The sequence below is a fragment of the Stenotrophomonas sp. WHRI 8082 genome (assembly GCF_040223995.2).
GTDB lineage: Bacteria > Pseudomonadota > Gammaproteobacteria > Xanthomonadales > Xanthomonadaceae > Stenotrophomonas.
The window spans coordinates 1,083,975-1,138,905 of sequence record NZ_CP167826.1 but is presented as its reverse complement, the minus strand read 5'-3'; the positions used below and the strand labels follow the sequence as shown (position 1 = coordinate 1,138,905).

At 65.6% G+C, this 54,931-nt stretch carries 50 protein-coding genes, 12 tRNA genes and 1 other RNA gene (1 of these 63 running past the window's edge); 38 read left to right on the top strand and 25 right to left on the bottom strand.

Translation table 11 applies throughout. The features are described 5' to 3' along the window. Window positions 1–43 precede the first annotated feature (43 nt). The 4 genes from ABRP17_RS05035 (at window position 44) to ABRP17_RS05020 (ending at window position 4,332) form a co-directional block, all read left to right on the top strand. Entirely contained in the window at window positions 44–1,072 is a 1,029-nt protein-coding gene (locus tag ABRP17_RS05035) for an SPOR domain-containing protein (protein ID WP_349986618.1), read from the top strand. Between the two features lie 40 nt (window positions 1,073–1,112). Then, window positions 1,113–1,877 (top strand): CvpA family protein, encoded by a 765-nt coding sequence (locus tag ABRP17_RS05030; RefSeq protein ID WP_192080892.1) that lies wholly within the window; start codon window positions 1,113–1,115, stop codon window positions 1,875–1,877. Window positions 1,878–1,945: 68 nt separating this feature from the next. After that, window positions 1,946–3,412, top strand: a complete 1,467-nt coding sequence (purF, locus tag ABRP17_RS05025) for an amidophosphoribosyltransferase (protein WP_188324915.1) — start codon at window positions 1,946–1,948, stop codon at window positions 3,410–3,412. A gap of 2 nt (window positions 3,413–3,414) precedes the next feature. Next, window positions 3,415–4,332 carry a ferritin-like domain-containing protein gene (locus ABRP17_RS05020; RefSeq protein WP_349986619.1) on the top strand — a complete coding sequence of 306 codons (918 nt, stop codon included), beginning with the start codon at window positions 3,415–3,417 and terminating at the stop codon, window positions 4,330–4,332. Between the two features lie 17 nt (window positions 4,333–4,349). Here the strand turns inward: ABRP17_RS05020 and ABRP17_RS05015 are convergent, their stop codons facing one another. From ABRP17_RS05015 to ABRP17_RS05005, 3 genes are all read right to left on the bottom strand, one after another. Further along, entirely contained in the window at window positions 4,350–5,738 is a 1,389-nt protein-coding gene (locus ABRP17_RS05015) for an insecticidal delta-endotoxin Cry8Ea1 family protein (RefSeq protein WP_349986620.1), read from the bottom strand. 292 nt (window positions 5,739–6,030) lie between these two features. Further along, complete coding sequence (locus tag ABRP17_RS05010; protein WP_349986621.1) at window positions 6,031–6,876, bottom strand: protein-glutamine glutaminase family protein; 846 nt, start codon at window positions 6,874–6,876, stop codon at window positions 6,031–6,033. A gap of 246 nt (window positions 6,877–7,122) precedes the next feature. After that, the gene (locus ABRP17_RS05005) at window positions 7,123–8,604 is read right to left on the bottom strand and encodes a DUF2235 domain-containing protein (protein WP_349986622.1); all 1,482 of its coding nucleotides are present in this window, start codon (window positions 8,602–8,604) and stop codon (window positions 7,123–7,125) included. Window positions 8,605–8,863: 259 nt separating this feature from the next. Between ABRP17_RS05005 and ABRP17_RS05000 the strand changes: the two genes are divergently transcribed. Further along, the gene (locus tag ABRP17_RS05000) at window positions 8,864–9,976 is read left to right on the top strand and encodes a M12 family metallo-peptidase (RefSeq protein WP_349986624.1); all 1,113 of its coding nucleotides are present in this window, start codon (window positions 8,864–8,866) and stop codon (window positions 9,974–9,976) included. Between the two features lie 9 nt (window positions 9,977–9,985). On the opposite strand, the gene lpxH is transcribed toward ABRP17_RS05000, so the two are convergent. Beyond that, window positions 9,986–10,723 (bottom strand): UDP-2,3-diacylglucosamine diphosphatase, encoded by a 738-nt coding sequence (lpxH, locus tag ABRP17_RS04995; RefSeq protein WP_349986625.1) that lies wholly within the window; start codon window positions 10,721–10,723, stop codon window positions 9,986–9,988. 254 nt (window positions 10,724–10,977) lie between these two features. Here lpxH and ABRP17_RS04990 point away from each other — a divergent pair, with 254 nt between their 5' ends. Next, complete coding sequence (locus ABRP17_RS04990; protein ID WP_349986626.1) at window positions 10,978–12,201, top strand: zinc-dependent metalloprotease family protein; 1,224 nt, start codon at window positions 10,978–10,980, stop codon at window positions 12,199–12,201. Window positions 12,202–12,254: 53 nt separating this feature from the next. Here the strand turns inward: ABRP17_RS04990 and ABRP17_RS04985 are convergent, their stop codons facing one another. From ABRP17_RS04985 to ABRP17_RS04955, 7 genes are all read right to left on the bottom strand, one after another. Continuing rightward, entirely contained in the window at window positions 12,255–12,794 is a 540-nt protein-coding gene (locus tag ABRP17_RS04985) for a phosphatase PAP2 family protein (RefSeq protein ID WP_349986627.1), read from the bottom strand. Then, window positions 12,775–13,914, bottom strand: a complete 1,140-nt coding sequence (locus ABRP17_RS04980; RefSeq protein ID WP_188324910.1) for a glycosyltransferase family 1 protein — start codon at window positions 13,912–13,914, stop codon at window positions 12,775–12,777. The genes ABRP17_RS04985 and ABRP17_RS04980 overlap by 20 nt, the downstream gene beginning before the upstream one ends. Window positions 13,915–14,585: 671 nt before the next feature. Continuing rightward, window positions 14,586–16,109 (bottom strand): exopolyphosphatase, encoded by a 1,524-nt coding sequence (ppx, locus tag ABRP17_RS04975; protein ID WP_188324909.1) that lies wholly within the window; start codon window positions 16,107–16,109, stop codon window positions 14,586–14,588. A gap of 72 nt (window positions 16,110–16,181) precedes the next feature. Continuing rightward, window positions 16,182–18,269: a polyphosphate kinase 1 gene (gene ppk1 / locus ABRP17_RS04970; protein WP_188324908.1), complete on the bottom strand. Its 2,088-nt coding sequence runs from the start codon at window positions 18,267–18,269 to the stop codon at window positions 16,182–16,184. Between the two features lie 4 nt (window positions 18,270–18,273). Continuing rightward, a complete protein-coding gene (gene phoR, locus ABRP17_RS04965) occupies window positions 18,274–19,602 on the bottom strand; it encodes a phosphate regulon sensor histidine kinase PhoR (RefSeq protein ID WP_192095400.1) in 1,329 nt (442 codons plus the stop codon). Window positions 19,603–19,674: 72 nt separating this feature from the next. Continuing rightward, window positions 19,675–20,364: a phosphate regulon transcriptional regulator PhoB gene (gene phoB, locus ABRP17_RS04960; protein ID WP_188324906.1), complete on the bottom strand. Its 690-nt coding sequence runs from the start codon at window positions 20,362–20,364 to the stop codon at window positions 19,675–19,677. 182 nt (window positions 20,365–20,546) lie between these two features. Further along, window positions 20,547–22,190: a M48 family metalloprotease gene (locus tag ABRP17_RS04955; RefSeq protein WP_188324905.1), complete on the bottom strand. Its 1,644-nt coding sequence runs from the start codon at window positions 22,188–22,190 to the stop codon at window positions 20,547–20,549. 141 nt (window positions 22,191–22,331) lie between these two features. Here ABRP17_RS04955 and grxC point away from each other — a divergent pair, with 141 nt between their 5' ends. From grxC to ABRP17_RS04930, 5 genes are all read left to right on the top strand, one after another. Beyond that, on the top strand, window positions 22,332–22,628 hold the full coding sequence (gene grxC / locus ABRP17_RS04950) for a glutaredoxin 3 (RefSeq protein ID WP_188324904.1): 297 nt from the start codon (window positions 22,332–22,334) through the stop codon (window positions 22,626–22,628). After that, on the top strand, window positions 22,625–23,014 hold the full coding sequence (locus ABRP17_RS04945) for a carboxymuconolactone decarboxylase family protein (protein WP_188324903.1): 390 nt from the start codon (window positions 22,625–22,627) through the stop codon (window positions 23,012–23,014). The genes grxC and ABRP17_RS04945 overlap by 4 nt, the downstream gene beginning before the upstream one ends. Before the next feature lie 272 nt (window positions 23,015–23,286). Continuing rightward, a complete protein-coding gene (locus ABRP17_RS04940) occupies window positions 23,287–24,291 on the top strand; it encodes an isocitrate dehydrogenase (protein WP_188324902.1) in 1,005 nt (334 codons plus the stop codon). A gap of 181 nt (window positions 24,292–24,472) precedes the next feature. Then, entirely contained in the window at window positions 24,473–25,192 is a 720-nt protein-coding gene (locus tag ABRP17_RS04935) for an isochorismatase family protein (RefSeq protein WP_349984974.1), read from the top strand. Between the two features lie 50 nt (window positions 25,193–25,242). Next, window positions 25,243–26,157, top strand: coding sequence for a LysR family transcriptional regulator (locus ABRP17_RS04930; RefSeq protein ID WP_192080900.1), 915 nt, complete (start codon window positions 25,243–25,245; stop codon window positions 26,155–26,157). Between the two features lie 767 nt (window positions 26,158–26,924). Here the strand turns inward: ABRP17_RS04930 and ABRP17_RS04925 are convergent. Continuing rightward, window positions 26,925–27,695: a Bax inhibitor-1/YccA family protein gene (locus ABRP17_RS04925; protein WP_188324899.1), complete on the bottom strand. Its 771-nt coding sequence runs from the start codon at window positions 27,693–27,695 to the stop codon at window positions 26,925–26,927. A 203-nt stretch (window positions 27,696–27,898) separates the two neighbouring features. Between ABRP17_RS04925 and ABRP17_RS04920 the strand changes: the two genes are divergently transcribed. Then, window positions 27,899–27,975: transfer RNA gene (locus tag ABRP17_RS04920), tRNA-Pro, on the top strand. Between the two features lie 41 nt (window positions 27,976–28,016). Next, window positions 28,017–28,093, top strand: a tRNA-Arg gene (locus ABRP17_RS04915). 319 nt (window positions 28,094–28,412) lie between these two features. On the opposite strand, the gene ABRP17_RS04910 is transcribed toward ABRP17_RS04915, so the two are convergent. Next, entirely contained in the window at window positions 28,413–28,880 is a 468-nt protein-coding gene (locus ABRP17_RS04910; RefSeq protein ID WP_349984973.1) for a GNAT family N-acetyltransferase, read from the bottom strand. Between the two features lie 196 nt (window positions 28,881–29,076). Between ABRP17_RS04910 and ABRP17_RS04905 the strand changes: the two genes are divergently transcribed. Continuing rightward, entirely contained in the window at window positions 29,077–29,589 is a 513-nt protein-coding gene (locus ABRP17_RS04905) for a helix-turn-helix domain-containing protein (protein ID WP_349984972.1), read from the top strand. A gap of 28 nt (window positions 29,590–29,617) precedes the next feature. On the opposite strand, the gene ABRP17_RS04900 is transcribed toward ABRP17_RS04905, so the two are convergent. After that, on the bottom strand, window positions 29,618–30,439 hold the full coding sequence (locus tag ABRP17_RS04900; RefSeq protein WP_349984971.1) for a LexA family transcriptional regulator: 822 nt from the start codon (window positions 30,437–30,439) through the stop codon (window positions 29,618–29,620). On the opposite strand from ABRP17_RS04900, the gene ABRP17_RS04895 reads away from it, so the two are divergent. Further along, window positions 30,428–30,700 carry a hypothetical protein gene (locus ABRP17_RS04895; RefSeq protein ID WP_188324890.1) on the top strand — a complete coding sequence of 91 codons (273 nt, stop codon included), beginning with the start codon at window positions 30,428–30,430 and terminating at the stop codon, window positions 30,698–30,700. The genes ABRP17_RS04900 and ABRP17_RS04895 overlap by 12 nt on opposite strands. Here the strand turns inward: ABRP17_RS04895 and ABRP17_RS04890 are convergent. Then, window positions 30,697–31,119, bottom strand: a complete 423-nt coding sequence (locus tag ABRP17_RS04890; RefSeq protein WP_188324889.1) for a hypothetical protein — start codon at window positions 31,117–31,119, stop codon at window positions 30,697–30,699. The genes ABRP17_RS04895 and ABRP17_RS04890 overlap by 4 nt on opposite strands. 458 nt (window positions 31,120–31,577) lie before the next feature. On the opposite strand from ABRP17_RS04890, the gene ABRP17_RS04885 reads away from it, so the two are divergent. The 3 genes from ABRP17_RS04885 to ABRP17_RS04875 all read left to right on the top strand — a co-directional run bounded on the left by ABRP17_RS04885 (window position 31,578) and on the right by ABRP17_RS04875 (window position 31,991). Next, window positions 31,578–31,654: transfer RNA gene (locus ABRP17_RS04885), tRNA-His, on the top strand. An 83-nt stretch (window positions 31,655–31,737) separates the two neighbouring features. Then, a tRNA-Lys gene (locus ABRP17_RS04880) sits at window positions 31,738–31,813 on the top strand. Window positions 31,814–31,915: 102 nt separating this feature from the next. Then, a tRNA-Lys gene (locus ABRP17_RS04875) sits at window positions 31,916–31,991 on the top strand. 60 nt (window positions 31,992–32,051) lie between these two features. Here the strand turns inward: ABRP17_RS04875 and ABRP17_RS04870 are convergent. Beyond that, the gene (locus ABRP17_RS04870) at window positions 32,052–33,278 is read right to left on the bottom strand and encodes a GAF domain-containing sensor histidine kinase (RefSeq protein WP_188324888.1); all 1,227 of its coding nucleotides are present in this window, start codon (window positions 33,276–33,278) and stop codon (window positions 32,052–32,054) included. Window positions 33,279–33,478: 200 nt separating this feature from the next. Here ABRP17_RS04870 and ABRP17_RS04865 point away from each other — a divergent pair. The 11 genes from ABRP17_RS04865 to ABRP17_RS04815 all read left to right on the top strand — a co-directional run bounded on the left by ABRP17_RS04865 (window position 33,479) and on the right by ABRP17_RS04815 (window position 42,927). Next, window positions 33,479–33,563, top strand: a tRNA-Leu gene (locus ABRP17_RS04865). Between the two features lie 209 nt (window positions 33,564–33,772). Further along, the gene (gene tig, locus ABRP17_RS04860) at window positions 33,773–35,068 is read left to right on the top strand and encodes a trigger factor (protein ID WP_349984970.1); all 1,296 of its coding nucleotides are present in this window, start codon (window positions 33,773–33,775) and stop codon (window positions 35,066–35,068) included. A 69-nt stretch (window positions 35,069–35,137) separates the two neighbouring features. Then, window positions 35,138–35,764 carry an ATP-dependent Clp endopeptidase proteolytic subunit ClpP gene (gene clpP, locus ABRP17_RS04855; protein ID WP_188324886.1) on the top strand — a complete coding sequence of 209 codons (627 nt, stop codon included), beginning with the start codon at window positions 35,138–35,140 and terminating at the stop codon, window positions 35,762–35,764. Between the two features lie 126 nt (window positions 35,765–35,890). Beyond that, complete coding sequence (gene clpX / locus ABRP17_RS04850) at window positions 35,891–37,180, top strand: ATP-dependent Clp protease ATP-binding subunit ClpX (RefSeq protein WP_188324885.1); 1,290 nt, start codon at window positions 35,891–35,893, stop codon at window positions 37,178–37,180. A 142-nt stretch (window positions 37,181–37,322) separates the two neighbouring features. Continuing rightward, complete coding sequence (gene lon / locus ABRP17_RS04845; RefSeq protein ID WP_349984969.1) at window positions 37,323–39,788, top strand: endopeptidase La; 2,466 nt, start codon at window positions 37,323–37,325, stop codon at window positions 39,786–39,788. A 199-nt stretch (window positions 39,789–39,987) separates the two neighbouring features. Beyond that, window positions 39,988–40,260 (top strand): HU family DNA-binding protein, encoded by a 273-nt coding sequence (locus ABRP17_RS04840; protein ID WP_042613351.1) that lies wholly within the window; start codon window positions 39,988–39,990, stop codon window positions 40,258–40,260. Window positions 40,261–40,271: 11 nt separating this feature from the next. Beyond that, window positions 40,272–40,346: transfer RNA gene (locus ABRP17_RS04835), tRNA-Val, on the top strand. Window positions 40,347–40,373: 27 nt separating this feature from the next. Then, window positions 40,374–40,450 (top strand) — tRNA-Asp (locus ABRP17_RS04830). Window positions 40,451–40,533: 83 nt separating this feature from the next. Further along, window positions 40,534–40,610, top strand: a tRNA-Asp gene (locus tag ABRP17_RS04825). Window positions 40,611–40,715: 105 nt separating this feature from the next. Continuing rightward, window positions 40,716–40,792, top strand: a tRNA-Asp gene (locus tag ABRP17_RS04820). Window positions 40,793–40,968: 176 nt separating this feature from the next. Continuing rightward, window positions 40,969–42,927 (top strand): peptidyl-prolyl cis-trans isomerase, encoded by a 1,959-nt coding sequence (locus tag ABRP17_RS04815; protein WP_349984968.1) that lies wholly within the window; start codon window positions 40,969–40,971, stop codon window positions 42,925–42,927. 310 nt (window positions 42,928–43,237) lie between these two features. On the opposite strand, the gene ABRP17_RS04810 is transcribed toward ABRP17_RS04815, so the two are convergent. Together ABRP17_RS04810 and gloB are read right to left on the bottom strand one after the other, a co-directional pair. Further along, window positions 43,238–44,455 carry a transglycosylase SLT domain-containing protein gene (locus ABRP17_RS04810; protein ID WP_349984967.1) on the bottom strand — a complete coding sequence of 406 codons (1,218 nt, stop codon included), beginning with the start codon at window positions 44,453–44,455 and terminating at the stop codon, window positions 43,238–43,240. Then, complete coding sequence (gloB, locus tag ABRP17_RS04805) at window positions 44,452–45,216, bottom strand: hydroxyacylglutathione hydrolase (RefSeq protein WP_349984966.1); 765 nt, start codon at window positions 45,214–45,216, stop codon at window positions 44,452–44,454. The genes ABRP17_RS04810 and gloB overlap by 4 nt, the downstream gene beginning before the upstream one ends. 11 nt (window positions 45,217–45,227) lie before the next feature. Between gloB and ABRP17_RS04800 the strand changes: the two genes are divergently transcribed. From ABRP17_RS04800 to dnaQ, 3 genes are read left to right on the top strand one after another with little or no spacing between them, the layout of a single operon-like run. After that, window positions 45,228–45,911, top strand: coding sequence for a hypothetical protein (locus ABRP17_RS04800; protein WP_349984965.1), 684 nt, complete (start codon window positions 45,228–45,230; stop codon window positions 45,909–45,911). After that, window positions 45,898–46,353 carry a ribonuclease HI gene (rnhA, locus tag ABRP17_RS04795; protein ID WP_188324879.1) on the top strand — a complete coding sequence of 152 codons (456 nt, stop codon included), beginning with the start codon at window positions 45,898–45,900 and terminating at the stop codon, window positions 46,351–46,353. Before ABRP17_RS04800 ends, rnhA begins: the two co-directional genes overlap by 14 nt. A 4-nt stretch (window positions 46,354–46,357) precedes the next feature. Further along, on the top strand, window positions 46,358–47,086 hold the full coding sequence (gene dnaQ / locus ABRP17_RS04790) for a DNA polymerase III subunit epsilon (protein WP_188324878.1): 729 nt from the start codon (window positions 46,358–46,360) through the stop codon (window positions 47,084–47,086). A 106-nt stretch (window positions 47,087–47,192) separates the two neighbouring features. On the opposite strand, the gene ABRP17_RS04785 is transcribed toward dnaQ, so the two are convergent. Further along, entirely contained in the window at window positions 47,193–47,897 is a 705-nt protein-coding gene (locus ABRP17_RS04785; protein WP_188324877.1) for a PP2C family serine/threonine-protein phosphatase, read from the bottom strand. Between the two features lie 168 nt (window positions 47,898–48,065). On the opposite strand from ABRP17_RS04785, the gene ABRP17_RS04780 reads away from it, so the two are divergent. Together ABRP17_RS04780 and ABRP17_RS04775 are read left to right on the top strand one after the other, a co-directional pair. Continuing rightward, window positions 48,066–48,156: transfer RNA gene (locus ABRP17_RS04780), tRNA-Ser, on the top strand. Between the two features lie 107 nt (window positions 48,157–48,263). Then, on the top strand, window positions 48,264–48,665 hold the full coding sequence (locus ABRP17_RS04775) for a DUF6165 family protein (protein ID WP_188324876.1): 402 nt from the start codon (window positions 48,264–48,266) through the stop codon (window positions 48,663–48,665). 72 nt (window positions 48,666–48,737) lie between these two features. Here the strand turns inward: ABRP17_RS04775 and ABRP17_RS04770 are convergent, their stop codons facing one another. Then, window positions 48,738–49,790, bottom strand: a complete 1,053-nt coding sequence (locus ABRP17_RS04770) for a glycosyltransferase family 9 protein (protein WP_349984964.1) — start codon at window positions 49,788–49,790, stop codon at window positions 48,738–48,740. A 21-nt stretch (window positions 49,791–49,811) separates the two neighbouring features. Here ABRP17_RS04770 and ABRP17_RS04765 point away from each other — a divergent pair, with 21 nt between their 5' ends. Both ABRP17_RS04765 and ABRP17_RS04760 read left to right on the top strand, forming a co-directional pair. Beyond that, window positions 49,812–50,561 (top strand): 3-deoxy-D-manno-octulosonic acid kinase, encoded by a 750-nt coding sequence (locus tag ABRP17_RS04765; protein WP_188324874.1) that lies wholly within the window; start codon window positions 49,812–49,814, stop codon window positions 50,559–50,561. Beyond that, window positions 50,561–51,313 (top strand): MBL fold metallo-hydrolase, encoded by a 753-nt coding sequence (locus ABRP17_RS04760; protein WP_192080921.1) that lies wholly within the window; start codon window positions 50,561–50,563, stop codon window positions 51,311–51,313. The genes ABRP17_RS04765 and ABRP17_RS04760 overlap by 1 nt, the downstream gene beginning before the upstream one ends. 171 nt (window positions 51,314–51,484) lie before the next feature. Here ABRP17_RS04760 and ffs read toward each other — a convergent pair. After that, window positions 51,485–51,581, bottom strand: an RNA gene (ffs, locus tag ABRP17_RS04755) — signal recognition particle sRNA small type. 272 nt (window positions 51,582–51,853) lie between these two features. On the opposite strand from ffs, the gene ABRP17_RS04750 reads away from it, so the two are divergent. After that, on the top strand, window positions 51,854–52,171 hold the full coding sequence (locus ABRP17_RS04750; protein WP_349984963.1) for a multidrug efflux SMR transporter: 318 nt from the start codon (window positions 51,854–51,856) through the stop codon (window positions 52,169–52,171). A 64-nt stretch (window positions 52,172–52,235) separates the two neighbouring features. Here ABRP17_RS04750 and ABRP17_RS04745 read toward each other — a convergent pair whose 3' ends face one another. The 3 genes from ABRP17_RS04745 to ABRP17_RS04735 form a co-directional block, all read right to left on the bottom strand. Then, window positions 52,236–52,856 (bottom strand): TetR/AcrR family transcriptional regulator, encoded by a 621-nt coding sequence (locus ABRP17_RS04745; RefSeq protein WP_349984962.1) that lies wholly within the window; start codon window positions 52,854–52,856, stop codon window positions 52,236–52,238. A gap of 4 nt (window positions 52,857–52,860) precedes the next feature. Then, complete coding sequence (locus ABRP17_RS04740; protein ID WP_188324871.1) at window positions 52,861–53,457, bottom strand: NAD(P)H-dependent oxidoreductase; 597 nt, start codon at window positions 53,455–53,457, stop codon at window positions 52,861–52,863. Between the two features lie 88 nt (window positions 53,458–53,545). After that, the gene (locus ABRP17_RS04735) at window positions 53,546–54,088 is read right to left on the bottom strand and encodes a DUF1543 domain-containing protein (RefSeq protein ID WP_188324870.1); all 543 of its coding nucleotides are present in this window, start codon (window positions 54,086–54,088) and stop codon (window positions 53,546–53,548) included. A 132-nt stretch (window positions 54,089–54,220) separates the two neighbouring features. Here ABRP17_RS04735 and ABRP17_RS04730 point away from each other — a divergent pair, with 132 nt between their 5' ends. Beyond that, entirely contained in the window at window positions 54,221–54,595 is a 375-nt protein-coding gene (locus ABRP17_RS04730) for a hypothetical protein (RefSeq protein WP_349984961.1), read from the top strand. A gap of 247 nt (window positions 54,596–54,842) precedes the next feature. Here the strand turns inward: ABRP17_RS04730 and ABRP17_RS04725 are convergent. Next, window positions 54,843–54,931 (bottom strand) — tRNA-Ser (locus ABRP17_RS04725); it runs 4 nt beyond the window's last position.

The window sequence follows — 54,931 nt, the reverse complement described above, 5'->3', positions numbered from 1 at the left end:
GGCCGTATAATCATCGGCAGTTCCCACCTGTTGCCTGCCATCCGTGGATACGTCCCTGAAACAGCGTTTGATCGGTGCCATCGTCCTGGTGGCCCTCGCCGTGATTTTCCTGCCGATGCTGGTGACCGGCCCTGCCCGCAACAGCACCGCTGACAGCGTGCCGCTGGAGGTGCCCGGTGCGCCTGCCAATGCGCAGTTTGAAACGCGCGAGCTGCCCCTGGCCGCCCCCACCGGTGGCAACAGTGGCCTGGGCGGCGCTGCGCCGTTGCAGGAAGCGGCCACGGGTGCGCCGCCTGTCGTCGATACCAGCCCGGCCGTTGCCGCGGGCGATTTTGCCGTCAGTTTTGGCGCCTATGCGAGCAAGGCCGATGCCGATGCGGTGATCGCGCACCTGAAGGGCGCGAAGCTGCCGGGTTTCAGTGAACAGACCACCATCAGTGGCAAGCAGGCCTGGCGGGTCCGTGTCGGCCCGTTCGCCGACCGCGCCCAGGCCGAGTCGGCGCGCCTGCAGGCAGTGAAGATCCGCAGCGATGTTCGCGCTGAGGTGGTCACGCTGGATGCAGCGTCTGACAGCCCGGCAGCCGCCACGGCGGCAGCGAGGGCGCCGGCTGCCGCAGCGACCACCGCACCGTTGGCGGGCAATCCGGTACAGACGCAGGCCTTGCCGGAAACGGTCCCTTCCGCTGCGCCGCCGCCCACGCCCAAGCCGGCGCCGGCGCCTGCCGCAGAGACCAAGGCCGTCGCCGCGAAGGTCGAGCCGAAGCCGGCTGCCAAGCCGGCGGCAACCCCGGCCGCTACGCCGGAAGTGAAAGCGCCCGCCGCACCGGCCGCCAGCGGCGTGGGCTTCGCGGTGCAGTTGGGTGCCTTTGCCCAGACGGCCGACGCCAATGCGCTGCGCGACAAAGCGCGCGCTGCAGGTTTCAGCGCCATCGTCGACCAGGTGCGCACCGACAAGGGCACCCTCAGCCGGGTACGTGTCGGTCCGGTCGCCAGCCGTGCCGAGGCCGATCAGTTGAAGGCCCAGGTGGCTTCCCGCATCGGTGTGGCCGGCATGGTCAGACCGCACCCCTGATGACGGACCGTCAGCGCCCCGCCTGCAGGAACCCGATCGCATGATCGACATCGTGCTGGCTGCGCTGATCGCCATCTCCACCTTGCTCGGGTTCGTGCGCGGCTTCGTCGGCATCGTCGTGGGCACGCTGTCCTGGCTGCTGGCCGGGTGGGCTGCCTTCCAGTTCGGCAATCCGGTCGCCCATCTCTGGTCGGCCCCGGCGGCACCCGGTAACGGCCATCTCGTCGGGGGCTACGTCACCGTTTTCGTGGCCGTGCTGGTGGTGGTGACGGTACTCGGCATGCTGCTGCGCACCGGCCTGCGGATGGCCCTGCTGGGCGGCGCCGACCGCATGCTGGGCGGCGCGCTGGGCCTGGTACGCGGTGGGTTCATCAGTGCCGTACTGCTGCTGATGGCCACATTCACCCCACTCACGGCTGAACCGGTATGGCAGCAGTCCTACCTGCGTGGCGCACTGCAGCCCGTGGTGGGCTGGATGGACGCGCAGCTGCCGGACGTATCGCGACCGATGCAGAACCTCGAGCGCATGGTGCCCAAGGGCATGCCGTCGTCGCTGGATGGGCTGGTGCCATCCGGGCTGCCTTCGCTGCCGAAGGACGGTTTGTCACCTTCTGTGCAGAGCCTGTTGGGAAAGCCGACCGCGACAGGCGATAATGGCGTCCTCGGCGAGGTGGTGGCGGGACGCGGATGGCCGCGTAACGTGGACCCGGCCAGGGGCGCGGCGAGCGAGTCCGCGAACGCCCCGGCACTGCCCGCGAACATCGAGTCGGCGCCTGAGCGTCCAGATCCTGCCGCTGTCCCGTGAGGCGGCTCCCCGGCCAGGCACGGCCAACATCCCTGTAGATGGGCAACGCCCAGCGGAGATAACGCAACATGTGTGGCATCGTCGGAATCGTCGGCAACCAGAACGTCGCCGGGCAGCTCTATGACGGCCTGACCGTCCTCCAGCATCGTGGCCAGGACGCGGCAGGCATCGCCACCGTCGATGGCACCCGCCTGCGTGTGCAGAAGGCCAATGGCCTGGTCCGCGACGTGTTCGACGCGCGCACCATGTCCACGCTGGAAGGGCGCGTCGGCATTGCCCACGTGCGGTACCCGACCGCCGGGTCGGAGGGCATGGACGAAGCGCAGCCGTTCTACGTCAACTCGCCGTATGGCATCGCATTGGCCCACAACGGCAACCTGATCAATACCGAAGACCTGCGTCGCCAGGTGTTCGAGCAGGACCGCCGCAACGTCAATACCGATTCGGACAGCGAAGTGCTGCTGAATGTGTTCGCCTACGAACTGGATGCACAGCGCCAGCTGACGCCGGAAGCCGCGATCCGTGCCGTGTCCCACGTGCACCGTCGCTGCAAGGGCGGCTACGCCGTGGTCAGCGTGGTGCTGGGGCTGGGCCTGGTGGCCTTCCGCGATCCGCATGGCATCCGTCCGCTGGTGCTGGGCAAGCGCAGCCATGCCGAAGGCGATGAATACATCGTGGCCTCCGAATCCGCCGCGCTGGACGTGCTGGGTTTCCAGCGCATCCGCGATGTGCAGCCGGGCGAAGCGCTGGTGATCACCGCGCGCGGCGAGCTGTTCTCCGAGATATGTTCCGAGCCGGCCGAGCACACCCCGTGCATCTTCGAGTACGTGTACTTCGCTCGTCCCGATTCGATGATCGACAACGTGTCGGTGCACAAGGCGCGCATGCGCATGGGCATCAAGCTGGGCGAGAAGATCCTGCGCCTGCGCCCGGATCACGACATCGACACCATCATTCCGATTCCCGATACCTCACGCGATGCCGCGCTGGAAATTTCCAACACGCTCGGCGTGAAGTACCGCGAAGGCTTCATCAAGAACCGCTACATCGGCCGCACCTTCATCATGCCGGGGCAGGGCGAGCGCGTGAAGTCCGTGCGCCGCAAGCTCAACCCGATCCACCTGGAGTTCCGCAACCGCGTGGTGCTGCTGGTCGATGACTCGATCGTGCGCGGCACCACCAGCCAGCAGATCGTGCAGATGGCGCGCGATGCCGGCGCGCGCAAGGTCTACCTGGCCAGCGCGGCACCGCCGGTGCGCTACCCGAACATCTACGGCATCGACATGCCGGCCGCCGAAGAACTGGTCGCGCACAACCGCAGCGTGGCGGAAATCGAAGCGCACCTGGGCTGCGACTGGCTGATCTACCAGGACATCGAAGACATGGAAGCGGCAGTGCGCGAGGGCAACCCGGCGCTGCAGAACTTCGATTCCTCGTGCTTCAACGGGCATTACCCGACCGGTATCGAGCCAGGCTACTTCGAACGCATCCAGCAGTTGCGCTCGGACGACGCCAAGCACATGCGCCGCGCCTGAACGTGACGGCGGAGGATCTGCAGGGCACCGGTGTGCCTGACGTCGGCGGTGACCTGCTGCGCGCTGCGCAGCAGTGCCTGGCCGAGTCCGATCCGCTGCGCAAGGTCGCGCTGACCCAAGCGTACGCCGCCGCGTTTCGTCGGGGTGCGTTGAAGGTCCCTGCCGATGCGGCACCGCCGGCGCCGATCCGCATGCCGGGTCGGCCGGCGCACCTGCAGCTGGTGCTGCCGCGTGAGGTGCCGCGTCGGCGCCTCGGCAGCAGCACGGGGCGCGCGGCGTTCATCCATGCCATCGCGCATATCGAGCTCAATGCGATCGATCTGGCCTGGGACGCGGTGTATCGCTTCCGGGGCCTGCCTGCTGCGTTCCATGCCGACTGGGTCAGCTGCGCCGACGACGAATCGCGGCATTTCATGCTGCTGCGTGAGCGGCTGTTGGCCAATGGCCACGACTATGCGGATTTCCCCGCGCACAACGGCCTGTGGCAGATGTGCGAAAAGACTGCCCACGACGGATTGGCGCGCATGGCCTTGGTGCCGCGCGTGCTCGAAGCGCGCGGCCTGGATGTCACGCCGCTGATGATGGAAAAACTGCGTGCGGCCGGTGACGATGAGACCGCCGACGTGCTGGAGATCATCCTGCGCGAGGAAGTGGCGCATGTTGCCGCGGGATCGCGCTGGTACCGCTGGTACTGCGACAAGGAAGGCGTCGAGCCGCGTTCGCGCTTCAAGGAACTGCTGCAGGAATATGCCGGAGGCTACCTGCATGGCCCGTTCAACATCGAAGCGCGCCTGTTGGCGGGCTTCGATGCGGATGAGCTGGCGAACCTGATCGAGCAGGCCGACCACGTCGGGCAGGCCGCGAAGCCCGCTGCGCTCGCCGAGCATGGCTCGGCGCTACCTGGCCTGCCATCCCCGTAGCGCCGGGCACGCAGCAGCTACAGCGTTGCCAGCGCCATTGGCCAGACCTCCGCCAGATGCTTACGCACGGGCTCGCTCAGCGTTTGCGACGCCTCCATTTCCTGTAATTGGAAACCGAACACGCATCCGGAAAGCACGCCGCCATAGCCTGCCGCGGTCCCAAATCCCATCACGCTGGAGAGGCGGTGCCCGTCGAAAGTATGGAGAGTCGACCCATCACTCGGGCGGCCTCCGCCGATCCAGGGTGACTGGGTCCCGTCACCGAAGGTCAGCCTGATCCGGTTCACCGCAAAGCCGCTACCTACTTCGACGGCCACGATATGTTTGCGGGCGATCACATCGTTGATGTCGGTCCACGTACCGCCATTTCCGCCGATAACGGTGGACGTAGCGCCATCCGGACCCTGTCCGCGGGCGTAATGCAGCTTGATGCCATCCACGTAGTTGTGGCCCCCCATCTGCACCGATGTGATGAGCCCTGTCGGCGCCCCCTGCGACGGCAGCGTGCTGGGGAACGGCAACGTGCAGTCATGATACGAACCGAACAGCGGCGTGAGGAGCTCACGGTCGAGGCGGGGCCTCACTCTCTCCGGGTACTTCCGCTCGCTGAAGTAAGGCCAGCAGGTGTGGAGATCGCCATGGCGCATCTGATCGTTCGATTTGAGCGCAAGCGCGGCAGCCCATGGTTGGCTGCGCTGCTTGTTGTGATCGTGCGGATGGCTGTCGATCACTTTCTTCAGTTGGCCGGCCATGACGTCGTCGTAATGCCGCGTATAGATGTCGATGTAATCGTCAAGCTGCTGCGAGAAATCGTCCGCGACGGCGCCCTCGCCTTCGAGGCGGGCACGTTGCGCGGCCTGGCGGAGAAGGCCCAGGTGGATGTTGGCGGCAGGCACGAACAGCGGGAGCAGGCGATACAGTGGGCCCTGTTTCGTGAACTGCGGCATCACGCCCTGCATGTGCACGTTCATGGAGATTTCGGTGGACCGCAGATGTTTCCCATCACCCGTCTCGAGCGCTCCCTTGTAAGTACGCAACAGGTTGGTGATGCCGGTCAGGTGTGCCCTGACCGAATCATAGATGGCGTTATCGATTTTCTCGTCGACGATTTTGTTGATTGCCTCGACGTAACTCTTCCAGCGTGAATCCGCCGGATCGCCGATTGACGTAGGAAGCAGGAAAGCGGCAAACCCTGCCAATATGCCTCCCGCTCCCGGCACGAAAATGAGACTGGTCAGCGTCGTTTGTCGGAATGCGCGGTACCAGAAGTTCGGATCATCAGGAGTTTCGATTGCTTGTGTAGCACCAGGCGGTAAGGCGAGAGCGGCAGATGATGGCAGCGCCGTGGCGGCGGCCACCAGCACGGAACGGCTAAGCAGCGTGCGCCTCGAACAGATGATGGTCACGTCGGTATTCCTTGGCAGGTGGGCGGGTGGTCAGTCGATCACGCACGGTTTGCCAAGGCCAATGCAACTGGCTGATCGATCTGGTCGCTTTTGCCAAGAACGTATCCATGGATGTGCTGATGACGACAGTTAATTACGCAAGAAAGCGCTCGTCGTCGCGTGGATGAGGTAAGTGAACGGAGAAGCGGGACACGCGTTCTTCCTGATCCCTTACCCCTCCCAGGAAGCTGCCCGCCCGGCCTAACAAACGGTGACGCTGGCTGTCTGGCCGTGCAGGCCCTCGTCTGCCATCTCAATCGCTCAACAGCGTCTCTTCGGGATCGCGACCCAGCTCCAGCTCGTTCTCCCACTCTTTTTTCAGATATCTGTCGGCATAGGCCACGTGCTGACTGTCCGGCATGCCAGGGGCAAAATCACAGTCCGACGTTGGCCATATCGAGCCGGGACTGCATACGGCGATCCTGAGCAGGGCGCCCTCGACTATCGGCGAGCGCGCAGCGTCGACCACCCGCTCCAGCCAGTCTTCCAGCCGCATGGGGCCGTCTTCGCCGAGCGCGGCATCGAGTACCCAGACCTGCTCTCCGATCCGTGTCACCGGCGTGATGTGGAACCACCAGCGCACCAAGCCCTGCTTCGCATGGGGCGTTTTGGCAGCCATCTTGCCAAACACATGGACTGTCTGCAGCTTGGGGTGCAGATGGCCGTCGACAAGATTGCGGTTGAATGCCTCGGTCCGCCAGTAGCTGCCGTCATGCGGATAGCGCCAGGATACCCTGCGCAGAACGTCGGGCGAACTGTCGTACGGCTCGGGTAGGAACCGATCTCTGGATGTGTTGGAGACATCGCGCTGCAATGCCGTCAGGTCACCACCGTGCCACTCAACGACTTCACTGGCTGCACGTTGAATGCCGACTTCATCCGCCAGATAGGCGATGTCCTGAGATGAACCACCTGCCTGCCAGTTACGCAGCACACCTGTCACGCGTCGCTTTGCCTGCTCAAAACTTTCATGCTCTTGGCGATGCGCCGATATTTCCTGTGCGTCGGTTAGCGGCGTGGTGGCGGCCGTGGCCGAGCCTGTGGCGGCAATGGAAATCATGACAGCGCAGCGCAACGCGTAGTGGGTGGGGCGACTCATGCGGGTGCTCCAGTCAGGGGTCTCCGCTTCAGAAGAGCATGTCAGCGGCAATGCCCAAGGCCGATTCGCCGGCAGTGCGGCATGCGCCCGCAGCGGAATACGGAGTACCCTGAAAACGGGGTGCCACAACGCGCTGGGAATGTCAGTACCGGCAGCGTCACATCCACGGCGCAGGAGACGACCACGTCAGTGACCTGTGCCCTCCGGCAGAACGCGGCAGGCGGCGTGCCGTGCGGCTGATCGTCGTCAGCCGTTGCCCAGCACGACCCGCTTGCCATCGTCGGTTGGCCGGTTGATGTAGAACAAGCCGGGGCCCGGGCGGTACGGCAATTCGCTCACCCCCGTATCGGCGGCGTAGGTCAGCGCGGTGTCTCCCAGCGCATCGAAGTTCCAGTGCGCGGACTGCATCACGTAGCGCTGTTTCAGCAGCGTTTCCTGCGCTGCATCCAACTGTCCGCCACGCAGCAACGTCGCGGCGATGCCGTCCAGTTCCGCCGGCAGCGCCCACGCCGCTACGTCCTCCGGCGAACGCGCCCAGCGGACGCCCGCCGCCGCCGCGCGGGCATGCATCACGCGCAGTGCCACCAGTTGGTAGCGCCAGTCGATGGGACGTTTGAGCACAACGGCCGAGTACACATACAGGGTTGGCGTGGGCAGGGCGCTGCGACTGCCCGCTTGGCGCTGGCGCAGCCACTGGTGCCAGGTATCCACCCAGATCGTGCATGCATCCAGCTGCAGCTGGTGCCGCCACCGCGCAGCCGCCTGCTCGGCGCGCTGGTGGCTGGCGGTGGCCTGCAGCCACGCCAGATCCGGCGTGGCGAACTCGGCAAATGGATGCCGTCGCACCTGTTCGCTGCGCGGCCGCGTCAGCAGCTTCGGCCCCTCTTCGGTCTGGTCGTAACCGCCGCCGATGTTGGCATGCACGCCAGGCAACAGCCGCTCTTCGTGCTCCGGCGCCACCGTGGTCAAGGCGAAATGGTGGCGATGCTCATCGCGTGCGACGAGCTGCAGCACCTTGCCGGCGATGCCGGTGGGCAGGGACAGGCGCGGCGGCTCCTCCGTACGCCGCCCGCGGATGGCAGCCACGGTGTCGAACAGGCCGATGAAGCCGATCACCGGACGCGGCAGGGCGAACGCAGGATCCACCCGCAGCCCGGTTTCGCGCAGCAGGCCCAGCCAGTGCGCGGCGTCCCAGGCCGCGATCTGGTTGGCGACATCGCGGGCAGCGGCGGCGCCGCGCGAATACCCGAACAGGTCCACCCGGATGGCCTGTACCGGTGCGGTCCAGCGCCGGGCGAGTTGCGCCAGCGCCGTTGGCAGCTGCGTCTCCAGCGCGCGGCGGACCTTGGCTTTCACCCCCGTCGCGCCAACCCCGAACGCCAGGCCGATCAGATCATCGGGTTGGCCATCACGGGTACCGGTGCCTTCGGTGTACAGCGCGAGGCTGGGTGTGATGGCATCGGCGTGCCGTCCATCGGGATACAGCCCATGCAGCCGCGCGATGTTGGTCAGGCCGCTGTCGAAGCTGCTGGTGAGGCGGCTGTTGTAAGGCGAAGCGTCATCGGCGCGCCCCACCGGTGGCAAGGCCTGCACCGGGCTGCCGCCTGCGCCGCCGGTACTGCGCCCACGCGCCAGATTCAGTGCGTTGTTGCGCGTCCCGTCGAAGAACAGGCCGATCCGCAGCAGGCCCGTATCAGCTGTGCTGTCGTCCTCTCGCACTGTGCCCATGGGTGTCCTCCCGTGCAAGGACAGTAGCGCGGTGCTGTGCCCAAGGGAACCCTCGCCGGTGGCAGTACGCAGGCGCAGCCTGCAGTCCGCATGCTTGCCGATGTAGACCAGTCGCCAGTCCGTTTTAACCGGTGGGCCGGGTGCGGCGTTTTCTGATGGAAGCGCACCGGCGACCAGCTCGTAATGACTGCATGCGCGACGAAGCGCGCCGTGCCCGGTGTTGGGCACTGCTTCGCCGGACTGCATCAAGGAGGTCACCATGTTCTGCCACCGCTTTCTTCCCGCCCTGCTGCTGGCTGGCACCTCGACAGCGGTTGCCGCCACGCCTGCCGTGCAGCTTCAGGACGCCGTTGTCCAGGCGCTGCAGGTCGAGACATCGGAGTTGATGATCCAGATCGAAGGACGGCCGGTCGCCGTTCGACGTGAGCAATCCCGCCGGCTGCCGACGGGCGATGTGGTGTGGACAGGCGCCTGGGGCGTTGCCGGCAAGCGTGAAGCCGGCGAGCTCAATCTGGTGCGATCTGCTGCAGGAATCACGGGCGTTGTGCGCATGGGCACGCAATCACTGCGTATCGTGCCGGTCGGCGGGGGCCGCCATCTGACCATGCCGCTGACTGCCCATCGGCTGCCGATGCATCCTCCGGGAGACGTGCCGCTGGGACGCGCACAGGGGGCAGCCGCGCAACTCGCAGCCCCTGCGTCGACCAGCACGATCCGGTTGCTCGTGGTGGCCACGAAGGATGCGGTGGATGGCTACGCGGGCGACCTGCGGGCATTGGCGGAACTGTCAATCGCAGAATCCAACCTCACGTATCAGCGCAGCAATCTGGACATGCGGTTGGAGCTGGCAGGATATGCCGTCACTCCCTACCAGGAGACAGGCAACATGGAAAAGTCCTTGCGTCATCTGCGTGCGCGCGATGATAGCTACATGGACGAGGTTCACGGCCTTCGTGACCGCCATGGGGCGGATGTCGTGGTGCTGTTGATGAACCGGGCTTTTGCCTGCGGACAGGCCGCGGAGATCGGCGCGGATGCCGACGGTGCGTTCATTGCCGTGCTGGAGCAATGCGCCACGGGAGACTACGTACTTGCGCACGAAATCGGCCATATCGCCGGCGCCCGTCACGACATCAAACGTGACCCCGGAACGGTTCCGTTCGCCTTCGGCCACGGTTATTGGTACCAGCCACCACGTGCATCGGGATGGAGGTCGGTCATGTCCTACGACTGTCCCACCGGGTGCCGGCGCATTGCGTATTGGTCCAGCCCTGAACTGCTGTACGAGGGTCAACCTACCGGTCTCGCGAACGAAGCGGATAACCGCCGTGTATTGGAACTCACCCGCGGAAAGATCGCCGCCTTTCGCTGAGCAGAGGCATTACAGCGCCTGGAGCGCCATCGCATCGGGCGTGACCCGCAGCACCGAACCCTGCTCGTACCAGTCCCCCAGCACGACGCGGGTACGTGCCTTCCCGGCTGCCAGCAGCGGATGGACGGCCGGTCGATGGGTATGGCCGTGGATCATCGTATCCACGCCGAAGCGGGAAAATGTTGCTTCGACTTCAGCTGGCGACACGTCAGTCACGGTCTCGAACTGCGTGCGGTCACCTTGCTTCATTTCCGACTGGCGGCTCTGGCTGGCATCGCGCGCCTTCTGCGCGAAGGCGATGCGCGCGGCCAGGGGCTGGGCAAGGAACTGGGCCTGGAATGCCGGGTCCCGGGTCTGCGCGCGGAACTGCTGGTAGGGCAGGTCATCGGTACAGAGCAGATCACCGTGTTGCAGCAGCACCGGTGCGCCGTACAGGTCGATCACACAGGGATCGGGCAGGATCCGCATGCCCGCCCGGGCTGCGTACTGTTCTCCCAGCAGGAAGTCGCGATTGCCGCGGATGAAATACACCGGCACACCGGAATCGGTCACCTCTTTCAGCGCAACGGCAACGGCATCCGCGGCAGGCGAGGGCGTGTCATCCCCTATCCACGCTTCGAACAGGTCGCCGAGGATGTACAGCGCCTCGGCCCGCAGCGCCTCATGGCGAAGGAAGCCGAGAAAGAGGTCGGTGATGGCCGGACGGCTGGCGTCCAGATGAAGGTCGGAAATGAACAGCGTCGTCATGTGCTCATTCTAGGACGCGGCAGGTGACTGATGCGATAGCGTGCCACCGCGCCAGGGAAACGAGGCGCCGCATGCGGCCGCTTGGTTGCGGCAGAGGGCAGGCCGCACGCCCAGCATTCCGTCGGCGCATGCCCGTGCGTGGCGGGTGCGTGGCGCATCCATGTGCACAACCTCGTACGGGTCTTGATTCCGGCATCAACTGGACATGCGCGGGGGCTCCCCCTGCGCAACCTTCCTTGATTCGAGGTGATGCGATGAACGCGCTTCGTTGTTATACGCCCATGCTGTCCGGGCTCGGCCTGCTGCTGGCAGCATCTGCTGATGCGGCCACCCTTTTCTCACCGGCCAACGCACCCGATACCCTGCCTGCTCGCGCCGCGCTGGCGTTGAAGCTGGCCAACCAGGCATCGACGTCCAGCGCGCCGTTGTGGGTCGACCTCGTCGATTCGGCGGTGAGGGCGGACGCCACGACGCTGGAGTTCGAGCTTCAGGGCCACCGCCTGCAGGCAACACGGGTGCAGGGACAACGGCTGGCGGACGGAACGGTCACGTGGTCGGGAACGATCCCTGCGGATCTACAGGAAGGCGAGGGCAGCGTAGACCTGGTCCGCACGCCGGAAGGGGTGACCGGGGTGATAAAGCGCGGTGAACTGTATCGCATCGAGCCTGCCGGTGGCCGGCTTCACCTGCTCAGCCGGGACACTCTGTTGCCCACACTTCCGCGCCATGCGGACGACTACCCCGCGACGTCGCTGATGCCGTCCAAGGATGACATGGCCGCAGTGGGGAAGAGCGCACCGGCCGCGAACGGGACCAGCGTGATCCGCGTGCTTGCGGTGACCACCCGCGCCATCGACCAGTCACAGGGCGCGCGGGTCAAGTCACTGATCCAGCTCGGGATCACCGAGGGCAACCGGACCTACGTGGACAGCAAGATCGACGCGAAGATGGAGTTGGCCGGGTACCAGGCCATCGTCTACGGGAGCACGTCCATGGGGCAGGCCCTGCAGTACTTCCGCGATCCACGCACGGCGGGCTCGAAGGCTGTGCGCGCGCTGCGCGACCAGGCCCAGGCCCAGGCTGACGTGGTGATGCTGGTGATGGGCAATGACCGTTACTGCGGCGTCGCACCGGTCGGTGCTCGCTCAGAGGATGCGTTCATGGTCGTACGCACGGAGTGCCTTGCAGGGAACGACACCGTGCCGCATGAGCTGGGCCACATCATCGGGTCAAGCCACAATCCCGAGAACGGCAGTGGCGCGCTCTACCCGTACGCGTACGGGCGCCAGGTCTGCAATCTGGGACGGAAGAACTGGCACTCGGTGATGGGTTACCCGTGCCCGAATCGTTCGGCACGCGCACAGAAGTGGACCAGCCCGATCGTGCTGCACGGTGGCCGGCCGACCGGAGATGCGAGGCGCTTCGACAATCGGCGGGTGATGGAAGAAAACCGCGAGCGCGTGGCCGGCTTCCGCTGAGCGGACCGTGTTAGCAGCAGCACGGGAACAGGGGAGTGTTCCTTCTCTGTTTCCTAAAGCGACAGCGGCAACCAGGCCAGGCTGGCCCACGCCAGCAGCCCGGCGATGCCGGTCGCCGCCAACACGTCGCTTGGATAGTGCAGTCCCAGCACCACGCGTGATGCCGCCACGCACAGGGTGAACGGCACCAGCAGCGGTGCCAGCCACGGGTAGTACGCCAGCGCCACGATGGTGAAAGACACCGCGTGCAGCGTGTGCCCGGACGGAAAACTGAACTCGTCCAGCGGCGCCACCCATGCGCGGATGCGCAGGTCGGCCTTGTACGGACGCGGACGCCGGGTCCAGCGCTTCAGGCCTTTATAGAGCAGCAGGGCGGCCAGCCCGGTCGCCGCCATGTGGGTACTGGCGCGCAGTCCGTCCATGCCGTCCACCAGCACCAGCGCGCCCATCAGCACATACCAGAACACGCCATCGCCCAGCCGGCTGATCGACGCGAACACGGAGCGGATGCGGCGACGGCGGCAGTAAAGATTGGCCCGCCGGCACCAGCGGGTCTCGCGGCCAAGCAACAGGTCAAGCGGCGTGGTGCGCATGGAGCCTCCGGGCGTGGGCAAGTTCGGCGAGCAGGGCATCGAACTCAGCGACAACATGCTGGGGATGCAGGCGTTTCATGTCTCGTGCGGCCTGGCCGCCCAACGTCCGGCGCAGTGCATCGTCGCCTGCCAGTCGCAGCGTCGCCTCGATGAACTGCTCGTCGGTGTCCACCGAGGCCCCGTTCTCGCCATTGCGCAGGTACTCGCGGGCCGCACCGTAGTCGAACGCGACCGTGGCGACGCCGCTGGCCATGGCTTCCAGCGTCACGTTGCCGAAGGTTTCGCTGCGGCTGGGAAACAAAAACAGATCACCGCTGGCGAAGTGACGCGACAGCGCTTCGCCGCGCTGCACGCCGCAGAACAGGAAATCTGGATTTTCATGGGCCAGCTTGGCACGCGCCGGCCCATCGCCGACGAACACGAAGCGCGCTTTCGGACGCAGCTGCTGCAGGCGCCGGAACGCCTTCACCGCCAGGCCGAGGTTCTTTTCCGCGGCGATGCGCCCCACGTAGATGGCGGCGAATCCCGTACCGTCGATGCCCCAGTCTTCGCGCAGCGCCGGGTCGCGCTTGGCCGGATCGAACTGCTGGCTGTCCACCGCCCGGGCCAGCAGGCGAACCCGCTCGAAGCCTTCGCCCGTGAGGAACTCCTGCAGCTCGCGGGTGGGCACCAGGGTGGCGTCTGCTTGGTTATGGAATCGCCGCATCCAGCGCAGCGCGGCAGCCTGCAACCAGGCCACGCCGTAGTCGGGCAGGTATTCGTCGAAGCGCGTATGGAAGCCGGTGGCGACCGGGATGCCCAGCCGCCGAGCGCAGCGCAGCGCTGACCAGCCCAGTGGGCCTTCGGTGGCGATGTAGATCGCATCGGGGCGCTGTGCCTGCCAATGGCGTCCCAGCCGGAGCGGTGCAGGCAGACCGAAGCGCAGGCCGGGGTAACGCGGCAGGGCTGCACCGGGCACCAGGAACGTCCCGTCCAGCGGCGCGCTGTCGGCCACCTGGCGAGGCCGGATCAGGTCCACCTCATGGCCGGCCTGGCGCAGGCCCAGTTCCAGCCCCTGTACGGTCAGGGCCACGCCGTTGACTTCCGGAGGATAGGTCTCGGTGACGATCGCGTAGCGCATGGGGCTCTCCCGTTTGTGGGCATGCTGTGCGCTGGCCATGTCCCTGCCGTGACCGCATTGCGACCGTCGCATGACGGGTGGTGGGTCGAACGGGTTGGACCCCCTCGCGGCGGGCTGTTTCAAGGCTACTGCGGGAGGGCCGGGCGGTGGGGCTGGGCGGGGCACGGCAAAAGCCGCTCCTGCGTGCCTCGTTTCGTGCCATCCATGGCACTCAACGCCCCCGCCCAGCCCCACCGCCCGGCCCCTGACAGGTTGCGTGGCCGCCCGCCGCGTATAAAAAAAGAAGAAAAGCGGTAGCGCCGACCCATGGTCGGCGGAATGTTTCCGGCAACGGCCCGCTGCGCTCGCCGACCATGGGTCGGCGCTACCGGCTCAGGCCGCAGCGGATCAATCGACGTGGTAGCGCCGAGCCGTGCTCGGCGGAATGTTTCCGTCAACGGCCCGCTGCGCTCGCCGACCATGGGTCGGCGCTACCGGCTCAGGCCGCAGCGGATCAATCGACGTGGTAGCGCCGAGCCGTGCTCGGCGGAATGTTTCCGGCAACGGCCCGCTGCGCTCGCCGACCATGGGTCGGCGCTACCGGCTCAGGCCGCAGCGGATCAATCGACGTGGTAGCGCCGAGCCCGCCAACGGCCCGCTGCGCTCGCCGACCATGGGTCGGCGCTACCGGCTCAGGCCACGAACGGCTTGAACTGGATTCCCAGTCCGGCCATGCCGTCGACTTCGCCGATCAGGTCGGCGCGCAGCAGGGGCCGCGGATCAATGAAGGCCTGCGGGACGATCAGTGACAGCCGATCTTCTTCCGCGGTGAGCTCCAGCGCCGGCAACGGCGTGGACTCATGCGCGCGGTTGACCAGCACCGCCAGCCGCAGCAGGGCGGCCAGCCGGCGCGCCGGCACCACCAGGCGCTCGGGCAGTGCCTCGAAGGCACTCTTGGGCACATTGCGCCGATGCGTGCGCACCAGCGCCGCCAGCATGTGCTGCTCCTGGCGCGAGAACCCGGCGATATCCGAGTTTTCCAGCAGATAGCTGCCGTGGGTGTGGTAACCGCTGTGCGCGATCATCAGGCCCATCTCGTGCAGGCGTGCCGCCCAGGACAGCATGCGTGCGTCATCCGCTTCCAGCTTCCAGGTGTCCTGCACCTGGTCGAACAACGCCAACGCCGTGGCCTGTACGCGGTCCGCCTGCGCGACGTCGATGTCATAGCGCACGGTCAATGCGTCGATCGACACATCGCGCGGATCGTTCTCGCCGGCGCGGCCGACGATGTCGTACAGAATGCCTTCGCGCATCGCCGCCTTGCTGACCAGCAGCTTCTGCAGGCCCAGGGCCTGGAACGCCGCCTCCAGCACCAGCACGCCACCGGCAATGATCGGCCGACGATCGCCACCCAGTCCGGGCAGCACGATGTCCTCGATCTTCTTCGCCTTCAGCAGTTCGTCGCGCAACTGCGGCAGGGCCTCGGCCGTGATCGCGCCCTTGCTCAGTTTCATCGTCGCGCAGATTTCACTGATCGCCTTGTGCGTACCCGACGATCCCAGTGCCTCGTCCCAGCCCAGCGCCCGGTACTTGCTGGCAAAGGGCTGGAACTCGCGGCCGATCTCGGCCAGCGCGTCTTTCCAGCGCTTGCGGCTGAGCTTGCCACCGGGGAAGAAACGCCGCGTACTGGCAATGCAGCCCGCCTGCAGGCTTTCGCGCTCCAGGGTCTGCATGCCGGATCCGATGATGAACTCGGTGGAGCCGCCGCCGATGTCGATCACCAGGCGGCGCTGGCCTTCTTTCGGCGGCTGTGCGTGGGCCACGCCCAGGTAGATCAGGCGCGCTTCTTCGCGGCCGCTGACTACCTCGATGGAATGGCCCAGCGCGGTCTCGGCCGGCATCAGGAACGCCTGCGGCGAGCGCAGTTGGCGCACGGTGTTGGTGGCCAGTGCGCGCACGCGGTGCGGTGGTACATCGCGGATGCGCTGGCCGAAGCGGGCCAGGCATTCCAGCGCGCGCTGGCGCGCCTCACTGGACAGCCCGCCCTTTCCGTCCAGGCCATCGGCCATGCGCACGGTCTCGCGCAGGCGATCCACTACACGCAGTTGCCCCAGCGTGTAACGGGCGATGACCATGTGGAAACTGTTGGAGCCAAGGTCGATGGCGGCCAGCAGGTCACCATCATTGAGCGCGGGGGAAGTCGTGGTATGCGGCATGCGCAGATAGTAGCCGAAGGCGGGTGCTGCTCGTCACCGCACCGCCTTCACGTCATTGCAGTGCAGCGGCCGTCAAAGCCCCTGCATCAGCCCCATCTGTGCCGAATGCGGTGCCTCATCGTGCGCCGGTGCCAGCTTCACGTAGCGCCCGTCGGCCTGCAGTTCCCAAGCATTGAGGTTGTCATCCAGGTAGTTCTGCAGCACCTCGCGGTACACGCGGCGGGCCAGCGCCGGATCCAGGATCGGGAAGCCGGTTTCCACCCGCCGCAGCAGGTTGCGTTCCAGCCAGTCCGCACTGGCGCAGTACAGTTCCGGCGCGCCGTCGTTGCCGAACCAGTACACCCGGCTGTGTTCCAGGAAACGGCCGACGATCGAGCGCACGCGGATGGTGTCGGACACCCCCGGCACGCCTGGCCGCAGCGTGCACGCACCGCGGATGATCAGGTCGATCTGCACGCCCGCCTGCGAGGCGGCATACAGCGCACGCACCACCTGCGGTTCGTTGAGGGCATTCATCTTGGCGATGATGCGTGCGGGATGCCCGGCCTTGGCGATGGCGGTCTCGCGTTCGATGCGCTTGAGCACGCCGGTATGCAGGGTGAAGGGCGACTGCAGCAGGTGCTTCAGCTTGGCCTTGGAGGCCAGTCCGGACAGCTGCTGGAACAACAGGTGCACGTCGTTGCCGATGTCCGCATCGGCGGTGATCAGGCTGATGTCGGTATAGGCGCGTGCGGTGCCACTGTGATAATTGCCGGTGCCCAGATGTACGTAGCGGCGCAGCTTGCGGCCTTCGCGACGTACGATCAGCAGCATTTTGGCGTGGGTCTTGAAGCCGACCACGCCGTATACCACCTGCACGCCGGCTTCCTGCAGGCGATCGGCCAGGCCCAGGTTGGCCTCTTCGTCGAAGCGCGCACGCAGTTCCACCACCACGGTGACGTCCTTGCCGTTGTGCGCGGCCTGGATGAGCGCCTCCACGATCAGCGAGTCCTTGCCGGTGCGGTACAGCGTCTGCTTGATCGCCAGGACGTTCGGATCCACCGCGGCCTGCTTGATCAGGTCCAGCACCGTGCCGAACGAGTCGAACGGGTGGTGCAGCAGCACATCCTGGCGGGCCACGGTTTCGAAGATGCCATCCCCTTCGCGGGTGGTGCGCGGGGACATCGGCGGGTACTTCAGGTCCGGGCGTGCCAGCACGTCATACAACTGGATGACGCGGTTGAGGTTGACCGGGCCATCGATGTAATAGACCGCGTTCTCGGTCAGGCCGAAGTTCTGCAGCAGGGTGCGCACGATGTCACGTGGCGTGTCCTGGGCGATCTCCAGGCGCACCGCCGGCCGGTAGCCGCGGTCGACCAGCTCATCGCGCAGTGCCAGTGCCAGGTTTTCGACTTCTTCTTCGTCTACCACCAGCTCGGAATTGCGGGTGACGCGGAACTGGTACGCGCCCTCGACCTCCATCCCCGGGAACAGCTCATCGACGAACGCCGACAGCATCGAGGACAGGAACACGAAGTTCTGCCCACCGCCCAGCCGCTCCGGCAGCTGGATGATGCGCGGCAGCGAGCGCGGAGCGCGCACGATGGCCAGGTGGCCACTGCGGCCGAACGCATCCACGCCCTTCAGCACCACCACGATGTTCAGCGACTTGTTGAGGATCTTCGGGAACGGATGTACCGGATCCAGGCCGAGCGGCGACAGCACCGGCATGATCTCGTTGCGGAAATAGGCGCGCAGCCAGCGTTTCTGCCGGTGCGTCCACGAATGGCGGCCCAGTACGCCGATGCCGGCGTCCTGCAGGGCAGGGCGCAGCACGTCGTTCCAGCAACGGTACTGCTGGTCCACCAGCTCGGCGGCGCGGTCATGGATGGCGTTGAGAATCGCCTGTGGGCTCATGCCGTCCGGTGCCGGCGGCAGACCGAATTCCTGCGCGTGGCGCACGGCGGCAGCACGGATCTCGAAGAACTCGTCCAGGTTCGTGCAGGAAATGCACATGAAGCGCAGACGCTCCAGCAGCGGCACCTGGGCGTCCAGCGCCTGCGCCAGCACACGGAAGTTGAAGTCCAGCTGGGACAGCTCACGGTTGATGTAAAGCGCCGGATCCCGCAGTGGATCGGCTTCCGGATTCAGGGGAACGGGGAGGGATCCAAGGCTGCTCATGATGTCAATCTTCGGCGTGGTGATGGGGAGCCGTCTCACGCACGCGTACGTGCTCGGCGTCGAAATGGCAGGAAAACGTCGAGCCCTTGCCGACCTCGCTCTGGATTTCCAGGCGGGCGTGGTGCAGGCCGAGGATGTGCTTGACGATGGACAGGCCCAGGCCGGTGCCGCCGCTTTCGCGCGAACGGCTGCTGGACACGCGGTAGAACCGCTCGGTCAGGCGGGGCAGGTGGTTGGCCGGGATGCCGTAGCCGGTGTCACGCACCGCCAGCATCACCCCGTCGCCTTCGCGGCTGAAGGTCACCCGCACCTGGCCGTCCACAGGGGTGTAGCGCACGGCATTGGTGACCAGGTTGGAGAACGCACTGTGCAGTTCCTTGATGGATCCGCTCAGGTCCACGCCGGCCAGATCTTCCACGGTGATCCTGTGCCGGCCCTGGCTGTGCGCTTCGGCCTCGCGTCGCAGGGTGGCCAGCATCGGCAGCATGGCTACGGTCTCGGCCTCGCCGGTTTCCTGCGATTCCAGCCGCGACAGGGTCAGCAGGTCTTCCACCAGCTGGGCCATGCGCTGGCTCTGCTTGCGCATTTCTTCCAGCATCGGCCCGGTGCCCGGGAAATCTTCCGGGTCCATCATGTCCAGGTAACCGTGCACCACGGTCAGGGGGGTGCGCAGCTCGTGCGACACGTTGGCCACGAAGTCACGACGTACCTGTTCCAGCCGCAGCAGCTTGCTGACATCGCGGGCGATCAGCAGCCAGTGGTCGGACGAATACGGAATCAGGCGCAGGTTGAGGCGTATCGCCGGATCGACCGGCGAAGCGACGTCCAGAATCGGTTCGGCATTGCGGCCACCGGCCAGCCAATGTGCCAGCGGCATCGGTTGCAGGCGCTGCACCAGCGCCTGGCCCAGATCGCCCGGATGGTGCAGGCCGAGCAGCGTGGTGGCGGCTTCGTTGAACCACTGCACGCGCTGGCTGTTGCGGTCCAGCACCACCACTGCATCGGGCAGGGCGGCGGCGGCGGCACGGTAGCTGCGCAGCATGTCCAGCAGGCGGCGCTTGCGCACGCGCATTTCGTGCTGGTTGCGCGATACCACGCGGTCCAGCTCGTTCCACACGCCGGCACCCTCGGCGATCTCCCAGCGCTGCCGCGCGGTCAACCGGCCCAGCACCCGGCGCAGACGCCAGTAATGCCAGCCCAGTGCGCCGATCGCCGCCACGGCGAGCCCCATCCAGACATCGCCCAGCAACGCACCCACCACGCCGGCCAACACCAGCACCGTGGCCAGGGTGGCCAGGGTCTTCAACCAGGCAGAACGGATGTGACGCGGCATTGCAGGTACCAGTGAAAGTGAATGAAGAAGGTCGCCCAGCCCCGCACTGTAGCGGGGTGGCGCGACAGGCGATCAGGTAGAGGTGGAAAAACGATAACCGGCGCCGCGCACGGTCTGCACCATGTTCTCCGCGTTGAACGGTTCCAGCGTCTTGCGCAGGCGGCGGATGTGCACGTCGATGGTGCGCTCCTCCACATACACGCTGCCGCCCCACACATGGTCCAGCAGCTGGGTGCGGGTATACACGCGCTCAGGGTGGGTCATGAAGAAGTGCAGCAGGCGGTATTCGGTCGGGCCGATCGGCACCGGCTGGTCGTTGGCGAACACACGGTGCGCGGCGCCGTCGATACGGATCACCCCGACCGCCACGCTGCCGTCTTCGTCATCGTCGCGGGCCCGGCGCATCACGGCCCGGATACGCGCCAGCAGCTCGCGCGCGGAGAACGGCTTGACCACATAGTCATCGACGCCGGCTTCCAGCCCACCCACCCGATCATTTTCCTCACCGCGCGCGGTCAGCATGATGATCGGTACTTCGCGGGTCAGCGCTTCTTTGCGCCAGCGGCGGGCAAGGTCCAGGCCGCTGGTGCCGGGCAGCATCCAGTCCAGCAGGATCAGGTCCGGCACACGGTCGGCAATGGCCGTCTGTGCTTCGCGGGCATCGCCCGCATGGATCGGCTCGTAATCCCCTTTGCGCAGCGCAAAGGCGACCATTTCGCGGATCGCGGGTTCGTCGTCGACGATCAGGATGCGTTTCTGCACAAGGCCACCGTAATGCTCATCAGATCGGGAATGACGTCAGTAGACTACGATTTGATGACAGGTTTGTGACCCATGGCGCGCAGATGTCATACAAAACCCCCTGCGAGGTAGAGCCGAACGGTAGAGCCGACTTCAGTCGGCTACCCAAATCCCCGCCCCAATCTCCGCCCCAATCCACCTACTCAGCGCCGTTCCAGCTCCGGGTCATTCACCCCCTGCCGCCGCATCTCCAGCACCGTGGGGGTGATCGTCTCGATACGCGCATCCACCCGCGCCCGGCTGACATAGTCCAGCTCGGGCTGCCGCTTCAGTGCCTGCAGTTGCATCAGCGCCTGCTCCGGACGGCCATTGAGATAGGCCGCCTCCGCATACGCCTCACTGGCCCGGTGGCCATCGCCCGCCAATTCACTGGCCCGCGCGAAACGCTGCTGGAAGACCGGATCGTTGCCGCTTTGTGACAGCAGCGGCCGCAGCATCGCCTGTGCACGCTGGCCCGCGACCTGGCCGCCCTGTTCATTGAGGATCTGCGCGAAGGTCAGGGCGACCGGACGGCTGCCCGGATGCTGCCGCAGCAACTGTTCGAACCGCTCGTTGGCCTGGGCCGGGTGCCCCGAACGCGATTCGGCTTCGCCCAGCGCCAGGCTCACCCACAGATTGGCCGGGTCGGCATCGTGCAGCTCCGCCAGGGCGCGCGCTGCACCGGCCGCCCCGCCGGTCCCGGTGGTCAGCTGGGCCAGCGCCTGCCCATACCGCTGCGCCGGGGTCAGGCCGCCTTTCTGGCTGCGTGACAGCGATTCGTATTCCCGCGTCAGCTCGGAAGGCGTGGGCGCACTGAGTACCCGCAGGCGCTCGCGGGCCCAGTCGAACTGGCCGCTGGCACCGCGGCTGAGCGAGCCGACCGCTACCTGCATGCCTGGCGGCAGCAGCAGGTTCTGCCGGCGCGAGATCGGATCAGACAGCCCCGGGTCGCTGGGATTCACCCGTTCCTGGCGCACGCCACCGGGGACTTCGGTGGTCAGCACCACCGTGTCCTTCTTCATCTGCTCGGCGCGCAGCTTGGCCTCGCTGATGCGGGTGGTGTTGACCGGGTGGGTGCGCAGGAAGTCCGGCACGGTGTAGCCGCCGTCGTTGCCGCGCATCGAAGCGCTCATGCGCTCGAAGAAGCCGGCCATGGCATCCACGTCGTAGCCACTGCGGGCCAGGGTACGGATGCCCAAGCGATCGGCTTCGGATTCATTGGAGCGCGTGTAGTCGATCTGCCGCTGCTGCATCAGGCCCATGCCCGAGGCGATACTGGCCATGGTCGCGTTGCCGGCCGAATTGCCGCCGGCCTGTTGCGCGGCCACCACGGCGGCCAGCATGCCCAGCAGGATCGGGATCTGGTCGCGCTGGGCGCGCTCGACACCGCGCAGCACGTGCTGCTGGGTCACATGGGCGATTTCGTGGGACAGCACGGCCGCCACTTCATCCTCGCGCTCGGCGGTCAGCACCAGGCCCGCGTTGACCCCGATATAGCCGCCCAGCGTGGCGAAGGCATTGATCTGCCGGTCCTTCATCATGAAGAACGTGTAGGACTGCCGCGGCTGCGCGCTGTTGGAGCCCAGCCGGGTGCCCATGGTCTGCAGCCACTCGGTGACCAGCGGGTCGTCCAGCAGGTAGCCGTAGTTGCGCAGCTCCCGCAGCATCATCCCGCCGTACTCGGCCTGCCGTGCAGGGGTCAGCAGTTCACCCGCCGACGAGCCGATGTCGGGCAGCGATTCCTGCGCCTGCGCCAGCGGCACGGCCAGCGCGAGGGTCAGGGCGGCGGAAAGCAGCAACAGTCGCAAGCGGTCAGTCCTCGGGCAGCGTCCCACAGCGTGGCAGGCCGGGGGGAAACCTATCGTTAATCCACAGTGTTGCGGCCGTGGCGTGGATTTTCCATCAGGCCGCTACCATATACAGACAGTCGAACCGTCGTGGAGTTTCCCGTGAGCCAAGTTGAACAGCCTACCGGTGGCGCGCCCACCATCACCATTTATTCCACCGCCGTGTGCCCGTACTGCGTGGCCGCCAAGAACTTCCTCAAGAGCAAGGGCGCGCAGTGGACCGAGGTGCGCATCGACCTCGATTCAGTCGAGCGCGAGAAGATGATGGCCAAGACCCGCCGCACCAGCGTGCCGCAGATCTTCGTCGGCGACGTCCACGTGGGCGGCTACGACGACATGATGGCCCTGCACCGTGCAGGCAAGCTGGAACCGCTGCTGGCCGGGCAGGCGCAGGCATGAGCACGGCCGACGACAGCGCAGACAAGCTGGCCGAGTTCACCGCCTACCGCAAGAAGATGAACGAGCGCATCCTGGCCGAACCCAACCAGGTGGTGCGCCGCTTCTTCGCGCTGGACACGCAGACCTACCAGGCCGGCGCGCTGGATGTGAAGACCAAGGAACTGCTGGGTCTGGTGGCCTCGATGGTGCTGCGATGCGATGACTGCATCAGCTACCACGTCGCCCAGTGCAAGGAAGCCGGTGTCAGTCGCGAAGAGTTTTTCGAGACCTTCTCGGTGGGCCTGGTGGTGGGTGGATCGATCGTGATCCCGCACCTGCGTCGCGCGGTGGACTTCCTGGACCAGCTGGAAGCCGGCGCCGACGCCCCCGCCGCGCACGAGCACTGAGCCACGCTCGGCGGCGTTCCGCTGTGCTCGCCGATCATGGATCGGCGCTACCAAGGCCGCGTCATTCCGTTCGATCCGGTAGCGCCGAGCCATGCTCGGCGGCTTTCCGCTGCGCTCGCCGATCACGGATCGGCGCTACCCGGGGCAGCTCACACTTTGGTCTATTTGGGGCCTTCGACCCGGCTGAGGCATAATTGCGGGTGAAACTTACCTGCGCCGGTGCACCGGGCACCCCCGGACGGCGTTTTTCCCCCAGTTCGGAATATCGATCAATGACGCAGAAAATCACGGTCATCCGCGGCGATGGCATCGGCCCGGAGATCATGGACGCTACGCTGTACGTCCTGGACAAGCTCAACGCCGGCCTGGAATACGAAGACGCCGACGCAGGCCTGGTCGCGCTGGAGAAGCACGGCGACCTGATGCCGGCGTCCACGCTGGAGTCGATCGCGCGCAACAAGATCGCCCTGAAGAGCCCGCTCAGCACGCCGATCGGTGGTGGCTTCACCTCGATCAATGTCAGCCTGCGCCGCCACTTCGACCTGTACGCGAACGTCCGCCCGGCGCATACCTTCCCGAACACCAAGTCGCGTTTCGAGAACGTCAACCTGGTGACCGTCCGCGAGAACACCGAAGGCGCCTACCTGGCCGAAGGCCAGGAAGTGTCGGCCGATGGCGAGACCGCGTTCTCGGGCACCCGCATTACCCGCAAGGGCTCCGAGCGCATCGTGCGCTACGCCTTCGAGCTGGCCCGCGCGACCGGCCGCAAGAAGGTCACCGCGGTGCACAAGGCCAACATCATCAAGTCGACCTCGGGCCTGTTCCTGGCCGTGGCGCGCGAAGTGGCGGCCAAGTACCCGGACATCGAGTTCCAGGAAATGATCGTCGACAACTGCTGCATGCAGTTGGTGATGCGTCCGGAACAGTTCGATGTGATCGTCACCACCAACCTGTTCGGCGACATCATTTCCGACCTGTGCGCCGGTCTGGTCGGCGGCCTGGGCCTGGCCCCGGGAGCCAACATCGGTGAGAACGCGGCCATCTTCGAAGCCGTGCACGGCACCGCGCCGGACATCGCCGGCCAGGGCAAGGCCAATCCCTGCGCCCTGCTGCTGGCAGCGGCTCAGATGCTCGACCATATCGGCCAGCCCGAAAATGCCGAGCGCCTGCGCAAGGCCATCGTCGCCACGATGGAAGCCAAGGATTCGCTGACCGGCGACCTCGGCGGCACCGGCAACACCATGGGCTTCGCCCAGGCCATCGCCAGCCGCCTGTAAGCGGCCTGCGTCATCGGCTCGAGCGGGATCAGCGGGGCGCCTTCGGGCGCCTCGCTGCGTTTGCAGGGCAGGGCGCTCATCTGTGCGCATCACGCACAGATGGGGTGCGTCCAAGGGACTGGTTGGTGCGTGGCCGCAGGGTCACCATGGCCGCACTTCCTCCCCATCCAGGTACACCCTCATGAACATTGCAGCATTCGGCCTGGCCAGCCTGATCGGCATGGCCGCCGTCGCCCCGGTCGCCGCCGCCGAGCCGGCCCACCCCACCATCCGCCAGATGGCCGGTGCCACCGCCATTGATGCCCTGCAGGCTGACAAGACGGCCATCATCGTCATCGATTTCCAGAACGAATATTTCCCGGGCGGCCGCATGGTCATCCCGGATGGCACCACGGCCCTGAAGAACACCCGCCGCCTGATCGACGCCGCCGATGCCAAAGGCATCCGGGTGATCCACGTACAGCATGTGTTGCCGGCCGGTGCGCCGTTGTTCGCTGAAGGCGGCAAGACCGTGCAGTTCCACCCCGACATGCAGCCGCGCGCGGGCGAAACGGTCGTGCAGAAGGACAACGTCAGCGTGTTCGCCGGCCATTCGGCCGCGGTGATGGACAAGACCCTGAAGGATGCAGGCATCGACACCCTGATCATCACCGGCCTGATGACCCACGCCTGTGTGTCTGGCGCTGCCCGTGATGCCGCGGCCGCCCCGCGCGGTTACCGCGTGATCGTGTCGTCCGACGCCACGGCCACCCGTGACCTGGACCTGGCCACCGGCGCCAAGGTGGACCACAAGACCCTGCACGCAGCCAGTCTGGCCACGCTGGAAGATACCTATGGCGACGTCATGACCACCGACGCCATCATCGGTCTGGTCAACAAGGCCAGCGCCGTCGCGCGCTGATAAGCTGGCCGCGCCCGCAGCACGCGGGCGCTGGCCGGAGCTTGGCTGAGATGGACCATTTCGCTGCCCTGCGCGCGCTGCGTTCGATCGTGGAAGCGGGCAGCTTCACTGCCGCCGCCGAGCGCCTGGGCACCACCCACTCGGCGATGTCACGGCAGCTGCGGCAGTTGGAAGAGCACCTGCAGGCCCGCCTGCTGGATCGCAACAGCCGCCGTTTCTCGTTGACCGAGGCCGGCCGGCAGTATTACGCCGAGGCGGTCGAGCTGCTTGATCGACTGGAACTTGCCGACAATCGGGCGCGGGCCGGCCAGGTACAGCCCAGTGGGCGCCTGCGCATCAGCGTGCCCCAGGTGGTGGCCAGCCAGGAATTGCCGCACTGGCTGCCCGCGTTCCTGACCCGCTATCCGGATGTCGCGCTGGACCTGTGCGCCGATGACCAACTGGTGGATGTGGTGGGCGGTGGCTTCGATCTTGCCCTGCGCATTGCCCACGAACTGCCCGACAGCCAAATGGTGGCGCGCGAGCTGGCGCGGTGCGATCTCGTGCTGGTCGCCGCACCGGCGTACATCGCACGGCACGGACTGCCGCGGCAGGCTGCCGAACTGCACCAGCATGCCCTGTTGGCGTTCAGCCCGACCGCGGCGCGTGCGGCGTGGCACCTGCACGGACCGCGCGGCGTGTCGCTGACGGTCGAACCCGGCCAACGGCTGTGCGTGGATGCCACCCCGGCCCTGTATGCCGCCACGCTGGCGGGTATGGGCATCACCCTGCTCACGGCCCTGACCGTGCAGGAAGACCTGCGCGCCGGACGGCTGATCCGCATCCTGCCCGCCTGGAACGGCGGCCGCCGCCACTACTTCGCACTGTATCCCCATGCACGCGCCATGGCCGCCAAAGTGCGCGTCCTGGTAGAGCACCTGCAGACCCACTACGCCGCACTGCAGGCCTCCCTCGACGCCCGTTGACGAATGGGCGCGGGACGCCCCCGGCGAATGGGTGGGTAGCGCCGAGCCACGCTCGGCGAGCGCGCAGCGCGGCGCCTTTGCCTTTCCGCCGAGCAGGGCTCGGCGCCACCAAAGCAGCATCACGAACACCCGAAGCCGGGTACCGCCGAGCCATGCTCGGCGAGCGCGCAGCGCGGCGCCTTTGCCTTTCCGCCGAGCACGGCTCGGCGCTACCAAAGCAGCATCACGCAGACCCGAAGCCGGGTAGCGCCGAGCCGCGCTCGGCGAGCGCGCAGCGCGGCGCCTTTGCCTTTCCGCCGAGCACGGCTCGGCGCTACCAAAGCAGCATCACGAACACCCGAAGCCGGGTAGCGCCGAGCCACGCTCGGCGAGCGCGCAGCGCGGCGCCTCTGCCTTTCCGCCGAGCACGGCTCGGCGTTACAAAAGCAGCATCACGAACACCCGAAACCGGGTAGCGCCGAGCCGCGCTCGGCGAGCGCGCAGCGCGGCGCCTTCGCCTTTCCGCCGAGCACGGCTCGGCGCTACCAAAGCAGCATCACGAACACCTGAAACCGGGTAGCGCCGAGCCACGCTCGGCGAGCGCACAGCGCGGCGCCTCTGCCTTTCCGCCAAGCACGCCTCGGCGTTACCAAAGCAGCATCACGAACACACGAAGCCAGGTAGCGCCGAGCCATGCTCGGCGAGCGCGCAGCGCGGCGCCTTTGCCGTTCCGCCGAGCACAGCTCGGCGTTACAAAAGCAGCATCACGCAGAACCCAACGCGCGCGATCAGCGCTGCTGGATCTTCGACAGCAGGCGCAGGAATTCCACGTACAGCCACACCAGCGTCACCATCAGGCCAAACGCGCCGTACCACTCCATGAACTTCGGTGCGCCCTGCTCAACACCGCTTTCAATGAAGTCGAAATCCAGCACCAGGTTCAACGCCGCCACGATCACCACGAACACGCTGAACGCGATGCCCAGGCCGCTGGCTTCATGAATCACCGGCACGTTGATGCCGAACAGGCCCAGCACGATCGACGCCAGATACAGCAGCGCGATACCGCCGGTTGCGGCCACCACGCCCAGCTTGAAGTTCTCGGTGGCCTTGATCAGCCCACTGCGATACGCGACCAGCAGCGCAACCAGCGTGCCGAACGTCGCCAGCACAGCCTGGAACACGATGCCCGGGAAGCGCTGCTCGAACACAGCGGAGATGGCACCCAGGAACAGGCCCTCCACCAGCGCATACATCGGCGCGGTCACCGGCGCCCAGGTCTTCTTGAACACGGTGATCAGGGCCAGGATCAGGCCACCGACCGCGCCGCCGATGGCGTAGCCCATGCCCGCCGACGACAGCGTGCCGGCCATCTCGCCGCTGGTGACCAGCGCCTGGCTCCACGCAAACGACGCGGTCAGCACGGTCAGCAGCAGCAGCACGCCGGTCTTGTTGACCGTGCCATTGAGGGTCATCACCTGATCGCCGCGCGCCGAAACGGTGCCGCTGCCAAGGTCGAGGAAGGTGGACTCGGAAAGAGCCGGGTTGCCGCTGCGCATGTGCGTTCTCCGTGCGTGAAGGGGGTAGGGGGCCATCCGGCCGCTGCGCACGATCATAACGGACACGCTGCGCCCACGGCGTTGAGGGGCCCCGGCGCCTTGCAGATAAAGGGCTGAACCGACCGTTCCGTTTGACAGATCAACGCACGGTTGTTCACAATCCCCGTCTGCTCGTGGGCCCGGCCCCAGGCAGGATGCATCGCCGGGGTATAGCGCAGTCTGGTAGCGCGCCTGCTTTGGGAGCAGGATGTCGGGGGTTCGAATCCCTCTACCCCGACCAACCCATCGCCCTCGATAGAGCGGGTTGGTTAACCGGTTCGGGCGCCCGTAGCTCAACTGGATAGAGCACCGGCCTTCTAAGCCGGCGGTTACAGGTTCGATTCCTGTCGGGCGCACCATTTATCTCACCCTGCGTCTCCAGCATGTCCGTGCGTTGGCCCTGATGAAGGGGGAGCAAGTGACGAAGTTCCGCGCGTTCGCATTCGCAGTGGCCATGGCGCTGACGACCTCCAGCGTAGCCGCAGCCGCACCACGCGCGAACGCAAAGGCACAGCAGCGCCTGTGGGATCTTGTAGAGCGGCTCGCCGAGACGCTGCCTGATCGCGATGATGATCGTCCGCAACAGGCGATGGAGTCATTGGCTTCTGGTTTCAGGGCCTTGATTTCGGCTGCATGCGCAGAGTCGACATCACCCCGCCGATGCCACCCTCTCCAGGCTCAACCTGGACTGATGGCACGTCCCGGCAGCACTTTCTCCATCCGCACGTCACCGTCGGCCAGTTCTGCAACCTGGACCCAGCCGCGTCTCTCATAGAATTCCCGCGCTCGGCTCGCGTAGGCGGTCTCCAGCCAGATCCGCTCGTGGTGCTGGAACAGGAACGCCTCTGCGGCGGCCATCAACACGCTGCCTAGTCCGCGTCCCTCATGATCGGGACGCACGAAGGCGGCGAACACGCAGGCGTCCTCGGCGTCCGCCATGGAAAAGCCGACGACCTCGCTGTCGAACTCGACCACCCACACGCAGGACGCTTCTCCGATCATCGCGAGCACCGCGTCGCGGGTGATGCCTCGCTCGGTGAGCTCGGCACGCGTCAGTATGTTCTCGCGCACACCCACTCTCACGTCGAAGATCGCGTCGACATCGTGCGCCGTTGCCAGTCGAACAGCACCCGTTCCGTCAGTCATTGAAAATTACCTCTCCCTGTTGCAAGCAGCCAAGCATAGCGAATGACGCATTGTCGCTTTGCAACTTCCCTGATGGATGTCGCTGAGCCGCCACTGCCACGATAACGGTGCTGATCCGCAACGATCAGCCGGGATTGCAGTCCTGATTTCAGAATGGCCGATCAAGCTCTGTTGTCGCCCTCGGGCACGGCGGAGAATGCATCACCCTGCCAGTTCCATGGCGGGCGATGCGCGGGGATGTCTCTCGATCCGCCGGTTTGTTCGGTCATTCTTGCCGGTACTGCAACCCGCATCGCCCGCCACCTCGTGCCTCGGTACAGGTGGCTTCATGCCATGCGAGGTCATCATGCCAGCGAAGATCGATGCGTTTGATCGCGTGTCCACGTTGATGGACGTCGCAGCGCGGCACCCCGGCATCGCGCCGACGCCGCAGATGCTGCTCTCCTGTCCCCGGTGCGCCACCCTGGCGCTCAGTCACGCGCGCTGGTCCGAAGCGCGCATTGCGCACGCCTGTGGCTGCTCGCAATCCACCGTGCACCGTTTCAAGTGCGGCGTGCAGGCGACCGTGACCTACGAAGTCGGTGCTGCACTGGTCATGACAGCCCACCACCTGGGCCTGCAGGTGCCCACGTCTGGTTGCTGCGGCGGGCACCTGTGCGCACCTCGCAACGCCGCGAAGGGGTCACACACTCCGCAGCAATTGCCATGATCGCGACGGCACCGGAGTGGCCATGCACTCACAGACCGCCCGCGCCCCGGCGATCGATCACGCGTCCAACGATCACCACTTTCTCCAAGTCCTCCGCATCCAGCAGGTCATCTGGATAGCGCGACGCATCCGGGTTGTCGCACACCACACGCACCTTGCCGTCCGGGGTCTTGAACAGGCGCCGGACCATCAGCTCCGGTTCGCCGCCGCCGCTGATCAGCAGATGCACGCGCCCGTCATGGATGCGCGTATCCGCCAGGTTGACCGCGATCTGATCGCCTTCGAACAGCGTCGGCGTCATCGCTGCGCCGGATATCGACAGCACGCGCACATTCACCGGCGCGGCGTTCTGCTGGGTGAACCAGTCGGCAGGATAGGGGTGATGCCTGCCCGTAGCGGCCAGCTCCACCGCAGGCCGATTGCCCTCGGTTGTGACGCGTCCGACCACTTCAATCACCGCGACATCCGGTTCGCGGTCGCGCAGCATCAGCGAGGCTTTGGCCGGCCGGATGCGATACAGCCCGCCATCCTTGCTTGGGATTTCCATCTCCGGCAGATCGGTGCGCAGCTGTTCAACGGACACGCCGAACCAGGTGGCCAGCGGTCGCAGCGTCTTGTCCCGTGGGTCGGCAACCCCTCCTGCCAGCACGCGGTGGACGGTGGGTTGCGGCACCTCCACGTGGCGCGCAAGGGCGTTTTCGCTCAGTCCGTGGGCCTTCATCAGTTGGCGAAGGTTGATGGCCACTTTATGCATATATGAATTGTTTCGATGGCCCTGTAATTGAGATAGTTCGTTTATGTATTGAAAATGATATTCCCCAACGAATAGCATCCCCTGATGGTTATTCATTCCCCCCGCCACGCCGCCGTTGCGTTAGGCAACGCCTTGTGGAGCGAGGCTCGCATCGCCGCCGCGTGCGGCACATCACAGTCGACGATCCATCGCATCAAGCGCGGAACCCAGAAAACCGTCTCGTTCGAAGTCGGCACGGCACTGGTCTTTCTGGCGCAGCAGCAGGGCATCACCGTGGCGACTACGACACTCGATGTGCCGCTGTCGCTGCTGCCGCGTTCGCTCGCCGTCATTTCTCACGCGACGCCGAATCGCTAGGCGACGATGATCGATGTCACCGCAGACGGCACCGGCCCGCCGTTTGCCAAGGCGTTCATCAGCGGCAGGTAAGTGCGCCCCAGCTCGGCGCGCCGGGCACTCAGTGTCTGGATCAACGCGTCGTATTCGCTCCGCATCAGTCGCGGCGACAGCGAGGCTTCAAGCCAGCAGGGAGGACGCAGTGGCGGTCGGGATCTGTCGAGGGTGAGCATTCGCTGCTGGATGCGAAGGTCGGATATCAGCCCGTCCAGTTCCCGCGATTGCATCAGCATGCGGGTCAGCCACCAGCCTGCGGCCGCTGCATGGAAGCCCTCCGTCAGGTCGGACCGTGACCGCCGGGCAGGCGCGTCGAAGCGTGAAGTCAGGGGCAGGGGAGGGGCGTGCTGCGATCGAATGCGGATTGGACGGAACGTGTTCATGCGTGGCTAAGTCAGATCATGGAAGTTCCACGCTGACACGGTCCACGGCGATGCTCCAGCCATGTACGGTGCCAAGACGCTAGAACGTCATTTCTGCTGCTGACAGCACCGGCGGGGCACGCGCGGGGAAGAGATGCGAAGCCTTGGGAGCCCTTGATCGTGTAGCCGGGCGGGCGGGGACATGGACAAGCGCGTCAACGCAGTCGATGCCCGGCGATGACCGGCAGCCAAGGGCGGATGGCGACAAGTGCCGGTGGGCGTGGTTGACGCCGCCTGGAGGTCGTCCTGCAACCGGGGATGCGCACGCGTAAATTGCCATCAAGAAAAGCTTGCAATTCCCCGGCGACTTCGTAAAAATAGCGGACTTGCTTCAGCACTCGTCGCTTTCGGGCACAGTCTGCAGCAGAGTTTCTGGTCCGGTGGCACGCATCAGCGCAACCGGATCAAACGTTTCAGTGGTGGCTGTAGCTCAGTTGGTTAGAGTTCCGGATTGTGATTCCGGTGGTCGGGGGTTCGAATCCCCTCAGCCACCCCACTGTTACAGGATCGTCCCTGCCGAAAGCAGGTCGATCGTTGCAGTAAGACGGGATGCAGGGTAAAGTATCCGTCTAGTTTTTCGGGCCGTTAGCTCAGTTGGTAGAGCAGTTGACTCTTAATCAATAGGTCCAAGGTTCGAATCCTTGACGGCCCACCAGACAGAAGCCACCAAGTTCGCTTGGTGGCTTTTTTCTTGGCTACCGAAATTAGTACTTGCAGGCTGTGTAGCGAACGCGTCATAATTCGCCTCCCGATTTTCGGGCCGTTAGCTCAGTTGGTAGAGCAGTTGACTCTTAATCAATAGGTCCAAGGTTCGAATCCTTGACGGCCCACCAGACGAAAGCCACCAGGTCATCCTGGTGGCTTTTTTCTTGCGCGGCGTTCAGTGGCCGTCGTCAGGCGGGGAGGGCAAGCGTCTCGTGCGCCAGCGCCGGCATCTGGAACGTGAATCGGGTGCCGTGCTCGGCATCGGACTTCACCGAAAGCGTTCCGCCGTGCGCCTTGGCGATCTCTGCGGCGATGTACAGCCCCAGGCCAAGGCCGGGGCGCGGCTCCGTCCCGATCTCTCGCGAGAACGGGGTAAACAGCTTGTCCACCTTGTCCGCGGCGATCACCCCGCCGTTGTGAACCTGCAGAACGAACTCCTCATCATCCGCATCGATGCTCAGCGTGATGGGTTCGTCGGCGGCGCCGTGCAGGGCCGCATTGGTCAGCAGGTTGGCCAGTAGTTGCGCCAGGCGGTTGGCATCGCACAGCAGCGGACCGCCGAGCACGATGTTCGTCTGGATGTCGGTACGCCCGGTGGCGGCTGCGACTTCCTGCACCACCTGCATCAGCTGCGCGACGAGATCGGCGTTGGACGACAGCGTGACCGGAATGCCGCCGCCCAGTCGGCCGCGGGCAAAATCCAGCACGTCGTTCACCAAACCATCGATGCGCCCAAGGCTGCCGCGAATGCGTGCGAGAAACCGTTGCGCGCGCTCGGACAAGGGTTCCAGCTCCAGCAGCTCGGTGGCGACACTGGCCGCCTGCAGGGGGCTGCGCAGGTCGTGGCCGAGCACGGCGATGAACTGGTCGCGCAGCCCGGCGATGTCCTGCGCAGCGGACAGATCGGCAACGGCCTGCTGCAGTTTCAGCTCGTTGTGCAGGTAATTGCCGATCATCTCTGCGAACAGTTCCAGCGACCGGACCACATGCGCCTCATCGAAGGTGGCGGGCACCGAGTCGATGGCGCACAAGGTGCCGAAGAAGCTGCCGTCCGGCCGGTAGATAGGCACCGAGACGTAGCTTTCCAGCCCGTACATGCGCGGGGTGTGGTGCGTGGAAAAACGCGGATGTGCGCTCGCGTGCCCGAAGATCACCGGCTGCGGCACTTGGCGGATCTCGTTGCAGATCGTAGTTTCCAGCACCAGCTGCCCGCCGACGTCCAGGCCGAAACCGAGCGTGTCGTACGTCGCGCAGGCGATCCACTTGCTGTCGGTGACGCGGGCCACGGCCGCGAAGCGCGAACCGGTGATATGCGCCACGGTTTCAAGGATGCGGGGCACGGCGGCGATCGCGCCGATCTGCGCAATGTCCTTGAGGATGTCCTCGCCCAGCGATGATGCGTCCAGCTGCTGCATGGGAACGCTCGCCTCCTCGGCGGGCAGGTAGGGCTACGGAGAAGTGGGGGTGGCGGGATGTGGTCTGCGACTACTGGCCCATTCTAGAGCATGCCGTGCACGGCGCCGGTGTGCCGGCCCCGGCGTGTCGCGGAAAGCCGGGCCCGCACAGGCTCTACCCAACAAGGCCCTCGGGCTGCGACAATATCCGGCTGGACATTGCGAAAGTGGCGGAATTGGTAGACGCCCTGGATTTAGGTTCCAGTGCCGCAAGGCGTGGGGGTTCGAGTCCCCCCTTTCGCACCACCGTACTGCTGGCCCCGCACGGGGGCCGGCGCGGCGCCTGTCAGGGCTGGCCGCCTCCCTGACTGGCCCCCGCTGGCAGTGCCGCCCGATATCGTCCAAACTAAAGGGCTGCGGCGGACGAGCGCCTTCAAACGCCGCGTCCGAACAACCCGTATTCGTCCATCACATCGAACCGGGGGCCAGAAGGGCCACCGGTGGCAGGAGTCAACATGCAAGCTTCGATCGAATCCACCGGCAACCTGGAACGCCGCCTGAGCTTCTCGCTGCCGGAAGATCGCCTGAACACCCACGTCAGTGGTCGTCTGGGCGAAATCGCGCGCACCACCCGCATCAAGGGCTTCCGCCCGGGCAAGGTGCCGGCCAAGGTGATCGAGCAGCGCTTCGGCGCGCAGGTCCGTGGCGAAGCCGTTGACGGCCTGCTGCGCGAAACCTTCGACGCGGCCATCCGCGAGCACGACCTGCGGGTCGTCGGCAGCCCGCGCATCGACAAGGGTGAGCAGGGCGAACTGTCGTTCGTGGCCACCGTCGAGCTGCTGCCGGAGTTCGGCGAAATCGACGTGACCAAGCTGAGCGTGGTCCGCCACGTGGCCGAGATCGGCGATGCCGACATCGACCAGATGATCGAAAACCTGCGCCAGCAGCGCCGTACCTGGGCCCCGGTCAGCCGTGGCGCACAGGAAGGCGACCTGGTCGCGCTGGAGACCTTCTCGCAGGCGGGCGACGAGCGCCTGCCGGCCGAAGGCACCGAGAAGGGCACCATCATCATCGGCCAGAACATGATGTTCGAGGCCATCGAGAAGGGCCTGGTCGGCCTGGCCAAGGGCGAAGAGAAGACCCTGGACGTCGATTTCCCGGCTGACTGGCGCGTCGAGGCCCTGGCGGGCAAGACCGTGCAGGTCACCGTGAAGGTCACCGAGGTGTCCGAAGAGTCGCTGCCGGTGGTGGACGATGCGTTCATCAAGAGCTTCGGCGTGAAGGCGGGTGATGTGGAGCAGTTCCGCAGCGACATCCGCGCCAACCTGGAGCGCGAGCTCAAGGGCGCGCTGATGAACCGCCTGCGTCGCGAAGTCGGTGAGCAACTGATCGCCGCCTACAGCTCGGTTGAAATGCCGCCGCGCCTGGTCGAGAACGAAGCCCGCGCCATGCTGGCCCAGCAGGTGGACCAGATCCGCCGCAGCGGTCGCGATCCGGGCGAGGTGCCGGCCGATGCGCACGAAAACTTCAAGGACGCTGCTGGCAAGCGCGTGCTGGTCGGCCTGCTGGTCGGCGAAGTGGCCCGCATCAACGACCTGAAGCTGGAGCCGAAGCGTCTGAATGAAACCATGCGCCTGATCGCTTCGACCTACGAAGAGCCGGAGCAGGTCATTGAGATGTACCGCAACGACCCCCAGCTCATGTCGGGTCTGCAGAACCGCGTGATGGAGGAGCAGGTGATCGATTGGATCGCCGAGCGCGCCCAGCACACCGAGGAAACGCTGTCCTTCCAGGACGCGATCCGCGGCTGAGTTCTGCGCAAGCCAGGCCCCGCGCTGCAAGGCGCGGGGTAGTTCCCCCTAACACAGGTGCCTCACGATATGGACAACCGAACCAAAGCCCTCAATCTGGTTCCGATGGTGGTCGAGCAGACCGCCCGCGGCGAGCGCGCCTATGACATCTACTCGCGCCTGTTGAAAGAGCGCCTGATCTTCCTCGTGGGCCCGATCGACGATCACATGGCCAACGTGGTGGTGGCGCAGCTGCTGTTCCTGGAAGCGGAAAACCCGGAAAAGGACATCAGCATCTACATCAACTCGCCCGGTGGCGTGGTAACGGCCGGCATGGCGATCTACGACACCATGCAGTACATCAAGCCGGATGTGGCGACCATCTGCGTCGGTCAGGCTGCCTCGATGGGGGCCTTGCTGCTTGCATCGGGCGCCCCGGGCAAGCGGTATGCGCTGCCGAATTCGCGTGTGATGATCCATCAGCCGCTGGGCGGCTACCAGGGTCAGGCCACGGACATCGACATCCACGCCCGCGAAATCCTGACCCTGCGCGCCCGCCTGAATGAGATCCTGGCCAAGCACACCGGCCAGTCGCTGGAGACCATCGCGCGCGACACCGAGCGCGACAACTTCAAGAGCGCGGTCGAGGCAGCGGCGTACGGTCTGGTGGATCAGGTGCTGGAACGTCGTCCGGAAGACTCGATCCAGGCTGGTTGATTACAGCGCAACGGTCGGTTTTCCGACTGGACATGCAGGGTCGGGCAGGGCTGGTGCCCTCTCGACCCTGTGTTATTCTCGAATTGAACCCCCGTCGCACGGGTGGGGTAACTGGGTAAGCGAAGCATGAGCGAAGACCGCCAAGGTCGTTCCACGGACAGCGGCAAGATTCTTTACTGCTCGTTCTGCGGCAAGAGCCAGCACGAGGTGCGTAAGCTCATTGCCGGCCCGAGCGTGTTCATCTGCGATGAATGCGTAGAGCTGTGCAACGACATCATCCGTGAAGAACTCGAAGAGAAAGCGCAGTCGGCCCGCAGTTCGCTGCCCAAGCCGCGCGAGATCCTCGAGGTCCTGGACCAGTACGTGATCGGCCAGAAGCGCGCCAAGCGCACGCTTGCCGTGGCCGTGTACAACCACTACAAGCGCATCGAGAGCCGGCAGAAGAACGATGAGGTCGAACTGGCCAAGTCGAACATCCTGCTGGTCGGCCCGACCGGTTCGGGCAAGACGCTGCTGGCGGAAACGCTGGCCCGGCTGTTGAATGTGCCGTTCACCATGGCCGACGCCACCACGCTGACCGAAGCCGGTTACGTGGGCGAGGATGTGGAGAACATCATCCAGAAGCTGCTGCAGAAGTGCGACTACGACGTCGAGAAGGCGCAGCAGGGCATCGTCTATATCGATGAAATCGACAAGATCTCGCGTAAGAGCGAGAACCCGTCGATCACCCGCGATGTGTCCGGCGAAGGCGTGCAACAGGCCCTGCTGAAGCTGATCGAAGGCACCGTGGCCAGTGTGCCGCCGCAGGGTGGACGCAAGCATCCGCAGCAGGAATTCCTGCAGGTCGACACCAAGAACATCCTGTTCATCTGTGGCGGCGCGTTTGCCGGCCTGGACAAGGTGATCCAGCAGCGTTCCACCGAAGCGGGCGGCATCGGCTTCGGGGCGAAGGTGAAGAGCAGCGAGCGCAAGCAGGAAATCGGCAAGCTGCTGGCTGAAGTCGAGCCCGAAGATCTGATCAAGTTCGGCCTCATTCCGGAGTTCGTCGGCCGCCTGCCGGTGGTTGCTACCCTGGAAGAGCTGGACGAGACGGCGCTGATCACCATCCTGACCGAGCCGAAGAACGCCATCACCAAGCAGTTCAAGAAGCTGTTCGAGATGGAGAACGTCGAGCTGGAGTTCCGCCCCGATGCACTGGCAGCGATCGCCCGCAAGGCGCTCAAGCGCAAGACCGGTGCCCGCGGCCTGCGCACCATCGTCGAATCGGTCCTGCTGGACACCATGTACGAACTCCCTTCGCAGGAGAACGTGACCAAGGTGGTGGTGGACGAGTCGGTGATCGAGCACAAGTCCGAGCCGTACCTGATCTATCAGACGCCGCCTGCACCTGAACAGAAGGCAGCGGGCGCTGAGTGATTCTTTCAATCGATTGATTTGAAAGTTGTTTTTCGGAGCATCTTGCATCCGCACGCCGATGGCCCCATAACGGGGCCATCGGCTTTTTTGTCTCTGGCCCCGTGTGGACCGGAGATGGCATTCCCCCCTTCCTGGAGCCCCCATGGCCCGTTCCCCAACTGAGACTCTCGACCTGCCGGTACTGCCGCTGCGTGACGTGGTGGTGTTCCCGCACATGGTCATCCCGCTGTTCGTCGGCCGTGACAAGTCCATGCACGCGCTGGAAAAGGCGATGGAAGCGGACAAGCGCATCCTGCTGCTGGCGCAGAAGTCGGCCGAGACCGACGATCCGCAGGAATCGGATCTGTACCAGGTAGGCACGCTGGCGCAGGTGCTGCAGCTGCTGAAGCTGCCCGACGGCACCATCAAGGTGCTGGTCGAAGGGTTGTCGCGCGTGCAGGTCAGCCACGTGGGCGAGCTGGACGGCGCGCTGCAGGGCCAGGCTGTGGAGATCCAGGCCGAGGACCCGCGCGAGGCACGTGAGATCGAAGCGATCGCACGCTCGCTGATGTCGTTGTTCGAGCAGTACGTGAAGACCAACCGCAAGCTGCCGCCGGAGCTGCTGCAGACGCTGGCGGGCATCGAAGAGCCGGCACGTCTGGCCGACACCATCGCCGCGCACATCAGCGTGCGCCTGGCCGACAAGCAGCGTCTGCTGGAAGTGCTGCCGGTGGGCGAGCGCCTGGAAATGCTGGTTGGTCTGGTCGATGGCGAAATCGACGTGCAGCAGATGGAAAAGCGCATCCGCGGCCGTGTGAAGTCGCAGATGGAAAAGAGCCAGCGCGAGTACTACCTCAACGAGCAGATGAAGGCCATCCAGAAAGAACTGGGTGACCTGGATGATGCGCCGGGCGAGCTGGAAGAGCTGGCCCGCAAGATCGCCGAAGCCGGCATGCCCAAGCCGGTGGAGACCAAGGCCAAGGCCGAGCTGACCAAGCTCAAGCAGATGTCGCCGATGTCCGCCGAAGCGGCCGTGGTGCGCAACTACCTGGATTGGATCCTGGGCGTGCCGTGGAAGAAGCGCACCAAGGTGCGCAAGGACCTCAAGGCCGCGCAGGACACGCTCGATGCCGACCATTACGGCTTGGAGAAGGTCAAGGACCGCATCCTGGAGTATCTGGCGGTGCAGTCGCGGGTCAAGCAGATGCGCGGCCCCATCCTGTGCCTGGTGGGACCGCCCGGTGTGGGCAAGACCTCGCTCGGCCAGTCCATCGCCAAGGCGACCAACCGCAAGTTCGTGCGCATGAGCCTGGGTGGCGTACGTGACGAGGCCGAGATCCGTGGCCACCGTCGCACCTATGTCGGCTCCATGCCGGGCCGCATCGTGCAGAACCTCAACAAGTGCGGCAGCAAGAACCCGCTGTTCGTGCTCGACGAGATCGACAAGATGTCGATGGATTTCCGCGGCGATCCGTCGTCCGCGCTGCTGGAAGTGCTTGATCCCGAGCAGAACAATGCGTTCAACGACCACTACCTCGAAGTGGACCTGGACCTGTCCGAAGTGATGTTCGTGGCGACCTCCAATTCGCTGAACATTCCGGGCCCGCTGCTGGACCGCATGGAGGTGATCCGCATCCCCGGCTACACCGAGGAAGAAAAGCTCAACATCGCCATGCGCTACCTGGTGCCCAAGCAGATCAAGGCCAATGGCCTGAAGGCTGAGGAACTGGAGATCGATGCAGCCGCCATCCAGGACATCGTGCGCTACTACACGCGCGAATCCGGCGTGCGCAGCCTTGAGCGCGAGATCGCCAAGATCTGTCGCAAGGTGGTCAAGGAGATCGCGCTGGCCGGTCCGGGCGGCATGCCGAAGCCGGCCAAGCTGGCCAAGGGCAAGAAGTCGAAGAAGACCGCGCTGGTCAACGTCGACGGCAGCAACGTGGATACCTATCTGGGCGTGCGTCGCTTCGACTTCGGCCGTGCCGAAGAAGAGAACGAGATCGGCCTGGTGACGGGTCTGGCATGGACGGAAGTGGGCGGTGATCTGCTGCAGATCGAATCCACGCTGGTCCCGGGCAAGGGTCAGTTGATCTTGACCGGCCAGCTCGGCAACGTGATGAAGGAGTCCGCATCGGCTGCGTTGTCGGTGGTGCGCTCGCGTGCCGTGCAGCTGGGCATCGATGCCGGCTTCCTGCAGAAGCAGGACGTCCACGTGCACGTGCCGGATGGCGCGACGCCGAAGGATGGCCCCAGTGCCGGCGCTGCGATGGTGACCTCGCTGGTGTCCATCCTGACCAAGGTGCCGGTGCGCGCCGATGTGGCGATGACGGGTGAAATCACCCTGCGTGGCCGTGTCACTGCGATCGGTGGGCTGAAAGAGAAGCTGCTGGCCGCGCTGCGCGGTGGCATCCGGACGGTCATCATCCCGGAAGAGAATCGCAAAGACCTGGCGGATATCCCGGCCAACGTGACCCGCGACATCAAGATCATCCCGGTGAAGTACATCGAGGAAGTGCTGGAGCTGGCGCTGGCGCGTCCTCTCGCACCGAAGAAGGCACGCAAGACCGCGCAGCGTGTCACGGTTCGCAGCAAGGGCAAGACAGCTTCCACCACGCGAGTCAAGCACTGATTGGTGCATTGTAATCGGCCGAAACCCGCGTCATTGCTGGGTTTCGGCTTGCGTGGGTGTAGGGCCACTGGTATAAAAGCAACACTCGCGAATCAGCTTGACCGAATTGAGCGAACCGATCCAACGCCCGCGTTCCAGTTGCATCGAACGTTGGCTTCCCTGGCTAATCCGCGGACCCCCGCATAAGGAGTTGTAGAGAATGAACAAGACCGAATTGATCGACGCCGTTGCCGAGACCGCCGACCTGACCAAGGCCGAGTCCGCCCGCGCCGTCGACGCCGTCGTTGCTGCCGTCACCAAGGCACTGAAGAGCGGTGATGCTGTGACGCTGGTCGGCTTTGGCACCTTCCAGGTCCGTGACCGCGCTGCGCGCACCGGCCGCAACCCGAAGACCGGCGACACCATCGCCATCGCGGCTTCGAAGAATCCGTCGTTCAAGGCTGGTAAGGCCCTGAAGGATGCTGTAAACTAAGCGGCTCGCTGGGGTGCTTAGCTCAGTGGTAGAGCGTCTCCTTTACACGGAGAGGGTCGGGGGTTCGAAACCCTCAGCACCCACCACAGCACCGCAGTAAAAGTTTGAAATGTGGAGCGGTAGTTCAGCTGGTTAGAATGCTGGCCTGTCACGCCGGAGGTCGCGGGTTCGAGTCCCGTCCGCTCCGCCAGTTTCAACGAGGCCTCCGGGTTCATCCTGGGGGCTTTGTTTTCTCACCGGCCTGGCCGATGCGGAAACACGGTTTTGCAGTATGGAGCGGTAGTTCAGCTGGTTAGAATGCTGGCCTGTCACGCCGGAGGTCGCGGGTTCGAGTCCCGTCCGCTCCGCCACTGCATCGAAGTAAGGCCTTGTGAAAAACTTCTGAAAAAAGTGTTCATCGGGCTGGGCAATCAGATTATCTTCGGATAGAATGAGCGCCTGCAAAGTTTCAACGCGGAGCGGTAGTTCAGCTGGTTAGAATGCTGGCCTGTCACGCCGGAGGTCGCGGGTTCGAGTCCCGTCCGCTCCGCCACGAATGGAAAGCCCCTGGTGAAAGCCAGGGGCTTTTTTTATGCTTTTTGCGATGGGAGCCGATCCCTTTCGCCCGACATGACGGATCTGGCCCCATGCCGTGTGCGCGCCTCTTTTGGAGCCTGCCCTGAAGCGGGTTACACTGCCCGGCTCGCCACTCAGGCCATGATTTTTCCCATGCTGCAGAAACTTCGCGACAAGACCTCGGGCTGGATCGTCACCGTGATCCTGGGGCTGCTGATGATCCCGTTCCTGTTCGTCATCGACTCCAGCTATCTGGGTGGTGTCGGCGCACAGAACGTGGCCAAGGTATCCGCGCCGCCATCCTGGTGGTCATCCGCTCCGTCCTGGTGGCCGGCCCGCCTGTTCTGGAAGCACAACGAAATCACCTCGCAGGAATTCCGCGAACGCTTTGAACAAGAGCGTGCCCGTGTGCGCCAGCAGCAGGGGGATGATTTCGATCCGCGTGCGTTCGAAAGCGTGGAGAACAAGCTCGCCGTGCTCGACCAGCTGGTCGACGAACAAGTCGTCCGTCTGGCGGGTGAGCAGGCTGGCGTGGTGATCGGTGACGTGGCCGTGCGCGAGTACATCGCAACGATCCCGGCCTTCCTGGGCGCCGATGGCAAGTTCAATGGCGACCAGTACCGCATCGCCCTGGCCAGCGGCAACCCGCCGCGCACGCCGGCGATGTTCGAGCAGCTGGTGCGCACCAGCCTGCAGCAGTCGATCATTCCGAGCGCGCTGCAGAACTCGGGCTTCGTCACCGAAGCAGAGACCGAGCGTCTGCTGAAGCTGCTGGGCGAGACGCGTGACGTGGAGATCGCCATGCTGCCAGAGCAGCCGGCCGACACCGCACCGGTCACCGATGCGCAGATCAAGCAGTGGTACGACACGCATACCAAGGATTTCCGCCAGGCCGAGTCGGTCAAGCTGGAGTACGTGGAGATCAACGGGGCCACGTTGCCGCCGCCGGCAGCGCCCGATGAGGCCAGCCTGCGCAAGCGCTACAACGATGAGAAGGCGCGCTTCGCCACACCCGAACAGCGTCTGACCTCGCACATCCTGATCAGCACCGCCGACGGTGCCGAAGCCAAGGCGGCCAAGCTGGCGACCGAGGCCAAGGCAGCGGGTGCGGACTTCGCGGCGCTTGCCAAGGCCAACTCCGATGACACCGGCTCCAAGGAGCAGGGCGGTGATCTGGGCTGGGTGGATCGCGGCGCGATGGTGAAGCCGTTCGAAGATGCGGTGTTCGCGGCGAAGGCCGGCGACATCATCGGCCCGGTGAAGACCGACTTCGGTTATCACGTGATTCAGGTGCGCGAAGTGCGCGGTGGCGAAGGCAAGCCGTTCGAGGAAGTGCGCGACCAGTTGCTGGCCGAGCAGATCAAGGCCGACGGCGAGCGCGGTTACACCGAGCTGGCCGGCCGCGTGGTCGATGCCACCAACAAGAGCCCGAGCGATCTGGCGTCGGCGGCGAAGACCGTGGGTCTGCCGCTGCAGACCGTGGGCCCGTTCACCCGCCAGGACGCGAGCGGCATTGCCGCCAATCCGGCCGTACTGCGTGCCGCGTTCTCGGACGTCCTGGTACAGGACGGTACCGCGAGCGACCCCATTGCGCTGGACGAGAGCGGCAACCACAGCGTGGTGATCCGCGTGTCAGAGCACACCCCGGAGCAGGCGATCCCGCTGGACAAGGCGCGTGAGCAGGTGACCGCCGCGATCCGCGCAGACCGCACCCGCCAGGCGGCAGAAAAGGCAGCCGATGCGCTGCTGGCCAAGCTGAAGGGCGGTCAGACCCTGCAGGGCCTGGCAGAGAGTGAAAAGCTGCAGGTCAGCCCGATGCCCGGCCTGCCGCGCACCCAGCCGGTGCCCACGCCCGAGATCAACCGTGCGGTGTTCAGCGCCGCGCTGCCGGCCGAAGGCAAGCCGAGCTACGGCAAGATCGACGTGCAGGGCCGCGCCGTGGTGTTCGCGGTGACCAAGGTGACCCCCGGCGACCTGAAGGACGTGACGGCCGAGCAGCGCCAGCAGCTCAAGCAGCAGCTGAGCCAGCTCGATGGCATGGCCGCAGCGGATGCGTTCATCAAGTCCACCCGCAAGCGCTTCCTGGTGCAGACCACCGAAGCCAACCTGTAACGGGACGGGCGACATCGCAATGAAAAGGCCCGGCAACGCCGGGCCTTTTTTTGTGTGCCCGCGCATCCTGTCGCCGCGCCACGCCCGGCACACGCAACGATCCGGAAACGCCGACCCACGCTCGGCGGAGGCTTGCACACGGAGCGATCCGGTAGCGCCGAGCCACGCTCGGCGGGTGCCTGCACACGGATACATTCCGCCGAGCACGGCTCGGCGCTACCAGGGAGTCGGCTATGCGCTCGGCGGGACCCTGCACAGGGATCCATTCCGCCGAGCGTGGCTCGGCGCTACCAAAGAATCGCGGCGACCTTCAGTCTTCGACGCGCAGCTGTGCGCCAGGCTTCAACACGCTCTGGCCGCTCAATCCGTTCAAGCTCAGCAGTGCCTTCACCGGCATGCCGTAGCGGCGCGCGATGGTCCATGCGGACTCACCGTTGCGCACCGTGTGACGGCGGGTGCGTGGCCGATCGGCGGCACTGGCCACCGTGCGTGCCACCACCGGTGCGGGCGACACGGCCGCCACAGCAGCAGTTGCGGTCTGGTCGGTCACGCTGCCCGTCGAAGCAATCGCCGCCACCGACGCCGTCTCCGGCGCGCTTACCGGCGCCAACAGGCGCACCGGCGCATTCTGCGGGCGCCCACGGCCATCCGCTGCGGGATTCAGCCGCGCGATGCGTGCCGGGTCCAGCGCACGCTGAGCGGCCCACTGCTGCACGCTGGTGCCGGCCGGCAGGGTGTGGCTTTTCAATACGGGCACCGTCCGGTCCAGCGACGCCATCACCGCCGGCTGCTCCTCGGCATTCTCCAGGACGCAGGCCAGCGCATGCAGCTTCTCCACATACGCATGGGTGATCGGTGACATGCCAGGCAGATCGGCCGGCACGGCGTTGGTGGAGTTCATGCCGGCCTTGCGCAGGCCCTGCAGCACCCGGTATTCGCCGGCGTTATAGGCCATCGTGGCCAAGCGCCAGTCGCCGCCGAACATGCCGTGCAGCGTCTTGAGATAGCGCACGGCCGCCTGGGTGGAATCAACCGCCGACAGGCGGCCATCGTAGCCCTCGCTCATCGGAACCCGATGGTTGCGGGCGGTGCTGGCGATGAACTGCCACAGCCCCGCGGGGCCAGCGCCGCTGCGCGCATTGGGTCGGTAGCCGCTTTCCACGAACGGGATCAGCGCGAACTCGGTGGGCAGGCTGGCTTTGCGCAGCTCTTCCACCACGTAGCCGAACAGCACCAGCGCATCGTCGTTCTGGTTCGCCAGCCGCGCAGGCGCATGGGCGAATTGCTTCTGCCAGCGCGGGCTGGTCGCCTCGGCGTCGCAGGTCGGCTCAGCCAGGCCCTCGCGGAAGCTGGCGAAGATGTCCTGGCCATTGCGCACGCTGGGCGGCGGCAACGTCGCAGGATCCAGCGGAAGGGCGCCGAGACCGGCCATGTTCTGGCTGATGCCAGCACCGAGTGACTGCGCGTTTGCGGTCGCGGCCAGCCCCAGCAGAATCCCCAGGGCTAGCGGTAGACTTCGGCGCATCATGCGCGAAAGCCGTCTTTCCAGTGCCGAAGTCCGGCCATTACGTCGACATCGTCGTTGACCTCCCGCCCCAGGAAAGCCGCCACCGCAGCGCGTACGGGCGCGGTGTGGGTACGCAGGAACGGGTTGCACTGTATTTCTGTTGCCAGGGAAACCGGCAGGGTAGGGCGATCATCGCGGCGCATGGCCAGGGCCTCCTCTTGGCGTTGCCGCAGGGCAACGTTGGCGGGGTCGACATGCCGCGCGAAGACGGCATTTGACACGGTGTATTCGTGGCCGCAGCACAGGAGCAGCTGCGACGGCAGGGACGCCAACCTGCTCAGGGAACCGAGCAATTGGGATGGCGTACCTTCGAACAGGCGCCCACAGCCCAGGCTGAACAAGGCATCGCCACTGAAAAGATGTTCATCAGTGTGAAACGCGACATGGCTGAGAGTGTGCCCGGGCACGGATACTACGTGGAACATCCGCCCCGCTGCCTGAACGTGTTCACCATCGGCCACGCGCTCGGTAGCCAGCGGAATGCGCGATTCCTCTGGCGCGATTACCCGGATACCGGGAAATCTGGCCTGCAGCGCGGCCACACCCCCGATGTGGTCATCGTGATGATGGGTGAGCAGGATGGCCTGCGGGTGCAGCCCATCGTCGGCTGCCGCCAGCACAGGGCCGGCATCGCCGGGATCGACGACCACGGCGGTGCCGTCATCGCCGACCAGGCACCAGATGTAGTTGTCCGCGAATGCGGGCAGGGTCATGAGTCGCATAGAATCGGACCATGCCCGTCCTGCCGAGTCTCCGTCAAGCAACGCCCGCCTCGTGGTTCGACAGTGAACCTGCGCAGCTTCTCTATGAACTGGAACAACAGCTGCTGTTGCCGCAGCTCGCCAGCCGGCCCAGCCAGCCTTGGTTGTGGGTTGCCCCCAGCCCGCGGTGGCTGGAGGGGGCGGCCCTGACCGGGCGTGGGTTGCGCCTGCACCCGGAAGGCGGAGGTTACGCAGGTGAAGCGCGCTGCGCGTTGCCGCTGCCGCTGCCCAACGAGAGCGTGTACACCATCGTCCTGCAGCATGTGACGGCCAGTAATGCGGCCCAACTGCTGGCCGAGTGCGAGCGTGTGTTGATGCCGGGCGGCCGGCTCTTCCTGAGCAGCCTCAACCCGTTCAGCCCCTACCGCACCCAGTGGCGCCGTCACGGGATGGTGGTGCGCACGCCGCAGCGCCTGCGGCAGCTGATCGACCGGGTGGGACTGGCATGTGGCGACACCCGTTACATCGGCCCGATGTGGCCCGCCGGCAGCGCGCGCTCCGGCAGCCTGGCGCCGCTGCGAGCGGCCTGTCTGTTCAGTGCGGAAAAACGCACCTTTGCCTTGCCGGGGCCGACGCCCCTGAAGGTACGCTGGGCCGGCCCGATGGCTACGCCCGGCATGACCCGATCGATTCTGGAACCGAATGAAGACCATTGAAGTACACACCGACGGCTCGTGCCTCGGTAACCCCGGCCCGGGCGGCTGGGCAGCCTTGCTGCGTTACAAGACGCATGAGCGCGAACTGAGCGGCGGCGAGCCGGATACCACCAACAACCGCATGGAGCTGATGGCGGCCATCTCCGGCCTGGAGGCGCTGAGCGAACCCTGCCAGATCGTGCTGTACACCGATTCGCAGTACGTGCGCCAAGGCCTGACCGAGTGGATGCCGGGCTGGATCCGCAAGAACTGGAAGACTGCGGGTGGCTCGCCGGTGAAGAACCGCGAGCTATGGGAGCGCCTGCACGCGGCCACGCTGCGCCACCAGATCGACTGGCGCTGGGTGAAGGGACATTCCGGTGACCCCGACAACGAGCGCGTGGACGTGCTCGCGCGCGAGGCGGCCACCCAGGTGCGCGCAACCGGCAAGGCGGTAAACTGAGCCCATGCGTCAGATCATCCTTGATACCGAAACCACCGGTCTTGCCTGGCAGAAGGGCAACCGCGTCGTCGAAATCGGCTGCGTGGAGCTGTTCAAGCGCCGGCCCAGTGGCAACCACTACCACCAGTACCTGAAACCGGACGTGGACTTCGAGCCCGGCGCGCAGGAAGTCACCGGGCTTACCCTGGATTTCCTGGCCGACAAGCCGGATTTCGCCCAGGTGGCCGAGGCCTTCCTGGCCTTCATCGACGGCGCCGAGCTGATCATCCACAACGCCGCGTTCGACGTGGGCTTCCTCGACAACGAACTGTCCCGCCTGGGACCCCAGTTCGGCAAGATCACCGACCGCTGCACCGTGGTCGATACCTTGGCCCTGGCGCGCGAGCGCTTCCCTGGCCAGCGCAATTCGCTGGACGCGCTGTGCAAGCGCCTGGGCGTGGACAACGCGCACCGCCAGCTGCACGGCGCGCTGCTCGATGCGCAGATCCTTGGCGAGGTCTACATCGCGCTGACCTCGGGCCAGGATGATCTTGGCTTTGACATGGACGAAGACGGCGCCAAGCGCGTGGCCACCATGCAGGGCTTCGACCCGGCCAAGCTGCTGCCGCGCCCGCGCGTGCAGGCCACCGCCTCGGAACTGGAGGCCCATGCCGCCCGCCTGGAGCGCCTGCGCAAGAAAGCCGGCCACGCCATCTGGGACGGCCCGAAGATCGAAGAAGCCGCCGTCGCCTGAAAGCGCCCGGACGGTAGAGCCGGCTTCAGCCGGCTGCTTTCAGGCCCAGCCGACTGAAGTCGGCTCTACCAGGCAACAAGGCAGCGCTGCCTGGGCTGGCGGTTGCTCAGTGGCAGCGCACCAGCACGACGGTGATGTTGTCCGATCCGCCGCCGTCCAGCGCCGCCGCCACCAGCGTATCCACGCACTCCTGCGCGCTCGCATCGTCGAAGGCCAGCGTGCGCGCGATGCCGCTGTCATCCAGCTCTTCGGTGAGACCGTCACTGCACAGCAGCAGCTGCATGCCCGGCCGCAGCTCCCCGGCCGTGGTCGCCACATTCAGATGCGCCGGGTCGGTCACACCCAGTGCCTGGGTCACTACGTTGCGATGCGGATGCGCCCGCGCCTGTTCTGGCGTCAGGTTGCCCTGGGTCATCATCTCCTGCACCACACTGTGGTCCTGGCTCAGCTGCGCCAGCTGGCCGTCTCGCCACAGGTAGGCACGGCTGTCGCCCACCCACGCCACTTCGTAGCGGTTGCCCTGCACGCGGGCAGCCACCACGGTGGTGCCCATGGGCAGCGTGTCGTTGCGGCGACGCGACGCGCGGATGATCTCTTCATCGGCGGTGCGGATGGCCTGGGCCAGCGGCGCCCCCCGGCGGATCTCGCGCACGATGGTTTCCCGCGCCAAGGCACTGGCCACCTCGCCACAGGCATGGCCGCCCATGCCGTCGGCCACCAGCCACAGCGCCAGTTCGCCATCACCGTAATAGGTGTCCTCGTTGAGGGCACGGCGCAGGCCAGGGTGGGTCAGGTGTCCGAATTCGATCATGAGTGGGGGGCAGCGAAAGGGGGGTCTACCAGGCAGTACGCCATCATCGCGGCGGGCAGGACATCCGACAAGCGCGGTAGTCAGGGAAGTTTCACTTTCCTGCGCGTGATGACTTGTGAATATCCGCGCATCCTCGTATCATGCGCGTCCCCGGTACGCCGGGGAAACGGAGAGGTGGCAGAGCGGTTGAATGTACCTGACTCGAAATCAGGCAGGCGTTTATAGCGCCTCGGGGGTTCGAATCCCCCCCTCTCCGCCAGATAAAAAAGAAAAGGGCTGCCCATCGGGTGGCCCTTTTCTTTTCCGCCCACCGGGGACACATGCACCACGCGTTATCATCCCCCTCTGCTTCCAGAGAGTGCCTCCATGACTGCTGAAATCCTCGTTCCCGTCGCCTTCGGCGAGCTGCTCGACAAGATCTCGATCCTGCAGATCAAGTCCGAGCGCATCAGCGACGAAGGCAAGCTGGCCAACGTGCGTGCAGAGCTTTCCGCGCTGGAGAGCACCTGGATGTCCCATCCCGCAGGGGGCAAGGACGTTGCGCAGCTGCGCGCAGACCTCAAGGCCGTCAACGAGGAGCTGTGGGACATCGAAGACACCATCCGCCTGCAGGACAAAGCCGGCGACTTCGGTCCGACCTTCGTGGAGCTGGCGCGCAGCGTCTACCTGCGCAACGACGAACGCGCGCGGATCAAGAAGGCCATCAACCTGGCGCTGGGCTCGGTGTACGTGGAAGAGAAGTCGTACAAGGATTACCGCGCCAGCTGACCCGTCACGGTACGCCCGGTAGTGACGGCCGCTGGCCGTCAAACCGGAAAACCTGACGGCCAGCGGCCGTTACTACCGGGATGGCCGGTCTGCCACGTAGCGCTCGAAGGCGGCGATCCCGTCCTCCACCGTGATCAGTTGCATCACGTCATCGAACTCGATCTTCGTGCCCCATTTCAGCGCGCTTGCGGGCTTGCCGAGGAACCTCCGCGCGGCATCGTCATAGCGGTCCACGCAGTAGCGGCGATCCGAATACGGGCCGCTGCGGTGCGGATTGCTGGCCGCGTGCAGGCCCAGCACTTTCGCGCCGACGGCGTTGGCGATGTGCATGGGGCCCGAATCCGGGGTCATCACCAACTCAGCCCGCGCCAGCAGGGCCGGCAGTTGTTTCAGTGTGTCCTTACCCACCAGGTCCAGCGCCGGCTGCTGCAACTGCGCCTGGATGGCGTCGGCGGTGTTGCGCTCCAACTCGCTGCGTCCACCGCACAGCACCACCCGCCAGCCGCGCGACGCCGCATGGTTGGCAACGGCCGCATAGCGGTCGGCATACCAGTTGCGGCGCTCATGGCTGGAGCACGGCGAGATCATCAGCACCGGGCGGCCGTCATCCTGCCACTGGGCCTGCGCCCATTCGTGCGCCGCGGGCGGCACCGCCAAGTCTCCCCAGCTGACCTCCGTCTGCTTGATCCCCAGGGGCTCGCGGAAGCTGCCGATCGCATCCAGTACGTGGATGCCCGGACGGTCCGGGATGCGCTCGTTGATGAACAGGCCATGCAGGTCCTTGGAGCGGCTGCGGTCATAGCCGATCCGGCGACGGGCGGGAATGAAGGCCGACAGCACGTTGGCGCGAAAAGCGACCTGCATCTGCAGGAGCGCCTCGAATCGGCCCTCGGGCAGCTGCGCGCGCAGGGCCTTCATGCCGGCCAGCCCCGTCTTCTTGTCATACGCATGGAAGGTGACGCCTGGCAGGCCTTCGAGCAGTTTCAGCCCGATTTTGTCGATCACCCAATGGATCGGCGTGCCCGGACGCGCGGCCTGCAGGGTCCGCACCAGCGGCACCACGTGGGTCACATCACCCAGCGCGGACAAACGCAAAAGGCACAGGGAAGAGGACGTTGATGCCATGGTGTTGTTAGACTCGAAGGAATGGTCGCATTCGACGCCAATGAAGCGATGACGCCTTGCCGCGAAGGACGCGGCATGGGTGCCATTCTGTTCGACCGCGAACGGCTGCGGCAAGCCGACGCCAGCCTGTTCTCGCCGCAGCACTGGGGCGAGCGGGCGCGGCCGGTAGGCGAGGGCGGTCGCGGCAGCGCGTGGTTCGTGGATGCGCCCTTCGGGGCCAGTGTGCTGCGGCACTACCGGCGCGGCGGGCTGGTGGCCAAGCTGAGCCATGACCGTTACCTGTGGCGTGGCTCCCAGCGCACCCGCAGCTTTGCCGAATTCCGCCTGATGCGCGCACTGCGCGAGCTCAAGCTGCCCGTGCCCCGGCCCATCGCGGCGTATTACATGCGCGAAGGCCTGCGTTACCGCTGCGCGATCCTGATGGAGCGCATCGAGGGCGTACGTTCGCTGGCCGACCGCGCGCTGGTCGCCGGCCGCGGCGCACCCTGGGAAGAAACCGGGCGGCTGATCGCCCGTTTCCATCGCGCCGGGCTGGACCATGCCGACCTCAATGCCCACAACATCCTGTTCGATGGCAACGGCCATGGCTGGCTGATCGACTTCGACCGCTGCGTGCAACGTATCCCGGCCACCGCGTGGCGGGAGCGCAACCTCAAGCGCCTGCTGCGCTCGCTGCTGAAGCTGCGCGGCGAACGCAGCACCGATGAAGTGGAAAAGGACTTCGCGCGGCTGCGCCGTGCCTACGACCTGGCCTGGAACCGGGGCACCTGATGGACTGGTCGCTGCGTTTCCTGGGCGTCGGCAATGCGTCGGCGGTGGAGCTCGGTTCGCCGATGTCGGTGATCGAGCGCGACGGACAGCCCTGGCTGACCATCGATTGCGGCGGTGAAGGCCTGACCGCGTTCCAGGCACACTACGGCCACCTGCCGCAGGCGCTGTTCGTCACGCATGTGCACCTGGACCACGTGGCCGGCTTCGAGCGCTTGTTCGTGGATACCTTCTTCAACGCCCAGCGTCGCGGCAAAGTGCGGCTGTACGTGCCCGCGCCGGTGGTGCCGCTGCTGCACAGGCGCATTGGGGATTACCCCAACGTGCTGGCCGAAGGCGGCGCCAACTTCTGGGATGCCTTCCAGCTGATCGTGGTGGGCGATGCGTTCTGGCACGAGGGCGTGCGCTTGGAGGTATTCCCCGCACGCCATCACTGGCCGGAGACCGCCTATGGCCTGCGGCTGAAAGGGTCACTGACCTGGAGTGGCGATACGCGGCCCATTCCCGAAATGCTGGCGCGCTTTGCCGATGACAACGAACTGATTGCCCACGATTGCGGGTTGCACGGCAACCCATCGCACACCGGCGTGGATGACCTCGAGCGCGAATACAGCGCTGAACAGCAGGCGCGGATGATGCTGTATCACTACGCCAGCGCAGCGGATGGCGATGCGTTGCGCGCGCGCGGCCATCGCGTGGCGATGCCGGGTGAGTGCGTGCCGCTGGCCACCCCGACCGCCATGCAGGTCGCCTGACCCCGACCGGTTTTTCCGTGCGTAGTCCTGAGTCGCGCGATGCGCGCATCGGTAGCGCCGAGCCACGCTCGGCGGAATGTTTCCGTGTGCAGTCCCCGCCGAGCGTGGCTCGGCGCTACCAAGGGCAGGTAGCCGCACGGCATCGCGTTTCAGTGGCCCAAAAAGGTGGCGCCCCCGCCGGCTGACCTCGGCGCCCGCGTCGATCGATACCGTTGCTGCCTTCCGGCCCTGGCGGGATTTTCGATCTAGCGTCGCGAGGGGCCGACGGGGCCGCCATAGAGACGTGGACAGCGGGAGTAGTGGCGCCGTGCGCCGAACCTCACCGGTCCTGGCTGCACATCGCATAGCGACGGCAGGCGCGCATTCTAGCGCATGCGCCTACGCGTTAGCCAGAACAATGCAGTGAACCGCCTGTAACCCTTCAGTATGCAGCGGCGTCGCGAATTGCCTGCCGTTGCTAGAATCATCGGCGGAGGAACGGCCTCCCCCGCACCGGGTTGAAATGTCCAGGACGGCCTGGCCCCTGCAAAGGAGGCCGCCATGGCCTGGATCTATCTTCTGTTCGCTGGTCTTCTCGAAATCGTCTGGGCCGTTTCGATGAAACAGTCCGAAGGCTTCAGCAAGCTCACCCCGACGCTCATCACCCTGGTCGGCATGATCGCCAGCTTCTGGTTGCTGGCCGTGGCCATGCGTACGTTGCCGCTGGGTACCGCGTACACGATCTGGACCGGCATCGGCGCTGTCGGTGCGTTCGTGATCGGTATCGTGTTTCTGGGCGAGCAGGTGAGCGCGATGCGCATCGGCGCCACCGTGCTGATCGTCTGCGGGCTCGTGCTGATGAAACTGTCGAGCAGCTGACAAGGCCGGGGTCAGGTCCGTTTCGCGTAACCAGAGGGATCTGACCCCGACAGGCGTAGTGCGATCACGCGCTGCGCTTCACCACCGACAGGATCACCGACCGCAGCTCGTCTTTCGCCTGCGCCTCGCTGATGTCGCCATCCACCGCGGCCTGCGACAGCGTATCGGCCGCCCCGAGCACGGCCCACATGCCCGCAGAGGGCACGCCATCCCTTCCAGCGAAGGGGGCGAAGATGCCTTCGCACTTCTCGATGAAGGCCTGCTGGTACCGGCGTTTCACCTCCAGCAGTTCCGCGGATCCGCCCAACGCGGCCACCACGGCGGATATTTCGCGCCCTTGGGTGAGTACGCAGGCGACATAGCTGTCTGCCACCACGCGGGCCTTGTCCTGCAGCGTCGCACGCGCGGCATCGACCGCTGCATCGAAGACCATCGTCTGTCGCACGTCGTAGTCCTCGTACAGCGCCGCCAACAGACCGTTCCGCGTACCGAAGTGGTCGTACGCCACGGGCTTGGTCACGCCCGCAGCGTCGGCCAGGCGCCCCAGCGACAGGGCGTCGCTGCCTTCGTCGCTGATCAGCGCCCATGCAACGTCCAGCAGCTGCCGCGTGCGCTGCCCGCGTGGCAGGCGCTGGCGCGCAGGTGCTGCGGGTGCTGGATTCAACGGGGCAGGGTGCTTGGGCAATGCGTCAATCCTTGGGTGAAACGATGCGGCGCCCAATGTCGAAGGCGGTATCCAGATGCGCAGCGGGAAAGCCGGGATCCGACGCGAGCAGCCGGGTGGAGCTGATAACAGGGGCACCACAATAGTCGAAGATGCCGTGGTCGATCTGGGTCGTCATGGCGGTTGCGTAGCCATGGCGATCGATCATGCCCTGGTCCGCGCCGCCGTTGGCTACCAGATGCACCTGCAATCGCTGCAGCTTCTTGATGACCTTTCCTTCCGGGTTCTCTTCGTAGGCCCAGCCGTTGGAGAACACGCGATCGATCCAGCCCTTCAGCAAACCCGGGAACGACCACCAGTAGATCGGGTAGACGATCACCAGCCTGTCCGCCCGGTCCAGGCGCGCGTGCTCATGGGCGATCTCCGGCGGGGCCGGGGCGCGCTTCTCGAAATAGGCGAGGTCGGCAGGCGAGAAGGCCGGATCGAATCCTTCGGCGGCCAGGTCGGCGATTTCGAAGGTGTTTGAAGCGTCTGCGCTGGCGATGCCTTCCGCCACGCGCTCGGCGATGGCATGGGTGAGGGAGTCGGGATTGGGGTGCGAGATTACGATGAGGGTATGCATGGACATCCTTGGTGGTGAGTTACCATTAGTAACCTACTATCCGTAGGTATTCGCCCGGGCGCAACTGCATGGATGGAACGCTGGCACCTCATGCCATGCTGGATCGTCGCCCGATGGGCCGGTAGCCCTGCCACTCCGGCTTCGGTGCCGTGCCAGACGGATTGGGCGTGAGGTGCACCTGTCTGCCGTTGAAATCGCTGAGCGCCAAGCAGTTGTCCACCTCCCGCAGATCATCCTTGTGCAGTTGATCCGCGCCCTGCAGCAACTGCCTGCGCGCCTTCGCCTTGGCGCCGGCGGCATCCGCTGCGACAAACAGGCCGAACTCGTGCAGCTCCGCCAGCGTGTCCTTGCGGTAACCGCCCATGTTGACGAAGAAGAGGGTGAGGCCGGACGGATCCGGGCCATCGGCCATGCGCACGTCGAATCCGTCGGCCCAGGTGATGTCCACGTAGCCATCCAGATGCAGGCTGGAGGGGTCGCCGAACCATGCCTCGCGCAGCGCGGGATAGGCGTCCTGCACGCGGGCGACTGCCGCGAACTGCACATCGTGCAGCTCGATGTTGGCGCGGCCGGCCGTACCGCCGATGTAGAACTGGTACAAGCGCGGCGGAAAGAGCGAGGCAGTCGGCATGGCAGGCAGTTGATGCGGGAGCGAGCAGCCAGCGTAGCAGTGCCATGGTGCGTCGACGCCTTCGCGTTCGCGTGATGCACATGCCGTGGGTCTTACCGTGGAAACACGAACTTCATCGACGAGGAGTACCCGATGCGAACTTCTGCAACTGCGTCCGTGCACGGCGGTGGCGCCCGCCTGGTCATCTGGTGTGGTGGTCTGGCCGTGGCGTCGGCGCTGAGCGCCTGCGGTGCGGGCGCACCGCCAGACAATGGCGCGGCTTCATCGCCAGCGGAGTCCGTGACGCCGGACGCAGATCAGCCCGCGCACGCCGCCACGCCTGCAGCACAGCGACCGATGGACGAAGTGCCCAAGCAGAAAACCAATGCCGCAGGTGAGCGCGAATATCAGTTCAACAACGGCTGTGTGGTGGTCATCGAACCCAAGCGGGCCGTGGTGAAGAGCGAAGGTCCAGGGTGCGCATCGCATCACCGTGACATCGCCCTGCTGTACGCCGCCGGCGACTGACCCTGGGTGGTCCCGACCCAGGGTCGGCGAGCGCAGCGGCAGCCCGTGCGCGTGCGCCAAAAGCGTTGCCGACTGAAGTCGGCACTACCAAAGCGGGCACCACGCAACGCGGGTGCCGCGCACGCGATCGTGCCTGATCGGTAGCGCCGATCCATGGTCGGCGAGCGCAGCGGCCGCCCGTGCGCGCAAAGTGGCAGCGCGGGACAAATAAAAAGGGCCGCCCGATGGGCAGCCCTTTTCATTTGTCTGGCGGAGAGAGGGGGATTCGAACCCCCGAAGCGCGGTTTAGACGCTTACACACTTTCCAGGCGTGCTCCTTCAACCGCTCGGACACCT

What these genes read in the sequence shown, in the direction of transcription:
- ABRP17_RS05030 (WP_192080892.1), top strand. Translation starts at nt 1,113, where the DNA reads ATGATCGACATCGTGCTGGCTGCGCTGATCGCCATCTCCACCTTGCTC.
- purF (WP_188324915.1), top strand. Translation starts at nt 1,946, where the DNA reads ATGTGTGGCATCGTCGGAATCGTCGGCAACCAGAACGTCGCCGGGCAG.
- ABRP17_RS05010 (WP_349986621.1), bottom strand. Translation starts at nt 6,876, where the DNA reads ATGAGTCGCCCCACCCACTACGCGTTGCGCTGCGCTGTCATGATTTCC.
- ABRP17_RS05005 (WP_349986622.1), bottom strand. Translation starts at nt 8,604, where the DNA reads ATGGGCACAGTGCGAGAGGACGACAGCACAGCTGATACGGGCCTGCTG.
- ABRP17_RS05000 (WP_349986624.1), top strand. Translation starts at nt 8,864, where the DNA reads ATGTTCTGCCACCGCTTTCTTCCCGCCCTGCTGCTGGCTGGCACCTCG.
- lpxH (WP_349986625.1), bottom strand. Translation starts at nt 10,723, where the DNA reads ATGACGACGCTGTTCATTTCCGACCTTCATCTGGACGCCAGCCGTCCG.
- ABRP17_RS04990 (WP_349986626.1), top strand. Translation starts at nt 10,978, where the DNA reads ATGAACGCGCTTCGTTGTTATACGCCCATGCTGTCCGGGCTCGGCCTG.
- ABRP17_RS04985 (WP_349986627.1), bottom strand. Translation starts at nt 12,794, where the DNA reads ATGCGCACCACGCCGCTTGACCTGTTGCTTGGCCGCGAGACCCGCTGG.
- ABRP17_RS04980 (WP_188324910.1), bottom strand. Translation starts at nt 13,914, where the DNA reads ATGCGCTACGCGATCGTCACCGAGACCTATCCTCCGGAAGTCAACGGC.
- ppx (WP_188324909.1), bottom strand. Translation starts at nt 16,109, where the DNA reads ATGCCGCATACCACGACTTCCCCCGCGCTCAATGATGGTGACCTGCTG.
- ppk1 (WP_188324908.1), bottom strand. Translation starts at nt 18,269, where the DNA reads ATGAGCAGCCTTGGATCCCTCCCCGTTCCCCTGAATCCGGAAGCCGAT.
- phoR (WP_192095400.1), bottom strand. Translation starts at nt 19,602, where the DNA reads ATGCCGCGTCACATCCGTTCTGCCTGGTTGAAGACCCTGGCCACCCTG.
- ABRP17_RS04945 (WP_188324903.1), top strand. Translation starts at nt 22,625, where the DNA reads ATGAGCACGGCCGACGACAGCGCAGACAAGCTGGCCGAGTTCACCGCC.
- ABRP17_RS04940 (WP_188324902.1), top strand. Translation starts at nt 23,287, where the DNA reads ATGACGCAGAAAATCACGGTCATCCGCGGCGATGGCATCGGCCCGGAG.
- ABRP17_RS04935 (WP_349984974.1), top strand. Translation starts at nt 24,473, where the DNA reads ATGAACATTGCAGCATTCGGCCTGGCCAGCCTGATCGGCATGGCCGCC.
- ABRP17_RS04930 (WP_192080900.1), top strand. Translation starts at nt 25,243, where the DNA reads ATGGACCATTTCGCTGCCCTGCGCGCGCTGCGTTCGATCGTGGAAGCG.
- ABRP17_RS04925 (WP_188324899.1), bottom strand. Translation starts at nt 27,695, where the DNA reads ATGCGCAGCGGCAACCCGGCTCTTTCCGAGTCCACCTTCCTCGACCTT.
- ABRP17_RS04910 (WP_349984973.1), bottom strand. Translation starts at nt 28,880, where the DNA reads ATGACTGACGGAACGGGTGCTGTTCGACTGGCAACGGCGCACGATGTC.
- ABRP17_RS04905 (WP_349984972.1), top strand. Translation starts at nt 29,077, where the DNA reads ATGCATCACCCTGCCAGTTCCATGGCGGGCGATGCGCGGGGATGTCTC.
- ABRP17_RS04895 (WP_188324890.1), top strand. Translation starts at nt 30,428, where the DNA reads ATGGTTATTCATTCCCCCCGCCACGCCGCCGTTGCGTTAGGCAACGCC.
- ABRP17_RS04900 (WP_349984971.1), bottom strand. Translation starts at nt 30,439, where the DNA reads ATGAATAACCATCAGGGGATGCTATTCGTTGGGGAATATCATTTTCAA.
- ABRP17_RS04890 (WP_188324889.1), bottom strand. Translation starts at nt 31,119, where the DNA reads ATGAACACGTTCCGTCCAATCCGCATTCGATCGCAGCACGCCCCTCCC.
- ABRP17_RS04870 (WP_188324888.1), bottom strand. Translation starts at nt 33,278, where the DNA reads ATGCAGCAGCTGGACGCATCATCGCTGGGCGAGGACATCCTCAAGGAC.
- tig (WP_349984970.1), top strand. Translation starts at nt 33,773, where the DNA reads ATGCAAGCTTCGATCGAATCCACCGGCAACCTGGAACGCCGCCTGAGC.
- clpP (WP_188324886.1), top strand. Translation starts at nt 35,138, where the DNA reads ATGGACAACCGAACCAAAGCCCTCAATCTGGTTCCGATGGTGGTCGAG.
- clpX (WP_188324885.1), top strand. Translation starts at nt 35,891, where the DNA reads ATGAGCGAAGACCGCCAAGGTCGTTCCACGGACAGCGGCAAGATTCTT.
- lon (WP_349984969.1), top strand. Translation starts at nt 37,323, where the DNA reads ATGGCCCGTTCCCCAACTGAGACTCTCGACCTGCCGGTACTGCCGCTG.
- ABRP17_RS04840 (WP_042613351.1), top strand. Translation starts at nt 39,988, where the DNA reads ATGAACAAGACCGAATTGATCGACGCCGTTGCCGAGACCGCCGACCTG.
- ABRP17_RS04815 (WP_349984968.1), top strand. Translation starts at nt 40,969, where the DNA reads ATGCTGCAGAAACTTCGCGACAAGACCTCGGGCTGGATCGTCACCGTG.
- ABRP17_RS04810 (WP_349984967.1), bottom strand. Translation starts at nt 44,455, where the DNA reads ATGATGCGCCGAAGTCTACCGCTAGCCCTGGGGATTCTGCTGGGGCTG.
- gloB (WP_349984966.1), bottom strand. Translation starts at nt 45,216, where the DNA reads ATGCGACTCATGACCCTGCCCGCATTCGCGGACAACTACATCTGGTGC.
- ABRP17_RS04800 (WP_349984965.1), top strand. Translation starts at nt 45,228, where the DNA reads ATGCCCGTCCTGCCGAGTCTCCGTCAAGCAACGCCCGCCTCGTGGTTC.
- rnhA (WP_188324879.1), top strand. Translation starts at nt 45,898, where the DNA reads ATGAAGACCATTGAAGTACACACCGACGGCTCGTGCCTCGGTAACCCC.
- dnaQ (WP_188324878.1), top strand. Translation starts at nt 46,358, where the DNA reads ATGCGTCAGATCATCCTTGATACCGAAACCACCGGTCTTGCCTGGCAG.
- ABRP17_RS04785 (WP_188324877.1), bottom strand. Translation starts at nt 47,897, where the DNA reads ATGATCGAATTCGGACACCTGACCCACCCTGGCCTGCGCCGTGCCCTC.
- ABRP17_RS04775 (WP_188324876.1), top strand. Translation starts at nt 48,264, where the DNA reads ATGACTGCTGAAATCCTCGTTCCCGTCGCCTTCGGCGAGCTGCTCGAC.
- ABRP17_RS04770 (WP_349984964.1), bottom strand. Translation starts at nt 49,790, where the DNA reads ATGGCATCAACGTCCTCTTCCCTGTGCCTTTTGCGTTTGTCCGCGCTG.
- ABRP17_RS04765 (WP_188324874.1), top strand. Translation starts at nt 49,812, where the DNA reads ATGGTCGCATTCGACGCCAATGAAGCGATGACGCCTTGCCGCGAAGGA.
- ABRP17_RS04760 (WP_192080921.1), top strand. Translation starts at nt 50,561, where the DNA reads ATGGACTGGTCGCTGCGTTTCCTGGGCGTCGGCAATGCGTCGGCGGTG.
- ABRP17_RS04750 (WP_349984963.1), top strand. Translation starts at nt 51,854, where the DNA reads ATGGCCTGGATCTATCTTCTGTTCGCTGGTCTTCTCGAAATCGTCTGG.
- ABRP17_RS04740 (WP_188324871.1), bottom strand. Translation starts at nt 53,457, where the DNA reads ATGCATACCCTCATCGTAATCTCGCACCCCAATCCCGACTCCCTCACC.
- ABRP17_RS04735 (WP_188324870.1), bottom strand. Translation starts at nt 54,088, where the DNA reads ATGCCGACTGCCTCGCTCTTTCCGCCGCGCTTGTACCAGTTCTACATC.
- ABRP17_RS04730 (WP_349984961.1), top strand. Translation starts at nt 54,221, where the DNA reads ATGCGAACTTCTGCAACTGCGTCCGTGCACGGCGGTGGCGCCCGCCTG.